Here is a 57,671-nt window from a genome sequence, read left to right as displayed (position 1 = left end):
CTGCGCCGCTCGAACAGGCGCGCGAGGCTGGTCTCAAACAGGGCACTGCGGCCCGCGAGCGGCTGCGCGAAGGCGTGCAGACCGCACTGGAGGAGCTCGGCCGGGGCCTGGTCGAGGCCAACCCGTCGGTCCGCGACACCCTCGCCCATGATCCTGCCGCCGCGACCGCGCTGTTTGAGGAGCTGCTGCGCAGCGTCTACCGGCTGATCTTCCTGGCGGTCGCTGAGGAGCGCAACCTCCTCCACCCCCGCACTACGCCCCAGCGCGCGCGCGACCTCTATGCCGAGAGCTATAGCTTCGGCTTCTGGCGCACCCGGTCCACTCGCCGCGTCGCTTATGACGCGCACCACGATGCGTGGGAGGGAATGAAGATCACCCTCGCCGCGCTGGAGCAGGGCCAAAGCCTGCTCGGTCTCCCGGCGCTCGGCGGCATGTTCGCGCGCGCCTCGACGCCGACGCTGGACGGCGCGCGCATCCCCAACCGCCGCTTCCTCGCTGCGATCCACGCGCTCGGCTTCATCACCGTCAACTCCACTCGCACCCGCATTAATTGGCGCGACATGCGCACGGAGGAGCTGGGCAGCGTCTACGAGAGCCTGCTGGAGATCCGCGCCTATCTTGCTCCCGATGGCGCCTTCGCGCTGGACAGCGGCGCGAAGGGCAACGCCCGCAAGACCAGCGGCAGCTATTACACCCCCGACAGCCTGGTCGAGACCCTGCTCGACAGCGCCCTCGATCCCGTGCTCGACCGTGCCGAGGTAAACGGCGGTGTCGACGCGATCCTCGACCTCAAGGTCATCGATCCCGCCTGCGGCTCCGGCCACTTCCTGCTCGGCGCCGCGCGGCGGATGGCGGAGCGGGTGGCGACCCTGCGCGATCCCGACGCGCCCGATCGGCAGGCCGCACTGCGCGACGTGGTCGGTCGCTGCATTCACGGCGTTGACCGTAACCCGATGGCGGTGGAGCTCGCCAAGGTGGCGCTGTGGATCGAGAGCGTTTCGCCCGGCCAGCCGCTCGGCTTCCTCGACGCCAACATCCGCTGCGGCGACGCCCTACTCGGCGTGTTCGATCTCGCCGCGCTGGAGGAGGGCGTGCCTGACGAGGCCTACAAACCGCTCACCGGCGACGACAAGGCCGCCGCGAAATACTATCTCCAGCAAAATAGGGCCGCGAAGAAGGGCCAGGGCCAGTTCGACTGGTCCGGCGGCACCGGCGCGATGCCGCCGCGGCGACTCGCCGCCAACCTTGCCACCATCCGGCGCATGCCCGAGGATACGGTCGGACAGGTGGAGAAGAAGCGGGCGGCCTTCGAGGCCTGGCGCCACGATCCCGCTCGCTACGCCACCCGCGTCGCCTGCGACCTCTATGTCGCCGCCTTCCTGCTGCCCAAGACCGAGGTGCCGCTCAATCACGGGCGCAACATGGTGCCAACCACGGCCGAGGTGCGCAACCGACTGGGCGGCGGGCAGGTCTACGGCCCGCTGGAGGCCGCGGCGGTAGATGCCGCAGGCACCGCGCGCGTGTTCCATTGGCCGCTCGCATTTCCCGACGTGATGGTGGAGCGCGGCGGGTTCGACGTGGTGCTGGGCAATCCTCCGTGGGAAGTCGTCCAGCTCGGCGAGGAGGAATACTTTGAGAGCCGCGCGCCCGAGATCGCGGAGATGAAGGGTGCCGCTCGTAAGAAGGCGATTGCCGCGCTGGAGGCCGAGCGCCCTGAACTTCACGCCGAGTATGCGCGAGACAAACGCATGTTTGAGGCAGTGAACGAGTTCGCACGGGCCAGCGGCCGGTTCGATCTAACCGCGCGCGGCAAGGTGAATACCTATGCCCTGTTCGCCGAACATTTTCTGAGTCTAACAGGCGAGCAGGGCCGAGCAGGCGTGATCGTGCCGACCGGCATTGCCACCGACGCGACTACCGCACCGTTCTTCGGTCATTTAGTAAGCGCTGAACGACTTTCATCTCTTTTTAGTGCCTATGAAGTTCGGCAGTGGTTTAAGGGCACCGATGATCGAAAGTCATTTTGCCTGCTTACATTCGGGCATTGCTCACGCCCAGAGTTTACTTTCGACTTCCGACAGATCTCTGACTTGGATGATCAGCGGCGCCGCTTCACTCTGACCCCGCAAGAGATCGCTCGCATTAACCCCAATACGAAAACCGCGCCCGTCTTTCGCACTGGCCAAGACGCCCAGTTGACCGCGGCAATTTATGATCGAGTGCCGGTGCTGGTAGAAGAAGCAAAGGGTCTTACGGGCGACCCGTGGAGCATCGAATTCCGCCAAGGCCTGTTCAACATGACGAGCGACAGCGGCCTATTCCGCACCGCCACTCAGCTCGCCCGCAACGGCTGGGTGCGTGATGGGGCCGATTGGGTGCGGGGAGACGAAGGAGAGACGCTAGGACTGACTCCACAGGCCGACCGCGCGGCTGCGGTAGACCATCGGCCCGTCACTGATCGCCGCTACGTTCCGCTTTACGAAGCCAAGATGATTCACCAATTTGATCATCGTTGGGCGACCTATGTGGGCCAGGATGGCACAGAAGCGAGCCGTGACGTAACACTGGCCGAGAAGCAGGACCCCACCTTCGAACCAACCCCGCGCTACTGGATCTTGGAACGCGAGATTATGGAGCGGCTGCAAGCGAAAGGTTGGGCGCGGGGTTGGCTTATGGGCTGGCGCGACATAAGTCTCACGTCAGTAGAGCGAACGGTCATAAGCGCCTGTCTCCCAGCGATGGGAATAAACCACAAGACACCCTTATTTTTCGTCGACGCGAGCTTGCGACATTGTGTGGCTCTTTACGCTAACCTCGATGCTCTGGTCCACGACTACTGCGCTCGCCAAAAGCTAAGCGGAAGCTCCCTTACCTACTTCTATTTGAAGCAGTTTCCCATCCTCCCCCCGACCGCCTACACGGAAGCTGACCTCGCCTTCATTGTCCCCCGCGTCCTTGAACTCACCTACACCAGCCATTCAATGGCCCCCTTCGCGCGCGACCTGGGCTGTGACGACCCGCCCTTCGCCTGGGGCGAGGATCGCCGCGCCCAGCTCCGCGCCGAGCTCGACGCCTGGTATGTGCTCGCCTACGGCCTCTCGCGCGACGAGCTGCGCTACGTCCTTGATCCTAAGGACGTGATGGGCGCCGACTACCCCTCCGAAACCTTCCGCGTCCTCCAGAAGAACGAGATCGCCAAATACGGCGAATACCGCACCCGCCGCCTCGTTCTCGCCGCCTACGACGCGCTCACGGCTGCGGCGCCTGACACGAGCGAGGTGGCGGACGGGAGATGGCAGGGCTCGATCTCCGACGACCGAGAGGTTCGCCTGCTCCTCGCGGCGATCGTCAAACGGATGCGCCAGCCTCGTCCACTCCGCGAGGTGGTCGGCGCGTTCCTCTATGCCTCTCAACCGCATCTGCTCGTGCCGCGGCTCAATGCCACTGCACAGTCTGAATGGCGGCGGCTGATCGGCGGTGCCGCGGATTTGCCGGTGACGCAGAATGTGGTGACCATCTCGTCGTCACAGGTCTCTCACTTCGGGACCGCACAGGCTTGGCTTCTTGGTCGCGACGCGATGCGTTTCGACGTCCAGACAGGATTGCTCGATCGCGGTGCCGCAATCTACTCGATCGAAGTTCCTGCGATGTATCAGGACCGGGCCGACTTCGTTTGGCACGCGATGCGTTCGATCGACCTGGATGCTGCTATGCCTGCTTTGCCGTCGCTCGTGAGCACTTTCGTTGCCCAAGCCGCCGCAGCCTGACCTCTTCGCTGCCGCGCTCGACGGCTTCCAGCCGGCGACGGGCAACGGGCCGCGCCTGTGGATCAGGCGCTTGGTCATCTGGAACAAGCTCAGCGAGCCGCCTGTGCGCGACATCCCCCTGCGTCCCGGCCTCAACATCATCTGGTCTCCTAGCGCCGAAAGCGTAGGCGACCACATGGGCCACGGAGGTGGGAAAACCAGCTTTTGTCGCCTCGTTCGATATTGTCTGGGGGAAGAGAGTTTCGGCACGGAGACTCAACGGCAGAGGATCGCGAGCGCCATGCCCGATCCCCGTTCGAAGTGTCCTCGATATAGCCAATGATGAAGTTGCGCTGATCCCGGATCGCCGTGCGTGCCATGATGCCTCCTGTCGAGTGAAGGCTCGACGCTCTCCCGGATGCGCGAAATAATCGAACTATTAGAACTGCTTGACGCATTCCAGAACTGGAGCGACCCTTCTGGAATGACCAAGCGTGTTGCCCTGTATCTCCGTGTGAGCACGGACTCTCAAACCGTCGAGAACCAGCGCCGGGAACTGCTCATCATCGGGGAGCGGCTCGGATGGGAGATCGTCGAAGTCCTTAGCGATGAGGGCATCTCGGGTGCCAAGGGCCGCGACAAGCGCCCCGGCTATGACCGGCTGATGACGATGGTGGCGAGGAAGGAGATCGACCTCATCGCCTGCTGGTCGGTCGATCGCCTCGGGCGGTCTTTCCAGCATCTCGTCACCTTCCTCGGTGAGATCAACGCGCGCGGCGTCGATCTGTATCTGCACACGCAGGGCCTCGACACCTCGACCCCGGCAGGACGCGCGATGTTCTCGATGCTGGGCGTGTTCGCGGAGCTTGAGCGCAGCATTCTGCGTCAGCGGATCATGTCTGGGCTGGCCCGATCTGATAAGCGGTCAGGCCGACCGCCCCTCGACGCCGAGAAGGTCGAGCGCATCAAGCGCTCGCTCGCGAAGGGCGTCAGCATCAACGCCACAGCGAAGAAGTTGCGTGTCGGTGTCGCGACCGTCCACCGGCTCAAGCAGCAAATGGCGCTCGCCGCCTGACATCAGCCGGGGTGAGACGGTCCTGTGCTCAACCCGTCGAGCCATGCGGTGAACTCGTCGGAAGTCATCGAGCGCCCCGGCTGCGCCGCTGCTGCCTGAATGCGTTCGATGAAATCGGGCGACACATCATTGCGGCAGATCGGGCACGGCCCGTCCGTCCCATCATCGCCGCATCGTTCGCCATGCTCGCCCATGATCTCAAAATCTCCGGCAGTGCTAAACTTCAATAATGCGGGACAACCGCCCGCTTTGGTAGAATGGCCTCATGGCAATGATGCCGAGAAAGAATGAAAATGTCCGATCAAAATATCACAGTGGTAGTCCAGCGAACTTGGCAAGTGCTCGTCCTTCGCGATGCTGACGAGCAGCATGGCGAGTTGATCGACGATGCGGGCTTCGAGACTTATCCCGAAGCGCTCTTATACGCGGCACAGCAAGCTGACCAATACGGCATCGGCATCACCTATCACGCCGACAGCTTCATATGACCATCGGCGACGCCAACGAGATCGGAGACCCGCTGGCGTCGCCTGATGCAACTGAGGGTGCCGGTGCTCTTCTGGGACTCACACCGCAAACCAGCCCCGGTCCTGAAAAAGCAGGACAAAATCTCGACCCCGCCGAGGGACTCGAATCCGCCTTCGCCGATTTTTCCTCTTCTGGGCACCAGTTACTCCAACATCGTTGGAAATGCGCGGAGATCGTCGGTCAGACGGTCTCCGACGCGCGTTTGCTACACGCGACTGCTACACAATCTGCGCAGCAATCGTCCCGAAACCTTCGGAAAACCGCCAGTAATCGTCGAAGTGGCTGTTATCTGGCGTTCCACGCCAGATGAGAGATGTCGATGTCCCTGAAGGTCAGTGCGCTGACTGCCTCATGCAGCGCGCTGACGCGGTGTCCGTTACCATAGTTCTCCGATGCGCCGCGCTTTCCTGACCCGCTGGTCCAACCGCCGAGCGCCATCGCCAAATCATGATCGACACGCGCGTCGCGCAACTCGTCACGAAAGTTATGACGAAACGAGTGGAAGCAGGTTCGAGGCTGATAGGCACCACAGCTACGCAGGAACTGCGTGAACCACTTCGAAAATGCCACTGCGCGCACGCCCTTTGTGCCGGGGTCGATCTCCTCAAACAGCTTCATCTGCCCGCTGCGACGCTGTTCTTCGACGAAGTGGAGCAAGCCACAGTCGATCAGATTCTGGTGGATCGGCATCAGTCGCTCGCTTGCGCCGGTCTTGAGATTCTTGTCGCTGCTTCCGGCGATCGAATCCTCGGTGATCACGAAGCACCTGATGCCATCAACCATTCGGACATCGGCGACATCCAGTTGGCAGATTTCGTTGAGGCGCATGCCGGTGTGAAGGCCGATCAACGGCACCCAGAACCGAGCGTTGCGGGGGCGTTCATCTCCGGGCTTCGCATAGCCCCGCTCTCCGTCGAGGCACCCACGATATAGCGGAGCATCGAAGATCGCGCGAAGCTGCTCTGGGCTGAACGGGAATCGCTTATCCTTCTTCGCCGTCTCGTCGGGGAGGCGCAATCCCCGGATCGGGTTGCGGGCGAGCAACTCTTCATTGACCGCCCAGTTCAAAAAGGTGGAGAGATTCGCGATGCAGGCGTTCGCATTCGCTGCGCTGATGAGATCGGTGTCACCGCGCTTGCGAGCCCGGTCGGCGGCTTGGCGCGCGGTGAGCTTTGGAAAGCGCTTGGCGGCGTTTCGCGGCATAAACCGCAGGACATCGATGTAATCGCGACAGTGAGCGCGCGCGAGCGTGTGCATCGGAACATTCTTCCCGATCACCGACACAGCAAGCTTACGGCTCGTCTCATAAGTTTCGCGCGTTCGTGCCGACCATGCCTGTGTCGGATCGGCGAGATAGCGCTCATAGGCATCGCCAAAGGTCAGACTGGAAGGCTGGACGGGAGGCGTCGTCGCCACCTGCTCGACAGGGGCAGGGTCACGGATCGTCGGTCGCTTTGCCGCCGCATCGTCAGGTGACGGTTCGAATAGCGTCTGATCATGAGGAAGACCCGCCATCCAGCGGCTATGCTCGATCTCAGCTTCGACCTGCGCCATCGCAACGGGCAACCGACGCAAAGCGATCTTGAGGCTATCCGTTCGAAGCGAACGCCATATCTCCGTGCGACCAATCAGGCTTCGAGCGTCACCCGGAACCCGGCGACGATAGTAGAACTGGGTGCCGCGCATACACAGCCCGACAGGCCGATTGTGTAGCAGCTTTGTGTAACAGCCACTTCGACGATTACTGGCGGTTTTCCGAAGGTTTCGGGACGATTGCTGCGCAGATTGTGTAGCAGTCGCGTGTAGCAAACGCGCGTCGGAGACCGTCTGACCGACGATCTCCGCGCATTTCCAACGATGTTGGAGTAACTGGTGCCCAGAAGAGGACTCGAACCTCCACGACCTTGCGATCGCCAGCACCTGAAGCTGGTGCGTCTACCAATTCCGCCATCTGGGCACGGGGTAGGCCGGCGCCTCTAGGGGAGGGTCGGCGGCCTTGTCAACAGGCTCTTTGCAGGCCAAAGGCGTTGGGCGAACAAAAAGACGGGCGAGCATCGGACATGAAGGACAAGCTGGTTACGCTGATCGGCGGGGGCGGGTTCGTCGGGCGCTATGCGGCGCAGGCGTTGCTGCGCGCAGGGGCACGGGTGCGGATCGCACAGCGAGACCCGCGCCAGGCATTCTTTCTCAAGACGCAGAGCGCGCTGGGGCAAAGCCAGTTCGTGGCGGTGGACGTGCGCAAGCCGGCCAGCATCGCCCGGGCGGTGGCGGGCTCGGATGCGGTGGTCTACCTCGTCGGCGCGCTGAGCGGGGACTTCCAGGCGCTGCAGGCCGACGGACCGCGCCATGCGGCAGAGGCGGCGGCCAGGGCCGGGGCAGGCAGCTTCGTGCTGATCTCCGCGATCGGTGCCGATGCGACGTCCGCCGCGGCCTATGCGCGCACCAAGGCGGCGGGGGAGGCGGGAGTGCACCAGGCGTTCCCCGGCGCCACGATCCTGCGCCCCTCGATCGTGTTCGGCCGCGAGGACCAGTTCATCAACCGCTTCGCCGGGATGCTCTCGCGTGCGCCGATCGTGCCGGTGCTGAAGCCGGAGGCGAAGTTCCAGCCGGTGTTCGTGAAGGACGTGGCGCAGGCGATCGTCGCCGCGCTTTCCGACCCGAAGGCGCATGGCGGCAGGACCTACGAGCTGGGCGGCCCGGACGTGCTCTCCATGGCCGCGCTGATGCGCTGGATCGGCGAAGCGATCGGGCGCACGCCATCGCTGGTGGAGCTGCCGGATCCGGTGAGCGCCGCCATTGCTGCGCTCGGCTTCCTGCCCGGCGCGCCGATCACGAGCGACCAGTGGAAGATGCTGCAGACGGACAATGTCGTGGCGCCGGGCGCGGACGGGCTGGAGGCGCTGGGGGTGGAGCCCACGCCGCTGGCCAGCGTCGCGCCGAACTGGCTTGTCCGCTTCCGCCGCGAGGGCCGGTTCAGCGCGCACGCTTCGGCCTGATCTCTTTCGGGCGTTGCCGCCCTTCACGCTCGGGGGAGCGACGCCTTGAACGACCTCATTTCGATCCTTCTCCTCGGCCTGGTCGAGGGGATCACGGAATTCCTGCCCGTCTCCTCCACCGGGCATCTGATCCTGGCCGGCGCGCTGCTCGGCTATGATCCGGCCTATTGGGCGCTGTTCAACATCGTCATCCAGCTGGGCGCGATCCTGGCGGTGGTGGTGCTGTACTGGCGGACTTTCTGGGCGGTGCTGCAGGGGCTGCTACGCTGGGATCCGCCATCGGTGCGGTTCGTGCGCAACCTGATCGTCGCCTTCCTGCCCGCCGCGGTGCTCGGCCTGGCGCTGCACAAGCAGATCGAGGCGTTGCTCGAATCACCGATCACGGTGGCGGTGGCGCTGATCGTCGGCGGCGTCGCCATCCTGGGCATCGAGCGCTGGGTGCGCGAGGGCGCGATCAAGGGGATTGCCGACGTGCCGCTGCCCAAGGTGCTCGGCATCGGCTTCATACAGTGCCTGGCGATGATCCCGGGCGTGAGCCGGTCGGGCGCGACGATCCTGGGTGCGCTGAGCCTGGGCGTGGAGCGGCGCACGGCGGCGGAGTTCAGTTTCTTTCTCGCGATCCCCACCATGCTGGGCGCGTCCGTGCTGGAGCTGGTGAAGAACCGGCACGAGCTGGCGACCGGGCAGGGCGTCGGCATGACCGGGATCGCCATCGGCTTCGTTGTTGCGTTCGTCGTGGCGGTGTTCGTCGTCCGGTGGTTCGTCGGCATCGTCAGCCGTCACGGTTTTTCGCCGTTTGCCTGGTACCGCATCGTCGCCGGTGGGGCGGCGCTGGTGTGGCTTCTCGCTCGATAAGACCGCGACGGACCTACTCTGCTGGTGTTCTTTGATGACCTAGAGCTCTCGCAGTAGAATTTGCAGCCCCGTAGGTAAGGAAGACTTACCTACTTGCTGAAAAGTACGTGACTCGGCTTCTTCTCGCAGCTATCTGGCTGTGAGAAGGAGACGCCGGCGATGGCCAGCACGTTGAAGTTCGTCGATCGCGAGCAGCGCTACCCTACCAAGCGTGCGGCGGAAGCGCGCGCGGAGGACTTTCGCGAGATCGCCGATCGCTACGCCGTGCCCGCGGCCGAGGCGCAGGCCGGACGCTGCTCGCAATGCGGCGTTCCCTACTGCTCGGTGCATTGCCCGCTGCACAACCACATCCCCGACTGGCTGCGGCTGACGGCGGAGGGGCGGCTGCGCGAAGCGTACGAATTGTCGAACGCGACCTCGACCATGCCGGAAATCTGCGGCCGCATCTGCCCGCAGGATCGGTTGTGCGAGGGCAATTGCGTGATCGAGTTCTCCGGGCATGGTGCGGTGACGATCGGTTCGGTGGAGAAGTTCATCACCGACACGGCCTGGGAAGAGGGCTGGGTGGAGCCCGTCCATGTCGGGCCTGCGCGCGGGCAATCGGTCGGCATCATCGGCGCGGGACCGGCCGGGCTGTCGGCGGCGGACTATCTGCGCACGCTCGGCTATGACGTGCACGTCTATGACCGGCATGACCGCGCGGGCGGGCTGCTGACCTATGGCATCCCCGGCTTCAAGCTGGAAAAGCATGTCGTCACCCGCCGGGTGGATCGCCTGCGGGACGCCGGCATCGTCTTTCACGAGGGCTTCGAGGTCGGCCGCGAGGCGACGCTGGAGGATCTGCGCGCACGGCACGATGCGCTGCTGATCGCCACGGGCGTGTACCGTCCGCGCGAGATCAAGGTGCCCGGCAGTGATGCAGGTGGCGTGATCGAGGCGCTGGATTATCTGATCGCCTCCAACCGCAAGAGCTTCGGCGACGCGGTGCCGGCGTTCGACGAGGGATCGCTAAACGCCGCGGGGAAGAACGTGGTGGTGGTCGGCGGCGGTGACACCGCGATGGATTGCGTGCGCACCGCCGTTCGGCAGGGCGCGGCCAGCGTTAAGTGCCTCTACCGGCGCGATCGGGCGAACATGCCGGGGAGCCAGCGCGAGGTCGCCAATGCCGAGGAGGAGGGCGTCGAGTTCGTGTGGCTGTCGGCACCCGTCAGCTTCGACGGGGACACCGTGTCCAGCGTCCGCGCCAGCCGCATGCGGCTGGGCGCGCCCGATGCCAGCGGCCGCCGCGCGCCGGAAGTCGATCCCGGCGGCGAGCTCGACCTGCCCGCGGACATGGTGGTGAAGGCGCTCGGCTATGATGCGGAGGACCTGCCCGCCCTGTTCGGCGCGCCGGAACTGGGCGTCACGCGCTGGGGCACGCTGCTGGTGGACAACAAGACGCTGATGACCAGCCTGGACGGCGTGTTCGCCGCCGGCGACATCGTGCGCGGCGCCAGCCTGGTCGTGTGGGCGATCCGCGACGGCCGCGACGTGGCGAGCCACATCCATGCGCATCTGAAGGCGAAGATGGCGGCCGAGAGGAAGGCGGCGTGATCGCGGGCCTCCTCTTCCTGGCGGCGGTCCAGTCCCAAACGCCTCCTGCCATAATCGCGCCCGCACCGGCGGCGACGGCCGGGGCGCAGTCGGCGGACCCGGCCCGGGTCGCGGCGGCTCGGCCGGTGATCGACCAGGTCTGGCCGCTCGGAACCTATGCCCGGCTGATGCGCGGCATGGCCGAGCAGATGAGCAGCGGCATGCTCGCCGGCATGTATGGGATGCGGCCGGAGGACATGCTGCCGGCCGCCGAGATGCCTGCGGGCAAGCGCGACGGCAAGACCTTCGGCCAGATCATGGCGGAGACCGACCCGTATTTTCAGCAGCGGACGGACATCACCATGCGCGTGATGTTCGACGAGATGGGCAAGCTGATGACGGAGGTTGAGCCCGAGGTGCGCGCTGCACTGGTGCAATCCTATGCCCGGCGCTTCTCGGTGCAGCAATTGGCCGACCTCCAGCGCTTCTTCGCCACGCCTACCGGCATTGCCTATGCCGCTGATTCCATGATGCTGATGATGGGGCCGGAAATGATGAAGGCGATGCAGGCCTTCACCCCGCGCCTGATGAAGGCGATGCCGGCGATCTTCGTCAAGGTGCAGGACGCCACGAAGCATCTGCCCCCGCCGCCCAAGAAGAAGGAAACGGGCAAGTGACCGACCAGCGCCAGTACCTCGCCGAGCACGGCATGTATCGCCCGGAATTCGAGTCCGACGCCTGCGGCGTCGGCCTCGTCGCGGCGACCGACGGCACGCCGTCGCGCCGCGTGGTGCAGTCCGCGATCGATGCGCTGAAGGCGGTGTGGCACCGCGGCGCCGTGGATGCGGACGGCAAGACCGGGGACGGCGCGGGCCTGCACATCGACCTTCCGCTGCGCTTCTTCGAGGAAGCGGTGGCCGCGTCCGGGCACAAGCCCAAGGCGAACCGGCTGGCGGTGGGCATGATCTTCCTGCCGCGCACCGATCTGGGCGCGCAGGAGACGTGCCGCACGATCGTCGAGAGCGCGATCATCGAGGCGGGCTACACCATCTATGGCTGGCGCCAGGTGCCGGTCGATGTCTCGGTCATCGGGATGAAGGCGCAGGCGACGCGGCCCGAGATCGAGCAGATCATGATCGCCGGTCCGATGCCGGATGCGCAATCCGCCGCCGAGTTCGAGAAGGACCTGTACCTCGTCCGCCGCCGGATCGAGAAGCGCGTGATCGCCGCGCAGATCAGCGGCTTCTACATCTGCTCGCTGTCCTGCCGCTCGGTCATCTACAAGGGGCTGTTCCTCGCCGAAAGCCTGTCCGTCTTCTATCCGGACCTGACCGACCAGCGCTTCGAGAGCCGGGTCGCGATCTTCCACCAGCGTTATTCCACCAACACCTTCCCACAATGGTGGCTGGCACAGCCGTTCCGCTGCCTTGCGCATAATGGCGAGATCAACACGATCCGCGGCAACAAGAACTGGATGCTCAGCCACGAGATCAAGATGGCGGCAACCGCGTTCGGCGAGCATTCGGAGGACATCAAGCCGGTGATCCCGGCGGGCGCCTCCGATACCGCTGCGCTCGACGCGGTGTTCGAGGCGATCTGCCGCTCGGGCCGCGACGCGCCCACCGCCAAGCTGATGCTGGTGCCGGAGGCCTATATCGGCAACCCCGAAGTACCGCCCGCGCATGACGCGATGTACCAGTATCTCGCCTCGGTGATGGAGCCGTGGGACGGCCCGGCCGCGCTCGCCATGACCGACGGCCGCTGGGCGGTGGCGGGCATGGACCGCAACGCGCTGCGCCCCCTGCGCTACACCCGTACCGCCGATGGCCTGCTGATCGTCGGGTCGGAAAGTGGCATGGTGGTGGTGCCCGAGTCCACGATCGTGGAGAAGGGGCGGTTGGGACCGGGGCAGATGATCGCGGTCGATCTCGACCAGGGTCGCCTGTTCACCGACCGGGAGATCAAGAACCAGATCGCCGGCGAGCATGATTATGCCGGAATGATCGGCGCATTCCTGACGCTGGACGACCTGCCGCCGGTGCCGGAGGGCGCCACCACGACGTTCCCGCGTGCCGAGCTTACCCGCCGCCAGATCGCCGCCGGGCAGACGCTGGAGGACATGGAGCTGATCCTGTCGCCGATGGTGGAGGTGGGCAAGGAAGCGATCGGCTCGATGGGCGACGACACGCCGCTCGCCGTCATTTCCGACAAGCCGCGCATCATCAGCCAGTTTTTCCGCCAGAATTTCAGCCAGGTGACGAACCCGCCGATCGACCCGTTGCGCGAGCGCTACGTCATGTCGCTGAAGACGCGGTTCGGCAATCTGGGCAACATCCTCGATACCGAGAACCGGCGCGACGGCGTGCTGGTGCTGGACTCGCCGGTTCTGACCGGCGCGGAATGGGCGCGGCTCAAGGCCTGTTTCGGGCGTTCGGCCGCGGAGATCGATTGCACCTTCGCCATCGGCGGCGGCCCCGAGACGCTGCGCGCCGGCATCGCGCGCATCCGTGCCGAGGCCGAGCAACTGGTCCGCGAGGGCAAGAGCGAGCTGTTCCTGAGCGACCTGGGCGTCAACGAGAACCGGGTGGCGATCCCCGGCGTGCTGGCGGCGGCGGCGGTGCACACGCATCTCGTGCGCCGTGGCCTGCGCTCCTATGCCAGCATCAACGTGCAGACGGCCGAGTGCCTGGACACGCATTACTACGCCGTCCTGATCGGCGTCGGCGCGACCACCGTGCATGCCTATCTGGCGGAGGCGGCGATCGTGGACCGCCAGGCGCGCGGGCTGTTCGGCGATCTGAGCCTGGAGGAGTGCCTGGAGAACCATCGCCATGCGGTGGACGAGGGATTGCTGAAGATTCTGTCGAAGATGGGCATCGCCGTCATTTCCTCCTATCGCGGCGGCTATAATTTCGAGGCGGTGGGCCTCAGCCGCAGCCTGGTGGCGGACCTCTTCCCCGGCATGCCCGCGAAGATCTCGGGCGAGGGCTATGCCTCGCTGCACCTGTCCTCCACCCTGCGCCACGAAAAGGCGTTCGACGAGGTGGTGACGAGCCTGCCGATCGGCGGCTTCTATCGCCAGCGCCACACCGGCGAGACGCACGCCTATTCGGCACAGCTGATGCACCTCCTGCAGACGGCGGTGAACACCGACAGCTATTCCACCTACCTGCAATTCTCGCGTGGGGTGGAGGCGTTGCCGCCGGTCTATCTGCGCGACCTGCTCCAGTTCAACTTTCCCAAGGAAAGCCTGCCGGTCGATCAGGTCGAGGCGATCACCGAGATCCGCAAGCGCTTCGTAACGCCGGGCATGTCGCTCGGCGCGCTGTCCCCCGAGGCGCACGAGACGCTGGCGATCGCGATGAACCGCATCGGCGCCAAGGCGGTTTCGGGCGAGGGCGGCGAGGACAAGGCGCGCTACACGCCCTATCCCAACGGCGACAACGCGAACTCGGGCGTGAAGCAGATCGCGTCCGGCCGCTTCGGCGTAACCGCGGAGTATCTCGGCGCCTGCGAGGAAATCGAGATCAAGGTCGCACAGGGCGCAAAGCCCGGCGAGGGCGGGCAGCTGCCCGGCTTCAAGGTGACCGAGTTCATCGCCAAGCTGCGCCATGCCACGCCGGGCGTCACGCTCATCTCGCCGCCGCCGCACCATGACATCTATTCGATCGAGGATCTGGCGCAGCTCATCTATGACTGCAAGCAGATCAATCCGCGCGCCAAGGTGTGCGTGAAGCTCGTCTCCTCGGCAGGCATCGGCACGGTCGCGGCGGGCGTCGCTAAGGCGCATGCCGATACGATCCTCGTCTCCGGCCATGTCGGCGGCACCGGTGCCTCGCCCCAGACCTCGATCAAATATGCCGGCACGCCGTGGGAAATGGGGCTGTCCGAGGTCAACCAGACGCTGACGCTCAACGGCCTGCGCGGGCGCATCAAGCTGCGCGCGGACGGCGGGCTCAAGACCGGGCGCGACATCGTCATCGCCGCGATCCTGGGTGCGGAGGAGTTCGGCATCGGCACGCTGAGCTTGGTCGCGATGGGCTGCATCATGGTGCGCCAGTGCCATTCGAACACCTGCCCGGTGGGGGTGTGCGTGCAGGACGAGCGGCTCCGCGCCAAGTTCACCGGCACGCCGGAAAAGGTCATCAACCTCATGACCTTCATCGCCGAGGAAGTTCGCGACATCCTCGCGCGGCTGGGCGTGCGCTCGCTGGACGAGATCATCGGCCGCACCGAGCTGCTCCGCCAGGTGAGCCGCGGCGCCGAGCATCTCGACGATCTCGATCTCAACCCGATCCTCGCCAAGGTGGATGCGGACGAGAGCGAGCGGCGCTTCAGCCTCGGCCTGTTCCGAAACGAAGTGCCCGACAGCCTCGATGCGCAGATGATCAAGGACGCCGCCGCGGTGTTCGAGCGTGGCGAGAAGATGCAGCTGACCTATTCGGTACGCAACACCCACCGCGCGGTCGGTACGCGGCTGTCGTCGGAGATCACCAAGCGGTTCGGCATGTCCGCGCTGGCCGACGGGCACGTCCATGTCCGCCTGCGCGGCGCCGCCGGTCAGTCGCTCGGCGCGTTCCTGTGCAAGGGCGTGACGCTGGAGGTGTTCGGCGATGCCAACGATTATGTCGGCAAGGGCCTGTCGGGCGGCAAGATCGTGGTGCGCCCCGTCGTCTCCTCCCCGCTTGCCTCCAACGAGAACACCATTGTCGGCAACACCGTGCTCTACGGCGCGACCTCCGGCACCCTGTTCGCGGCGGGACAGGCCGGGGAGCGGTTCGCGGTGCGCAACTCCGGCGCCAACGTGGTGGTCGAGGGCTGCGGCGCGAACGGGCTCGAGTACATGACCGGCGGCACCGCAGTGGTGCTGGGTCCGGTCGGTGCGAACTTCGGCGCGGGCATGACCGGCGGCATGGCCTTCGTCTATGATGCGGACGGCAGCTTCGCCCGGCGCGCCAATCCCGAAAGCATCCAGTGGCAGCGGCTGTCCTCGATGCACTGGGAGGCCGTCTTGCTGAACCTGGTACGCGCGCACCATGCGGCGACCGACAGCAAATGGTCGGGCGGCCTGCTCGACGACTGGGGCCGCGCGGTGGAGCATTTCTGGCAGGTGGTGCCGAAGGAGATGGTCAGCCGGTTGCCGCACCCGCTGGACGACCGCGAGGAGCTGGTGGCGGCGGAATAGCGTCCCGACCGTCAGCCGGGGTCACCGTGCGTCCGGGATGACGGGAGGGGATTTTTGGCGGCACTTCGGGGTTCCCCGATCCGGCCCTCGGTCCTAACAAGGCCGCATGTGGCAGCTGTATCAATTTCCCCTGTGCCCCTTCTCCCGCAAGGTTCGCCTGCTGCTCGGAGAGAAGGGCGTCGGCTACGATCTCGTGCGCGAACGCCCGTGGGAGCGGCGGGACGAGTTCGTGGACATGAACCCCGCCGCGCAGGTGCCGGTGATGGTGGATGCCGAGCGCGGGGGCGTGCCGCTGATCGATTCCATGGCGATCTGCGAATATTTCGAGGAAACGGTCGAAAAGGCGCAGATGATCTCCGGCACGGCGGCGAACCGCGCCGAAATCCGCCGCCTGGTCGCGTGGTTCGATCACCAGTTCCACCGCGATGTCGTCGGCCCGCTGCTCTACGAGCGGATGGAGAAGCGGCTCGTCCATGCCGCCGCTCCGGACGCAAAGGTGCTGCGCGAGGCGATGAAGGCCGCGATCGCGCATCTCGACTATACCGACTATCTGCTCGGCCATCACAACTGGATCGCGGGTTCGACCATGAGCCTGGCCGATCTTGCCGCCGCCGCGCACATCTCGGTTGCCGATTACCTCGGCGGCATCGACTGGAAGGGGCATGAGGAGACCGCGCGCTGGTATTCCGGCATGAAGAGTCGGCCGAGCTTTCGCCCGCTGCTCGCCGAGCGGATGGAGCTGCTCACCCCGCCGAAACACTATGACGACGTGAATTTCTGATGCACGTTTCCCATGACTCCGATGCGGGCGCCGCGCCCGAAATCACCTTCGACGACTGGCTGAAGGTGGACGTGCGCGTCGGCACGATCGTCGAGGCGCTGCCTTTCCCGGAGGCGCGCAAGCCCGCCTACAAGCTGATGATCGACTTCGGCCCGGCGATCGGCACCAGGCGCTCGTCCGCGCAGATCACCGAACATTATACCCTGGAGGAGCTGGTCGGGCGGCAGGTGGCGGCGGTGGTGAACTTCCCGCCGCGGCAGATCGGGCCGGTGCGCTCCGAAGTGCTGACGCTCGGCTTTCCGGACGAGAACGGCAAGGTGGTGCTGGTGTCGCCGTCCGTGCCCGTGCCGAACGGCGGGCGGCTGTTCTGAACGAAGCGCCCTCTCGCCGCCGCTGGACGCGCGCCCGCTACCGCGCGCTGCTGCGCACCAGCGGGCCGGCCTCGGTGCAGTTCCGCACGCGGGTGGCGATCCTGGCCGGCGCAATCGCCATCGGCGTCGTCGCCACGCTGTTCGCCGAGGCCGCGGATGCGGCGGGGGCGTGGTTCAACGCCTTTGCCCGTCGCTGGCACTGGCTGCCGCTGCTGACCACACCGCTGATCTTCGTGGCCCTGGTACGGATCACGAGGCGGGTGGCGCCGCTGGCGCGCGGCTCGGGCATTCCGCAGGTGATCGCCGCGCAGGCCGACCCGGAAGCGGCGACGCATTCGCTGATCTCGCCGCGAACCGTGATCGCCAAGGCTTTCCTGACGGTCGGCGCGGTGGGAGCGGGCGCCTCGGTCGGTCGCGAGGGGCCGACGGTGCAGCTCGCCGCGGCGATCATGGGGGTCGCGCATCGCCTGCTTCGCGTGCCGCTGCGCATGCCCGTGGTGATCGCGGGCGGCGCGGCGGGGGTGGCGGCGGCGTTCAACACGCCGCTTGCCGGGCTCCTCTTCGCGATCGAGGAGCTGGCCTCCGCCTATGAGCAGCGGGTGACCCTGCTGGTGCTCGCCGCCATCGTCATCGCCGGCATGGTCGCGCAGTCGGTACAGGGCGATTACGTCTATTTCGGCGTGATCGGTGCGCACATGCCGATCCTGGCGGCGGTGCTGGTGGTGCCGGTGGCAGGGGTCGCGGGCGGTGCGAGCGGCGGCCTGTTCGCGCGTGCGGTGCTGGCGCTGCGGCCGGGTGCGCACCGCTGGGGCGATCGGGCAGGCGCGCGTCCGCTGCTGTTCGCGGGGATGTGCGGGCTGATCGTGGCGGGATTGGGCGTGTTCACCGGGCTGACCTGGGGCACCGGCTATTCGGCGGCACGGGCGATGATCGTCGGCGTGGATGCGCCGCTGTGGTTCGGGCCGGCCAAGTTCGCCGCGACGCTGGCGACGGCGGTGGCGGGCCTGCCGGGCGGCATCTTCGCGCCCTCGCTGGCGGTAGGGGCGGGCGTCGGCAACCTGTTGCGGCAGGTGTTCCCGGGCGAGCCCGCCTCGGCGGTCGTGATCCTCGGCATGGTCGGCTATTTCGCCGGCGTTGTCCGCGCGCCGCTGACCGCCGTCATCATCCTGTCGGAAACCACCGCCAGCCGCGGGCTGATGCTGCCGATGTTCGCCACCGCCTTCATCGCCGACGCCGCCAGCCGCGCCGTGTGCCGCGAGAAGCTGTACCACGGCCTGTCCCAGGGGTTTGCGGGCGCTCTGCGGGCGGGCAGATGAGCAGCGAACGCGAGAAGATGCTCGCGGGCGAGCTCTACGATGCGCTCGACCCGGAACTCGTCGCGGGCCGCGTGCGCGCGCGGGACCTGTGCCAGGAGCTCAACGGGACCCGCGAGGCGGACGAGGCGGCGCGCCGCGACGTGTGCGGCCGGCTGTTCGGCAGGGGCGGCGAGAGCGTGTGGATCCAGCCGCCTTTCTTCTGCGATTACGGCAGCAACATCGAGCTTGGCGAGCGGGTGTTCTTCAACTTCAACTGCGTCGTGCTCGACGTCTGCCGGGTGACGATCGGCGACTTCACGATGTTCGGCCCGGGCGCGCAGGTGCTGACGCCGATGCACCCGCTGGACGCCGCGCTCCGCCGGCGCGAAGAATATGGCAGGCCGGTGACGATCGGATCGGACGTCTGGGTCGGCGCGGGGGCGCTGATCCTGCCGGGCGTCACGATCGGCGCCAAAACGGTGATCGGCGCCGGCAGCGTGGTCACCCGCGACGTGCCGGCAGGTGTCTTTGCGGCCGGCAATCCATGCCGGGTGATCCGCGCCCTCTCCGAAGACGAGCGGCAGGCCTATACGGGCGGCTGACCCGCGCAAGGCAGGTTCAGCCGGCCAGGCTCTTGCTTGCCTGTTCGAACATGTCCCTGGACAGGCCGGGTGCCTTCACGATCCGCTCCAGCTCGGCGCGCATCCGGGCGGCGCGGGCCGCGTCGAACCGGCGCCAGCGGCCGAGCGGAGGCAGGAGCTTGGCGGCGGTCTGCGGATTGATGCGGTCGAGCTGGATCAGCTGGTCCGCGACAAAGCGGTAGCCGGCGCCCGATGCTGCATGAAAGGCCCGCTGGTTGACCGAGAACGCCCCGATCAGCGAACGCGCGCGATTGGGATTGGCCAGCGCGAAATCGGGATGGCGGGCGAGTTCCTCCACTGCCGCCAGCGTGTCGTCCCGAGCGGAAAGCGCCTGGGTGGAAAACCATTTGTCGAGGACCAGCGGATTGTCCGAATAGCGGTTGTAGAAGATGTCCAGCGCCGGCACCCGTTCCGGCGCGTTGCTGCCGGCAAGCGCGCCCAACGCGCCCTGGCGATCCGTCATGTTGTCCGCATCATCGAACTGGCGGAAGGCGAGCGCACCCGCGTCCGCCGCGCCGCTGGCCATGAGGAACCCCAATGCCACGGTGCGCAGCCGCCGCAGGCCCTTGGCCGCCGACGTATAGGCGTAGGGGCCGGCCGCGCTGGCGCTGTCATAGGCCGCCCGCCACCGGCCCTCCAGTTCGCGCCCGATATTCCGGCGCAGCGCTTCCCGTGCGCGGAAGATCGCATCGGGATCGACCACCGCCATCTGGTCCCCGATGAAGCTTTCGGACGGCAGCAGCACCGCTTCCGCGATAAAGGCGGGGTCCAGCGCGGGGTCGTCCAGCGTGTCGGCAATCGCGGCAAGCACCGCCTGGTGGCCGCCATCCTGACTTGAGTCGTTGCCGGCCGCCACCGAGGCGACCAGGGCATCCAGCATCAGCTGCTGCATCGCCTCATAGCGGGCGAAGGGATCGTCGTCGTGCCGGCCGAGAAAGGCGAGGTCCGCCGCCGAACGATCGCTTTCCACCACGATCGGGGCCGAAAAGCCGCGATTGAACGACAGAACGGGCCGCTCGCCCACCCCTTCGAAGGTGATCGTCTCGGTGCTGTCGGTCATCAGGATCAGCTGTTCGTCGCCCAGCGGGCGGCCGGTTTCCGCCCCGAACAGGCGCAGCTTGAGCGGCAGCACCATCGGTTCCTTGTGCTCCTGCCCGGGCGTTGGCGGCACGCGCTGGGCCAGGCGCAGCTCCGCCCGGCCGCCTTCGTGCGTCAGCGTCGCGGCGACGCGGGGCGTGCCGGCCTGGCTGTACCAGCGACGGAACTGCGCCAGGTCCTTGCCGCTCGCCTCCTCCATCGACGCCACGAAATCTTCGCAGGTCGCGGCCGTCCCGTCGAACCGCTCGAAATACAGGTCGCACCCGGCGCGGAACGCCTGCGGGCCGAGGATGGTGGCGATCATGCGGATCACCTCGGCGCCCTTGTTGTAGATGGTCGCGGTGTAGAAGTTGCTGATCTCGAGATAGGCGTCGGGACGGATCGGATGGGCCAGGGGGCCTGCGTCCTCCGGGAACTGCGCGGCGCGCAAGCTGCGCACGTCCTCGATCCGCTTCACCGCGGGCGATCCCTGATCGGCGGAAAAGCTCTGGTCGCGATAGACGGTGAAGCCTTCCTTCAGCGAAAGCTGGAACCAGTCGCGGCAGGTGACGCGATTGCCCGACCAGTTGTGGAAATATTCGTGCGCGACGACGGCGGCCACCGCGTCGTAATCGTAATCGGTCGCGGTATCGGGATCGGCGAGGATGTAGCGGCTGTTGAAGATGTTCAGCCCCTTGTTCTCCATCGCGCCGAAGTTGAAATCGTCCACCGCGACGATGTTGAACACGTCGAGATCATATTCGCGGCCATAAGTGCGCTCGTCCCAGGCCATGCTGGTCTTCAGCGCCGACAAGGCATGGTGCGTGCGGTCGAGATCGCGCGCGCGCACCCAGATGCCGAGCTCCACCTCGCGGCCGGACATGGTGGTGAAGGTGCCGCGATTGACCGCCAGATCCCCGGCGACGAGCGCAAACAGGTAGCTCGGCTTGGGGAAGGGATCGTGCCATTCGGCCCAGTGCCGGCCTTCGCCTGCCTCGCCATGTGCGATCGGATCGCCATTCGCCAGCAGCACGGGAAAGCGCGCCTTGTCCGCCATCATGCGCACGCGGTAGCGGCTGAGCACGTCGGGGCGATCCGGGAAGAAGGTGATCCGGCGAAAACCCTCCGCCTCGCATTGCGTGCACAGGATGCCGCCGCTGGCATACAGGCCCATCAGTTGCGTGTTGCGCTCCGGCGCGAGCTCGACTTCCGTTTCCACCACATGCGCGCTGCCCGGCAACGGCACGACGAGGCGGCCGTCTTCCAGCCGCCAATCGTTGATCGTCACCCCGTCCACCGTCACCGACAGGGGCGTAAGGCCGTCTCCGTCGAGAACGAGAGGGCGATCGTGCGCGCCCGTGCGCACCACTTCCAGCCGCGCCTTCACCCGGGTGGCCGCGGGATCGAGCGCGAAATCCAGCGCGACCTCCGGCACCTGCCAGTCCGGCGGGCGGTAATCCTGGCGGCGAATGACCTGCGGGGCGGCGAGCGAGTTCTGGACGTCGAGCATGGTGTTCCCGGTGGTGACATGCGCGACAACGCACGCCAAGGCAAAAGGCCCCGCTTGCGTGCGCCCGGCCCTGTGCTACCGAACGGCACAGTTCTTCCGGAGGGGTTTCAACATGTTCCGTTCGATCGGCGCGGCGGCGCTCGCCTGTGTCTCGGTTGTCGCGCTGGCCCAAACGGCTCCGGCGCCGGCTCCGGCCCCCGCACCCGCCGCAACGCCGGCCGCTCCGGTGCGCGACCAGGCGCGGATCAACGCCATCGTCAACGCGCCCCTGCCGGACGACCAGGCGGCGATGAAGGCGCACGTGATGTTCCTCGCCTCCGACGAGATGCGCGGCCGCGATGCGGGCAGCCCGGAGTTCGACATCGCCGCGCAATATGTCGCGGCGCAGTTCTACGCCGCCGGCCTGCGCCCCGCCGGCGATCAGGGCGGCTACCTGCAGAAGGTGCCGCTCATCACCTACAAGGCGGCGGAGCATGGCGATTTCGTGCTGGCCCGCAAGGGCGCCGCCCCGCAGAAGCTGGTGTTCGGCGAGGATTATACGCCAAGCGCGATCGCCAGCGCCGAGACGCTGGCGCTGGACGCGCCGGTGGTGTTCGTCGGCTACGGCCTGGTCGCGCCGCAGTACAAGCGCGACGACTACAAGGGCGTGGACGTGCGCGGCAAGATCGTCGTGTTCTTGAACGGGGCGCCCGCCGACTGGCAGAGCGAGGAACGCGCGCACTTCCAGAGCGCGCAGACCAAGGCGATCATCGCCAGGGCCAAGGGCGCGGTGGGTGCGATCACCATCGGTGCCGGCGGTCGGCGCGGGGCAGGCGCGGCCACGGGCGCCGGCTGGGATCGCCCGCGGGTCACCTGGGCGAACCCCAATGGCCTGGGCGAGCAGCAGGGCGTGCCGGTGCTCGGCGCGTTGACGCAAAGTGGGGCGGCCAAGCTGTTCGCCGGCAGCAAGACGACGTGGGATGCGGTGAACAGCCGCGCGACGGACCCCAAGGCGTCGCTGAAGCCGGTGGCCCTGCCGGGCACGCTGGCGGTGTCGCTGAAGACCAGCTTCGAAAAGGGCATGAGCAGCAACGTCGCGGGCATGATCCCCGGCAGCGATCCGAAGCTGAAGGATGAAGTGGTGGTGCTGTCCGCGCATCTCGATCATGTCGGCGTCGGCCGGCCGGTGAACGGCGACGCGATCTACAACGGGGCCGAGGACAATGCGGTCGGCATCGCCTCGCTGATCGAGGAGGCCAAGCGTTTCAAGGCGGAGGGCAGGCCGCCGCGCCGCTCGATCCTGTTCCTGGCGGTAACCGGGGAGGAGAAGGGCCTGGTCGGCTCCGATTACTTCACCAAGCACCCGACCGTGCCGGTCAAGTCGATCGTCGCCGACGTGAACCTCGACATGCCGATCCTCACCTATGCGTTCGAGGACATGACCGTATACGGCGCGGATCGATCCACGCTGGGCCCGATCGTGGAGAAGGCGGTAAATGCGGTGGGCGTCACCATGTCACCCGATCCCGAGCCGGAACAGGCGATCTTCGTCCGCTCCGACCATTACCGCTTCGTGCAGCAGGGCATCCCCTCCGTGTTCCTGTGGCCGGGGCAGAAGGGACCGGGCAAGGCGGCGGTGGCCGCGTTCTGGGCGACCAAATACCACAAGCCGCAGGACGAGATCGGGCAGGAGCCGCTGCTCGACTGGGCGCAGGGCGTGCGCTTCGTGAAGGTGAACTACGCCATCGCCCGCGCGATCGCCGATGGTGACGAGCGGCCGCGGTGGAACAAGGGCGACTTCTTCGGCACGCTGTACAACGGCTTCGGCGCCAAGTGAGCCAATGCTGCTGATCTTCGGCCTCGGCTATTCCGCGCGCTGGATCGCGAGGGCAGCCGAGGCCCGGGGACTGGCGGTGGCGGGTACCACCCGCGACGGGCGCGACGGATCGATCGCCTTCGGCGACGCGGATCGCGTCCGGGCGGCGCTGAGGGCGGCGACGCACGTGCTGTCTTCCGTGCCGCCGGAGGACGGCGATCCGGTGCTGGACGCTTATGGCGACGGGCTGGCGGGCAAGTGGCTCGGCTATCTGTCCTCCACCGGCGTGTACGGCGATGCCAGCGGTGCCTGGGTGGACGAGGGCGCGCCGGTGCGCGGCCGCCGCGCGAACCGCAATCTGGCGGACGCCGCGTGGCTGGCGCGGGGCGCGCGCGTGTTCCGCCTGCCCGGCATTTATGGCCCGGGCCGCTCGCCACTGGAGCGGGTGGCGGAGGGGAGGGCGCACCGCGTGGGCCTGCCCGATCAGGTGTTCAGCCGGGTGCATGTTACCGATCTCGCCGCCGGAGTGGTGGCGGGCCTCCATGCGCCTGCGGGCGCGTACAATCTCGCGGACGACCTGCCGTGCGACCAGGACCAGGTGGTCGCCTATGCCGCCGCCCTGCTCGGGCGTGCGGCCCCGCCGATCGTGCCCCTGGAAAGCCTCTCACCCATGGCCCGGGCCTTCTATGCCGAGAACCGCCGGGTGGCGAACGGCCGGGCCAAGAGCGTGCTCGGCTGGCGCCCGCGTTTCCCCGACTACCGGTTCGGCCTGCGTGCCGTCAGCGCGATGACGAGGCCGACGAGCGCGAGCAGCCCGCCGGCCGCCGACAGCGTCGACCAGCGATACCCCTCGAACACGGTCGAGATCAGCATAGCGAGCACCGGTACCAGCACGTTGGAGTAGGCCGCCTTGGCCGGGCCGATCACGCGGATCACGGCGTAGTAGAGTGGAAAGGTCAGCGCCGAGCCGATCAGGCCGAGATAGAGGATGCCGCCGATATAGGCCGCGCGCCACTCCATCACCGGCGGGCCCGTCAGGGTCCAGGCGACCAGGGCATCCAGCCCGGTGCCGATCACCATCGACCAGGCCAGCGTCGAGATCAGCGGATAGGCGCGCGCGGTCTTCGTCGCCTGCAGCACGTTGCCGGCCGACGCGCCGAGGATGGCGAGGCCGACGAAGCCCAGGCCGGCAAGCACCTGCGCAGGGCCGTGCGTGTCGACGCGCGCCTCGTGCACGAACAACAGGCTGATGCCGGCGATGGCGATGGCCGAGCCGAGGAGCAGCTGCCGCCCGAGCCGCTGGCCCAGGAAGATCCGGGCAAGCAGCGCATTGGGCACCAGCATCAGCGCGAACACCACCGCGACCAGCCCGGAGGCGATATAGGCCTCGGCGCGATAGACGAAGTTGAAGTTGACGCAGAACTGCCCCAGCCCGACCAGGAAGGCGAAGCCGAGCTGGCGCGCGTCCGGCCGCAACCGCTCGCCTTTTGCCAGCGCGTAGAGCAGCATGGCGATGCTCGCCGCGGTGAAGCGGTAGGTGACCGACCAGCTCGGCGGCACGCTGGTGATCTGGTCGCGGATGACGATCCAGGTGGACGACCAGACGAGCGTGACGATGCCGAACGGGATCAGGATCGACGCCCGCGTGGATTGCGGGCGTGCCTCCCCGGCTGCGTTCATGAGGCCTGCCGCTCGGCCAGCTTGCGCTCCCAGGCGAGGGCATCGGTGACGATGGTGTCGAGATCGGCGCGCGCCGGGCGCCAGGCGAGCGTGGACAGGATCGCGCTGTTGTCCGCCACCAGCGCGGCAGGGTCGCCGGCGCGGCGGCCTTCCATGCGGCGCTCGATCTGCATGTTGGTGACGCGGTCCACCGCATCGAGCACCTCCAGCACGGAGAAGCCGCGATTGTAGCCGGCGTTCAGCGTATGGCTCCTGCCCGGGTCGCTTACCAGCAGGTCCAGCGCGGCGACATGCGCGGCGGCGAGATCAGAGACATGGATGTAATCGCGCACCCCGGTGCCGTCGGGGGTGTCGAAATCGGTACCATAGACGCCGACATGGCCCCGCTTGCCGATCGCCGCCTCGACCGCGATCTTGATGAGGTGCGTCGCGCCGATCGTGGACTGGCCGGATCGGCCCAGCGGATCGGCGCCGGCGACGTTGAAATAGCGCAGCGCCGCATAGTTGATCGGGTGCGCCGCGGCGACGTCCTTCAGCATCGCCTCGGTCATCAGCTTGGACATGCCGTACGGGTTGATCGGCACGGTGGGATCGCCCTCCGCGACGGGCACCTTGGCGGGCGTGCCGTAGGTGGCGGCCGTCGAGGAGAAGATGAAGTGCTTGCACCCGGCCACCACCGCGCTCTCGATCAGCGCACGGGAGGCGGCGGTGTTGTTGCGATAGTATTTGAGCGGGTCGGACACCGATTCCGGCACCACCACGGAGCCGGCGAAATGCATGATCGCCTCCACGCCGTGCTCGCGGATCACGTCGCGCACGCGGTCGTCCTCCACCGCGCATTCGACCAGCGTGGCGCGGGGATCGACGGCCCAGGCAAAGCCGGTGACGAGATTGTCGACCACCACCACCCGATGCCCCGCATCGAGCAGCGCCAGCACCGCATGGCTGCCGATATAACCCGCGCCGCCCGTGACCAGAACCGACATGCCCATGATGATCCCCTTTGCCTTGCGCGCTAGCAGCCGTGATTGCCTCGCGCCACCGCGCTCCTATCTAGGACACAAATCTTTCGAGGAGTTTCCCAACATGGCGACCGAAACCGCAACCTTTGCCGGCGGCTGCTTCTGGTGCACGGAGGCGGTGTTCAACGACGTGATCGGCGTTTCCAGGGTGGAAAGCGGCTATATCGGCGGCACCCAGCCCAACCCGACGTACAAGCAGGTATGCGGCGGCAACACCGGCCATGCCGAGGCGATCCGGCTGACGTTCGACAGCGACCAGGTGAGCTATGCCGACCTGCTCGACATCTTTTTCGCGACGCACGATCCGACGACGCTGAACCGCCAGGGCAACGATGTCGGCACGCAATATCGCTCGGCCATCTTCCCGCATTCGGCGGAGCAGGAAACCGAAGTGCGCGCGGCGATGGCGCGCAATGCGGGCAACTGGCCGAACGCGATCGTCACTACGATCGAGCCGGGTGACGCCCCCTGGTATCCCGCCGAGGACTATCACCAGGAATATTGGAACGGCGAGGGGCAGCGCAATCCGTATTGCCTGGCGGTGATCCCGCCCAAGCTCCAGAAGCTGCGCAAGAGCTTTGCCGCGCGCAGCAAGGCGCAGGCGGCGGTCGCCAGCGCCTAGCGATGCGCCGCGCGGGCGAGGCGGTCGTGGATCGCCTCGCCGATGCCGGTGCGCGGGATCGGTGCGACGGCAATGCGCGGGCGGCCCGAGGCATCCGCCCGGTGCAGCGCGGCGAACAGGTTGGCGGCAGCTTCGTTCAGGTCGCCGCCGGCGGACAGCGTGTCCTCGCCGGCGATTGGGCCGAAGCCGATCAGCCACTCGTCCGGCTCGGCCGCTTCGGCGTGAAGGCGCAGCGGCTTGCGCGGAGCGTAATGCCTGGCGAGCTGGCCGGGGGCGGTGACCTTGTCGCCGGTCGGAGGGGCCGCGCCTCGGCCTGTGTCGGGAAACAAGGCCGCTAGCTCGGCGCTGGTGACCGGGCCGGGGCGCAGAACCGTGCGACCATGCACGATGGTGGATTCAAGCCCGTTCGCGGTCGCACCGTCGTCGACGATCAGCGGCACGCGCGGCCCCAGGCTTGCGGCGACGTGCTCCGCCGTGGTCGGGCTGATATGGTTGCTGGCATTGGCGGAGGGAGCGGCGAGGGGCTTGCCCGTGGCTCTCAACAGCGCCTGCATGGCGCGGTGACGCGGCACGCGCAGCGCGACCGTGCCCAGCCCGGCGGTGACCGCGGGCGCGATCCCGGCATCGGCTCGCAGCGGCAGGACCAGGGTGAGCGGACCGGGCCAGAAACGCTCCGCCAGCGATCGGGCATCGGCATCCATCGTCGCGATCCGTTCCGCTGCGGCGAGATCGGGCACGTGCACGATCAGCGGGTTGAAACTCGGCCGCCCTTTGGCCGCATAGATGGCGGCCACGCCGGCGGCGTTGGTGGCGTCGGCGGCGAGGCCATATACCGTCTCCGTCGGCACCGCGACGCACGCGCCCGATTCGACCAGCGCCGCCGCCTCGGCGATCGCGGCCGTGCCGTAGGGTAAGATGCGCAGGTTTGGAGAGGTCATCCACTCGCGTTATAGCGAGTTGAAAGCAGAGACATAAGAGGACGCCATGACCTTCACTCCCGCCGTGACCGAGCAGCGCTTCGTGCTCGACCAGATCGTGCGCATCGGCGAGCTGGCGGCCAGCGAGCGCTTTGCCGCCGCCAGCGAGGACGTGGTGGACGCCGTGCTGGAGGGTGTCGGCCAGTTCGCGGCCGGCGAGTGGGCGCCGCTCAACCGCGCCGGCGACACGGTGGGCGCGAAATGGACGCCCGATGGCGTGGTGATGCCCGAAGGCTACCCGCAGGCGTACAAGGACTATGTGGAAGGCGGCTGGGGCACGATCGGCGCGCCGGAGGCGTTCGGCGGGCAGGGGCTGCCGTTTGCGCTGTCCACCGCGGTGCTGGAGACGCTGGGCACCGCGAACATGGGCTTCGCGCTCTGCCCCACGCTGACGGTGGGGGCGATCGAGGCGCTGGTGCACCATGGCACGCCCGAGCAGCAGGCCGCCTACCTGCCGCATCTCGCCACCGGCGAGTGGACCGGCACCATGAACCTCACCGAGCCGCAGGCGGGCAGCGATGTCGGTGCGCTGCGAGCCACCGCCACGCCGCGCGGCGACGGCACGTACAGCATCAAGGGCACCAAGATCTTCATCTCGTTCGGCGACCATGACATGGCCCCGAACATCGTTCACCTCGTGCTCGCGCGCACACCGGAGGCCCCGGCGGGCACGCGCGGCATCTCGCTCTTCCTCGTGCCCAAGTACCGGCTGAACGCCGATGGCACGCCGGGCGATTCCAACGACGTGCGGGTGGTTTCCATCGAGCACAAGATGGGCCTCCACGCCTCGCCCACCTGCGTGCTGTCCTTTGGCGACAGCGACGAATGCGTCGGCGAGCTGATCGGGCCCGAATTCGGCGGCATGCGGGCGATGTTCACCATGATGAACAATGCGCGGCTGAACGTCGGCCTGCAGGGTGTGCAGGTGGCCGAGGCGGCGACGCAGCGGGCGGTCGCCTATGCCCGCGAGCGCGTGCAGGGCGCACGCAAGACCGGCGCGGCGGCGATCATCGAGCATCCGGACGTGCGGCGCATGCTGCTCCGCATGAAGGCGCAGACGCAGGCGGCGCGCGCTCTGGTCTATTACGCGGCGGCGCAGGTGGACCGGGCGGCGATCGGCGAGGCGGGCGCGCAGAACCGGCTGGAGGTGCTGACGCCGCTGGCCAAGGCGCATGGCACCGACCTTGGCAACGAGGTGGCGAGCCTCGGCGTGCAGGTGCACGGCGGCATGGGCTTCATCGAGGAGACGGGCGCGGCGCAGTTCTTCCGCGATGCCCGCATCACCCCGATCTACGAGGGAACCAACGGCATCCAGGCCGCGGACCTGGTCGGCCGCAAGCTGGCGCTGGACAATGGCGGGGCGTTCGCCGGCCTGATGGCGGACCTGCGCGGAGCCACGTCCCCGGCGCTCGCCGAGCTGGTCGCGGCCTGCGACGAGGTCGGCCGGGCGATGCAGGCCATGGACGCGGACGACAAGCTCGCCGGCAGCTATCCGTTCCTCACCATGCTCTCGGTGGCGACCTGCGGCTGGCTGATGGAGCGCGAAGGCGCCGCCGTGGGCAACGACGATTTCGGCCGCATGAAGAAGGCCTGCGTGCGCTTCTACCTCGAGCAGATCGTCCCGGAGGCGTTGGGCCTCAAGGCAAGCGCGCTGGCGGGCGCGGAGGTGCTGTATGCGGTGGAGGCGGACGCCTTCGCGGTGTGAGAGCCTTACCCCCCACCACCGTTCGTATCGAGTAGGGTTCGAGCTTGTCGAGAACCCATATCGAGAGAGCTGCTCACCGGGCGACCTCTCGACACGCCATCTCGACAAGCTCGATGGCTACTCGAGACGAACGGAGCGCAGGGTCTAGGCCGTCTCGCGGTCCAGCAGCGTTGCGGTGTCCAGCCCGAGCAGCTCGATATGGCTGCGGATGCGCGGCCATTGGCCGGTGAGAAAGCGCTCGCGCTCGGCGACGCGAAGCTGATCGGCGGCGCCCGGCAGCACGAACATGCCGACGCCGCGACGGACCTCCACATAGCCGTCGTCCTGGAAGCTCTGATAGGCCTTGGCGACGGTGAGCGGATTGGCGCCGTGCTCGGCGGCCAGCGCACGCACCGAGGGCAGCTGGTCCCCCGCGCGATAGTCGCCGCGCAGGATCGCCGCCGCGATCGTGGCGCGCAGGCGGAGATAGACCGGGCTGTCCTCGCTCAGAGCTGTCATGCTGGCTTAATACACCGTTGCGGCCTGCGAGTCCAGCATGTCAGCCCGGCCAGGCCTGGATCACCTGCGTCAGGTCGGGACGGGGGCGCTCGTCCAGCGGGCGGGCGGGCGTGCCGAGGAAGAAGAACCCGACGATCCGCTCCGGCGCGGCGCCAAAGGCATCGCGCACCGTCTCGTTGAACGACGGCCATCCGGTGAGCCAGCTTCCGGCAAAGCCCAGCGCGTGCGCGGCGTGGAGCAGGTTCATGCCCGCCGCGCCCGCCGACAGCTCCTGTTCCCATATCGGGATGTGGCTTTCGGTGCGGGGCACGAACAGCATCACCACCAATTGCGGTGCCTGGCGGGCGAAATCCGCCATGGCGGCGACCTCGGCGGGGCCAGCGGCGGGGCGCTCGGCGCGATAGGCGTCGCCGATCACGGAAGCGAGCCGGTTTCGCTGTTCCGCCGACACCGTGACGAAGCGCCACGGCGCGATCTTGCCATGATCGGGCGTGCGCGCGGCAAGTGCGAGGATCTGCGCCAGCTGATCGGCGTCGGGGCCGGGCGCGACGAGGTCGCGCGCCTTGGCGGACCGGCGGGTGGCAAGGGCGGTCAGCGGCGAAGTCTGGTCGTTGAACATGGGGGCGGGCTTACCCGATCCTCTCCTGCAAGGGGAGGGGGACCGCCGCCAAAGGCGGTGGGGGAGGGGCGTCACCGCACACGCATCGCGCGCTGCTACGCTCTGCCGCGCGCCTGCGCATGGTTCCACCCGGCGAAGCAGGGGCGATATTTGGTGACACGCCGCGCGCAGCCGCTAGTCTTTTCCGCAAAGGTAAAGGGAGCGTAAGCGTATGGCGGCAGGGGAATTTGGCGGCGGGGTGCCGGCGGGAGCGAAAACGCTGCTGGGCCACCCGCGCGGGCTGTTCCTGCTGTTCTTCGCGGAGATGTGGGAGCGGTTCTCCTATTACGGAATGCGCGCGATCCTCGTCTTCTACCTGACCAAGCACTTCCTGCTGGGCGAGAAGCCCGCCTACGCCATCTACGGCGCCTATACCGCGCTGGTCTACATCACGCCGGTGATCGGCGGGGCAATCGCCGACCGCTATCTGGGCGCGCGGCGCGCCGTGCTGGCCGGCGGCGTGTTCATCGCCTTCGGCCACCTGCTGATCGCGCTGGTGGAGGGGCCGGAGGGCGCGCAGGGCGGGTACCTGACCGGCTTCTACATGGCGCTGGCGGCGATCATCGTCGGCACCGGGTTCCTGAAGGCGAACATCTCGGTGCTGGTCGGCGCGCTGTACCCCCGCGACGACGTGCGGCGCGACCCGGCTTTCTCCATCTTCTACATGGGCATCAATCTCGGCGGGTTCCTGGGGCCGATCCTGGTCGGCATCCTGGGCGAGCGGGTCGGCTGGTCCTGGGGCTTCGGCGCGGCGGGTATCGGCATGCTGCTGGGCCTGGTCACCTTTGTGCTGTTCCAGGGCGACCTGCACGGGGCAGGGGCACCGCGGTCGCGCGAGGCGCTGAAGGCGCCGGTGCTGGCCGGCCTGTCGCGCGAATGGACCACTTATCTCGGCGCCGCTCTCGGCGTGCTCGCGATCGGCTGGGCGATCCAGTACCAGGACGCGATCGGGATGGCGCTGATCGCGTTCCTGATCCTGACCATCGGCTATATCCTGGTTCATGCCTGGCGGACGCTGCCGCGGGTGGAGTTCCAGCGCATCCTGGCGGCGTTGTACCTGATCGCGCTGAACCCGCTGTTCTGGGCGCTGTTCGAGCAGCAGGGCTCGTCCCTGAACGTCTTCACCGACCAGCAGGTCGACCGCGTGATCCTGGGCTGGAACGTGCCGGCTTCCGTGTTCCAGTCGGTCAATTCGATCTTCATCATCCTGTTCGCCCCGGTCTTTGCCGGCCTGTGGACCTTCCTGAACCGCCGCAGGCTGGAGCCGAGCGCGGCGCTGAAGTTCGGCATCGGGCTGATTCTGGTGGGGGTAGGCTTCTTCAGCGTGATCTGGGGCGCGGGCACCGGGCGCGACGGGCTGACCCCGGCGATGTTCATCATCCTGCTGTTTTTCTTCCACACTTGCGCGGAGCTGTGCTTCTCGCCGGTGGGCCTCTCGTCCATGACGCGGCTGTCGCTGCCGCGCATGACGGGGCTGATGATGGGCACCTGGTTCCTGACCATGGCGGCGGGCAACTTCATCGCCGGCCAGATCGCGCAGGCGACCGATGCGGAGAACCGCGGCGTGCAGGGGATGCTCGACGTCTACGGCCAGATCGGCTGGTTCTCGATCGGGGTGGGCGTGGTGGCGCTGGTGGCGGCGCCGTTCGTCACGCGGCTGATGCACCTCGAGACGCTCGGCACGCCCGACCACGCGCTGGCCGGGGAGTCGCAGCTCGGCGAGAACGAGGCGGCGGGGCTGGATATGCGAGGCGAGCTGAAGCCGGGCCGGTGAGGATCGGGGCGCCAGCGCGGCGCCCCGCTCAACCGCGTTCGCGCGCGCGCTTGTAGGTGCCGAGGATCCGCAGCCAGCGGCAATGGAAGCTCAGTTCCTCCAGCGCGCGGTCGAGGCCGGGATCGCCGGGCTTGCCTTCCACATCGGCGTAGAACTCTGTCGCGACGAAGCTGGCGCCGCGCTGGTAGCTTTCCAGCTTGGTCATGTTGACCCCGTTGGTCGCAAAGCCGCCCATCGCCTTATAGAGCGCGGCGGGGATGTTCTTCACCTCGAAGATGAGCGTGGTCATCCACGGCCCCTCGCCGACCGCCGCATGGCCGCCGCGGGCGAGCACCACGAAGCGGGTGGTGTTGTGATCGGCGTCGGCGATATCGTCGTGCAGCAGGTCGAGCCCGTAGATGCCGGCCGCCGCGGCCGGAGCAAGCGCGGCGAGTTCCGGCCGGCGCTGCTCGGCGACCAGCGCGGCGGCGCCTGCCGTGTCCGGATAGGCGACCGGCTGGATGTCGTGCGCGCGCAGCCAGTGGCGGCACTGGCCCAGCGCCTGCGGATGGCTCACCGCCTCGCGGATCTCCTCCAGCGGCGCGACGCCCATCAGCGCGTGGCGGATCGGCAGGAAATGCTCGCCGATGATGACAAGGCCGCTTTCGGGCAGCAGGAAGTGCATGTCGGCGACCCGCCCGTGCAGCGAGTTCTCGATCGGAATGATCGCGCAATCGGCCCGCGCGGACTGCACCGCCTCGATCGCGTCGGCGAAGTCGAAACAGGGCAGCGGCAGGCAATCGGGAAAGGCCTGGATCGCCGCGATGTGGGAGTTGGCGCCGGGCGCGCCCTGAAACGCGACGGCGCGCTCCGGCTCGGCGGCGGCGGCGGCGGCCATGGCGGCCACGATCGGCCGGGCTGGAGCGGGATAATTGTCCATGGGTTCGGCCGCTTATGCTGCGCTTGCGGCGGGGGCAACGGCTATCTAAAGGAGCTAGGAATCCGTCAAACACAATCGACAGCTCAGGGGCGACATGGACAATCGGACGAACACGATCGCGGGCTGGGTGCTCGCCGGCTGCGGCGCGGCGCTGGGCCTGTCGATCGTCGGGGGCATGGTCTTCGGCTCGGAACATCCCGAAAAGGAAGGCTATCCGGTGGAGGCCGCGGCGGCTGCGGGCGGCGATGCGGCGGCGGCAGAGGTGCCGATCGGCACGCTGATGGCCTCGGCCGATCCGGCCAAGGGCGGCGATGTGTTCAAGAAGTGCGCGGCCTGCCACACGGTCAACCAGGGTGGCGCCAACGGCATCGGTCCGAACCTGTACGCCACCGTCGGCGAGGCGATCGCCGAGGGCAAGGGGGGCTTTGCCTTTTCCGACGCGCTGAAGGCGCATGGCGGCAAGTGGGGCTTTGACGAGCTGAACGCCTGGCTGACCAACCCGCGCAAGTTCGCGCCGGGCACCAAGATGACCTTTGCCGGCCTGTCCAACCCCAAGGACCGTGCCGACGTGATCGCCTATCTCAACAGCCAGGGCAGCAACCTGCCGCTGCCGGCCGCGCCGGCGCCGGGCAGCCTGCCGGCCGATCCGGGCGGCAAGGCGCAGCCCAATGCCGACGACCTGTCGAACAAGGCCGCGCCCGCCACCGGCGCGCCGTCCGTCGATCCGGCGGCAAAGACCGAGGCGGAAAAGCCCACCTCCATGGCCAAGTAAGCGGGGCCGCCGCCGGGCGGCTTCCAACGTGTTCGATCGGCCTTCACCCGCCCCGCACCAAGCCGGGCAGGTGAAGGCCGCTTTCGTTTCCGCTCCCGCGCCAGCCGCACCGCGGACGGCGCCGCTGATGGATGCGGCGGGCGCGTACCGGATACGATCCACGCCCGCTGCGATTGGGGATCAGGCGGTGGGCACACCGTTGTCGAACGGCCGGTCCTTGTAGAAGTCCTGCACAACGTCCCAGGCCTCCTGTGCGGTCTCGACATAGGTGAAGATCGACAGGTCGCGGCGGCTGACCACGCCTTCCTCCACCAGCGCCTCGAAATTCACCACCCTGTCCCAGAACGCGCGGCCGAACAGCAGCACGGGGATCGGCTGGATCTTGCCGGTCTGGATCAGGGTCAGCAGCTCGAACAGTTCGTCGAACGTGCCGAACCCGCCCGGGAAGGCCGCCAGCGCGCGGGCGTGCAGCAGGAAGTGCATCTTGCGCAGCGCGAAATAATGGAACTGGAAACTCAGCGAAGGCGTGACATAAGGGTTGGGCGCCTGTTCGTGCGGCAGCACGATGTTGAGGCCGATCGTCTCGTGCCCGGCCTCCGCCGCGCCGCGGTTGGCCGCTTCCATGATCGAGGGGCCGCCGCCCGAGCAGACCACGAAGTGGCGCTTGCCGTCCTCGTCCTTGGGGAAGCCGCTGGCCAGCTGCGCGAGCTCGTAGGCGACATCGTAATATTTCGACTTCTCGACCAGGCTCTGCGCGATGCGCCTGGACTCGTCGTCCGTGGCAAGCTCCAGCAGCGCCTGCGCCTTGGCCGGCTCCGGGATACGCGCGGAGCCGTACATCACGAAGGTGGAGGCGATGCCGGCCTCGTCCAGCAGCAGCTGCGGCTTCAGCAGCTCGAGTTGGAAGCGGACCGGACGGAGATCCTCGCGCAGGAGGAAATCCATGTCCTGGAAGGCGAGCCGGTAGGCCGGGCTCTCGGTCTGCGGCGTGGAGAGCGCCTCGCGGGCGCTTTCGGCATCCTGGCGGGCCCGCGGGAAGACGCGGGACGGTACGTGCGTGTCCTTGCTCATCCGCCAGCCTCTACCGGAAGCGCATGACAAGGCAAATAACCTCTATCGGCAGACCCGCTTGCCGTCGTCCTCCAGGTGGAAGTGGTTGGCGTGCGCCGCATTGTAGTTGGGGCTGAGCACGGTGCCGAAGCGCTTGCAGGCGGAGGCATGGATGATGCGAAGGAAGGCGAGAATGCGAGGGTCCGAGGAACGCCAGTCGTTCAGGATCGAGATCCGCCGCCCGTCCGCGAGCAGGAAGCCGGACACGTCCACCGCATTGGCAAGGCCATGGCCGGACAGCCGGGTATAGGCGGCGGCGGTGCCCACGGTGTTGCGGCAGGCATAGGTGCCCATCGTTTCCACCCGCACCACGTCGCTGCCCAGGATCTGGTGCGCCGCCGGGTAGACGGCGTTGCGGGTCCAGCCGATGAACGCCTCGGCCAGGCCGCAGCGCATCGCCTTGATGCCGGTCACCGGCACGCCGATGTCGACAAGCTGCACCGCGCCGATCACCTGGCAGCCGCCGCCGAAATCGCGATCGGGCAGCGGCGAGTAGCGGATTTCCTCCCTGGCCAGCGCCTTGAAGCACTTCCTGGTGTCGCTGGTCGTCGGCAGGTTGAGCGTCACCGGCCGGGAGCCGGGCGGGCGCGGAGGCGGGGGCTTGTCGCCTCCGCCGCAGGAGGACAGGAGCATGCCGAGCAGGACAGGGGCGATCCGCTTCATGGGCCAAGTGCTACCCGGGCAAAGGTTAACGCGTCGCTAACCATGCGACGACGTGCTGGCGCGGGTTGACCGGGCGCGGCAAATCTATAGGGCGGCCGACGGGCCACGCGGTCCCAACGCCGCGCGTGCTCTCTGTGAGGAGAGTCTGACATGACTGATACGACTGCCGCCGACGCCACGGGTGCGTCCGCCGTTCAAAAGCCCGCCACCAAGCCGGCGCGCCCCTTCTTCTCTTCCGGCCCCTGCGCCAAGCCGCCGGGCTATGACGCCGCCAGGCTCGCCACCGAGTCGCTCGGCCGCTCGCATCGTTCCAAGATCGGCAAGGCGCGGCTCGCCTACGCGATCGAGCTGATGCGCGAGGTGCTCGGCCTGCCGGACACGCACCGCATCGGCATCGTGCCCGGTTCCGACACGGGCGCGTTCGAGATGGCGATGTGGACCATGCTGGGCGCGCGGCCCGTCACCACGCTTGCCTGGGAGAGCTTCGGCGAGGGTTGGGTGACCGATGCGGTCAAGCAGCTCAAGATCGATCCCACGGTGATCCGCGCCGATTACGGCCAGCTGCCGGACCTGGCGCAGGTCGACTGGTCGAACGACGTGCTGTTCACCTGGAACGGGACCACCTCCGGCGTGCGCGTGCCCGATGCCGAGTGGATCCCTGCGGATCGTGAGGGCCTGTCCTTCGCCGACGCGACCTCGGGCGTGTTCGCCTATGACATCGACTGGTCGAAGATCGATGTCGCGACGTTCAGCTGGCAGAAGGTGCTGGGCGGCGAGGGCGGGCACGGCGTGCTGATCCTCGGCCCGCGCGCGGTGGAGCGGCTGGAAAGCCACACCCCGGCCTGGCCGCTGCCCAAGGTGTTCCGCCTCGTGTCCAAGGGCAAGCTGGCCGAGGGCGTATTCAAGGGCGAGACGATCAACACGCCGTCGATGCTGGCGGTGGAAGACGCGATTTTCGCGCTGGAATGGGCCAGGGGCCTCGGCGAGCGTGGCCTGATCGCGCGCTCCGATGCGAACGCCGCGGCGCTCGACAGGATCGTGGAGGAGCGCGACTGGCTCGGCCATCTCGCCGCCGATCCGGCGAGCCGCTCCAGGACCAGCGTGTGCCTGACCGTGGAGGGCGCGGACGAGGCACTCATCAAGAAGATGGCGTCGCTCCTCGAGAAGGAGGAAGCTGCCTTCGACGTGGCCGGTTACCGCGACGCCCCGGCGGGCCTGCGCATCTGGTGCGGCGCGACGGTGGACACCGCCGATATTGAGGCGCTCGGGCCGTGGCTCGACTGGGCCTTTGCGACGGCGAAGGCCGGCTGACCTTCCTTGTGCTCCCGCGCAGGCGGGAGCCCGGAGCCGCTAAAGGCGCGCTCTGTGATTCCGGGCTCCCGCCTTCGCCGGAGCACTCCCCAATTCCGCATGAGGTGAACACATGCCCAAGGTACTGATTTCCGACAAGATGGACCCCAAGGCCGCCCAGATCTTCCGCGAGCGCGGGGTCGAGGTGGACGAGATCACCGGCAAGACGCCGGACGAGCTGAAAGCGATCATCGGCGACTATGACGGGCTCGCCATCCGCTCCTCCACCAAGGTGACGAAGGATATCCTGGAGCACGCCACCAACCTGAAGGTGGTCGGCCGCGCCGGCATCGGCGTCGACAATGTCGATATCCCCGCCGCCAGCGCCAAGGGCGTGGTGGTAATGAACACGCCGTTCGGCAACTCGATCACCACCGCCGAGCACGCGATCGCTCTCATGTTCGCGCTCGCCCGCGACCTGCCGGAGGCGGACAAGTCGACGCAGGCCGGCAAGTGGGAAAAGAACCGCTTCATGGGCGTCGAGGTGACCGGCAAGACGCTGGGCCTGATCGGTGCGGGCAATATCGGCTCGATCGTCGCCGATCGCGCGCTGGGCCTGCGCATGAAGGTGGTCGCCTATGACCCGTTCCTCTCGCCGGAGCGGGCGGTGGAGATGGGCGTGGAGAAGGTGGAGCTGGACGAGCTGCTCACCCGCGCCGACTTCATCACGCTCCACACGCCGCTGACCGATCAGACCCGCAACATCCTGTCGGACGAGAACCTCGCCAAGACGAAGAAGGGCGTCCGCATCGTCAACTGCGCGCGCGGCGGCTTGATCGACGAGGCGGCGCTGAAGGAAGGGCTCGACTCGGGGCACATCGCCGGCGCCGCGCTCGACGTGTTCGTGCAGGAGCCCGCGAAGGAGAGCCCGCTGTTCGGCACGCCGAACTTCATCTCCACGCCGCACCTGGGCGCGTCCACCACCGAGGCGCAGGTGAACGTGGCGATCCAGGTGGCCGAGCAGATGGCCGATTACCTGGTCTCCGGCGGCGTCACCAACGCGCTCAACATGCCGTCGCTGTCGGCGGAGGAGGCGCCGCGGCTCAAGCCCTACATGGCACTCGCCGAGAAGCTTGGCTCGCTGGTCGGACAGCTGACCACCGGCGCGATCGCGCGCATCTCGATCCATGCCGAAGGGGCGGCGGCCGAGCTGAACCAGAAGCCGATCACCTCCGCGGTGCTCGCCGGCTTCCTGCGCACCCAGACCGACACGGTGAACATGGTCAACGCGCCGGTGCTCGCCAAGGAGCGCGGCATGGAGGTGCGCGAGGTGCGTACGCGCGGCGAAAGCGACTATCACACGCTGGTGCGCGTTTCGGTGAAGACCGAGGCCGGCGAGCGGTCGGTTGCCGGCACCCTGTTCGGCGACGAGGCGCCGCGTCTGGTGGAGCTGTTCGGCATCAAGGTGGAGGCCGATCTGGCCGGCCATATGCTGTATGTCGTCAACGAGGATGCGCCGGGCTTCATCGGCCGCCTGGGCACGCTGCTGGGCGAGGCGGGGGTGAACATCGGCACCTTCCACCTCGGCCGGCGCCAGGCGGGCGGCGAGGCGGTGCTGCTGCTGTCCGTGGACGAGGCGGTGACGCCGGAGCTGATCGCTGAGGTGCGTGGCCTTGCCGGCGTGAAGACGGTGATGGGGCTGTCCTTCTGAGGAACGGGATGGGAGCGCGCAGTTGCCGCGCGCTCCCGCTGCCCCTAAGCGCCGAGCCATGACACAGGCGCTGCTCCCCGAAGGTTTCCGCGACCGTTTGCCGCCGTTCGCCGATGCGGCGGCGCGGCTGGAGGCGGCCGTGCTCGGCGCGGCGGCGTCCCATGGCTATGAGCGTGTCGATCCTGCCCTGGCCGAGTTCGAGGAAGGGCTGGCCGGGCGGCTCAAGGCGGCGCGGACGCAGGACGCGGTCCGTTTCGTGGACCCCGTGTCGCAAAAGACGCTGGCGGTGCGCCCCGACATCACCGCGCAGATCGGGCGCATCGCCGCCACCCGCATGGGGCACCATCCCCGGCCGGTGCGCCTGTCCTATGCCGGCCCGGTGCTCAAGCTGCGGGCCAGCGAACTCAGCCCGGAGCGCGAACGGCGACAGATCGGGTGCGAGCTGATCGGCCTCGACACCGTTGCCGCTGCCCGCGAGATCGTCGGCCTGGCGGTCGAGGCGCTGGGGGCGGCGGGCGTTCGCGGGCTGTCGATCGACTTCACGCTTCCTGACCTCGTGGAAACGCTGGCGGCCGGGCCCCTGCCGGTTGCGCCGGAGCAGGTGGCGACGCTGACCGAGCGGCTGGACGCCAAGGATGCGGGCGCGGTGGCGGCGATCGCGCCCGCCTTTCTTCCGTTGATCGAGGCGGCGGGGCCGTTCGATGCGGCCCACCGGCGGCTCGCCGGGTTCGAAGCGCAAGGCGTGCTCGCGTCGCGCCTTTCCGGGCTGCGCGATGTGGTGGACGGGCTTGCCGGGCAGGTGGGCCTGACGCTCGATCCAACCGAGCGGCACGGCTTCGAATATCAGAGCTGGCTCGGCTTCTCGATCTTCGCGGCCGGCGCGCGCAGCGAGATCGGGCGCGGCGGCAGCTACACGATCGTGCATGAGGACGGGCAGGAAGAGGCCGCGATCGGCTTTTCCCTCTACGCCGATGCGATCGTCGCGGCGGGGCTCGCCCCGGTCGAGCGGCGGCGCCTGTTCGTACCGATCGGCAGCGATCCGGCAGCGGCCGCCCGACTGCGCGCGGAAGGCTGGGTCACGGTTGCCGCGCTGGAGGCGGGCGACACGCCGGAAGCGCAGTTGTGCACGCATCTGCTGGCCGATGGCGAGGTGCGGGCGCTCTGACGGTTGACCCGGCGCGCGCCGCGCTTTACCCGCCGGCCACGCAACATCGCTGAACCGCCCGCGCGCCGAGTCCTGTCGAAGGGCGCGCTGGGTCGCCCCGGCAGGCGGAGACGCGTATCCAATGGCCAATGTAGCAGTCATCGGCGCCCAATGGGGCGATGAGGGCAAGGGCAAGATCGTCGACTGGCTCGCCGAGCGCGCCGACATGGTCGTGCGCTTTCAGGGCGGGCACAATGCCGGGCACACGCTGGTGGTCGGCGAGAACGTCTACAAGCTGTCGCTGCTGCCGTCGGGCATCGTGCGCGGCACGCCGTCCGTCATCGGCAATGGCGTGGTGCTCGATCCCTGGGCGCTGAAGGCCGAGGTCGAGAAGCTCGGCGCGCAGGGCGTGGCGATCAGCCCGGAGACGCTGGTGGTCGCCGACACCTGCCCGCTGATCCTGCCGTTCCACCGCGACCTGGACGGCCTGCGCGAGGATGCGAGCGGCGCGGGCAAGATCGGCACCACCCGCCGCGGCATCGGCCCGGCCTATGAGGACAAGGTGGGCCGCCGCGCGATCCGGGTGTGCGACCTGGCGCATCTCGACGATCTCGGCCCGCAGCTGGACCGCCTGACCGCGCACCACGACGCGCTGCGTGCCGGTTTCGGCGAGCCGCCGATCGACCGCGAGGCGCTGCTGGCGGAGCTGCGCGACATCGCCGGTTTCGTGCTGTCCTTCGCCCAACCGGCCTGGCGGCTGCTGAACGAGGCGCGCAGCCGCGGTCGCCGCATCCTGTTCGAGGGCGCGCAGGGCGTGCTGCTCGACATCGACCATGGCACCTATCCGTTCGTCACCTCGTCCAACACCGTGTCGGGCACGGCCTCGGCGGGCACCGGGATCGGGCCGTCCGGCGTGGGCTTCGTGCTGGGGATCGCCAAGGCCTATACCACCCGCGTCGGCTCCGGCCCGTTCCCCACCGAGCTGGAGGACGAGACCGGCACGCGGCTGGGCGAGCGCGGGCACGAGTTCGGCACGGTCACGGGCCGCAAGCGGCGCTGCGGCTGGTTCGATGCGGTGCTGGTGCGCCAGTCGGCGGCGGTGGGCGGCATCACCGGCATCGCGCTGACCAAGATCGATGTGCTCGACGGGTTCGAGGAAGTGAAGATCTGCACCGGCTATCGCTTGCGTGGCGAGACGCTGGACTATTTCCCGGCGCATGCCGCGGATCAGGCGCTGGTCGAGCCGGTCTATGAGGCGATGCCGGGCTGGTCCGAGTCCACGGCGGGCGCGCGCAGCTGGGCCGAGCTGCCGGCGCAGGCGATCAAATATGTGCGGCGGATCGAGGAGCTGATCCGCTGCCCGGTGGCGCTTCTTTCCACCAGTCCGGAGCGCGAGGACACGATCCTGGTCCGCGATCCCTTCGCGGATTGAGGCGAGGGCCGCCCGGCCAGAGGGGGCGGCCTTTCGTCCTCACATCTTGTTGGGCATCGTTCCGGTGGTCGCGTCCGGCATCGTGCTGTCCGGACGGGCCGCGGTGTCGGTGCTGTTGTCGGTGGCCGGCGCCATCGTATCCGGCTGCGCCATCGTGTTGTTGGCGGTCGTGTTGTTGGCCGTCTGGAACGGCGCGCCGGTCACGCCGGTGGCGAGGGCGGCGGTGGACAGGCCGAGCACGGCCGCGCTGGCGATTGTGGCAACTCGCATGGTGAACTCTCCCTGGAACAGCGGAACGGTTCCGGGAAAACGCGCGGCCGGCCGAATGTTGCCGTGCCATTCAGTAGAACAGCAAAACGGCCGGGCATCGCTGCCCGGCCGTCTGGAAGTGCTTTGCGAGGCTTAGCGCGGAGCTGCGCCCGGCGACACGCCGCCGGCAGCGCCGGTGCCCGTCGAGCCCGTACCCATCGACCCTGTGCCCATGGAGCCGGAGGTGCCGGTGGAGCCGGTGCCCATCGAACCCGTACCCATCGAGCCCGACGTGCCGGTCGAGCCGGTGCCCATCGAACCGGAGGTGCCGGTCGAACCGGTGCTGCCGCCGTACGTGCCCGTGCCGGTGGAGCCGGTGGTCGAGCCCGTGCCGGTGTCACCGCCCGTCATCGTGCCGGTGCCGGACGTGCTGCCGGTGCCGGAAGTGCCGGTGGTCGTCTGGCCGCCGGTCGTGGTGGACGAGCCGCTGCCCGAACGCCCGCGGCTGCTGCCGCGCGTGCCGGTGCTGCTTCCGGTAGACTGGCCGCTGGTCGCGCTGGTGCCGCCGGCACTGCCCGAGCCGCTGGTCTGTGCCGAAGCGGCGGTCGAAATGGCCAGCGCAGCCGCGCCGGCGAGGATCAGATAACGCATTGTTCTCTCCCGTGGTAACTTGGGCAAGAAACCAACGGCGCACCGCTTCCGTTCCGTGCGAACATGCTGCGGTAGGTTAGACGAACAGCTCGGCCAGGAAGTTCGACACTGCCTGCCAGCTCCGCCGATCCGCCTTTTCCTCGTAGCCGACGCCGGGCGCCGGCGCCTTGCCCTTCAGCTCCACGTCGGTGAAGGCGTGGCCGGCGCCGCCATATGCGTGCAGCTGCCAGTCGGCGCCGCCCTCGGTCAGTTCGCCGGCGAGCGCCACCACCGCGTCGGGCGGGCCCAGCGGATCGTCCCAGCCATGGCAGACGAGGAGCTTCGGGCCGATCGGCGTCGTGTTCGGATAATCGGGGCGGTCGTACACGCCGTGCAGCGACACCCCGCCGAGAATGCCGAGGCCGGCGCGCGCCATGTCGAGCACGCACTTGCCGCCAAAGCAGAAACCGATCGCAGCCAGCTTCGCGGCGTCCACCTGGGGCAGGCCGGCCAGAACGTCGAGGCTGGCGGCCAGGCGATCGCGCAGCAGCGCGCGATCTGCGTTCAGCTCGTTCATGTAGGTGCCCTGATCGGGGCCGCGGGTCGTCCGCTTGCCCTGCCCGAACACGTCGCAGGCGAAGCCCACATAGCCGAGCCGCGCCAGCTTCTCGGCGTGCAGATTGTCCGCCTCCTTCTGGCCGAGCACGTTGGGAACGACGAGAACGCCGGGCTTGGCGAACTCCACCTCGTCATCAAAGGCGACGACGCCCTCGAAGGGGCCGCCCGGGCCGTCATGGACGATGGTCTGGCGGACAATGGCCATGCGTGTGCTCCGAAGCTTTGCGGTTGCGGTGTTTGCTCTCTATCAGCGGCGGCGAGCCCCGCAACAAGGAGAGACCGCCTCATGCCGACCCTCGTTCTCATTCGCCACGGCCAGTCCGCCTGGAATCTCGAGAACCGCTTCACCGGCTGGTGGGACGTCGACGTGACGGAGCAGGGGGCGGCCGAAGCCCGCGCCGCCGGCGAGCTGATGGCGGCCAAGGGGCTGGACTTCGACCTGACCTTCACCAGCCTGCAGACGCGCGCGATCAAGACGCTCAACCTGGCGCTGGAGGCGATGGGGCGGCTGTGGCTGCCGACGGAGAAGCATTGGCGCCTGAACGAGCGCCATTATGGCGGGCTGACCGGGCTCAACAAGGCGGAAACCGCGGCTCGCCACGGCGACGAGCAGGTCCATGTCTGGCGGCGCAGCTTCGACATCCCGCCGCCCGTGCAGGAGGCCGGCTCCGAGTTCGACCTGTCGGGTGACCGCCGCTATGCCGGCATTCCCATCCCGCAGACCGAGAGCCTGAAGGACACGATCGCGCGCGTGCTGCCTTATTGGGACGAGCGGATCGCGCCGGCGCTGAAGGACGGCCAGCGCGTGCTGATCTCCGCGCACGGCAACAGCCTGCGCGCACTGGTGAAGCACCTGTCGCACATTCCGGACGACGAGATCACCGGGCTGGAGATCCCGACCGGCCAGCCGATCGTCTACGAACTAGACGACCAGCTGAACGCCACCGATCGCTACTATCTGAGCGAGCGCTGACGCCGCTTCGCCCGCTTCCGTTCGCCCCGAGGCGAACGGAAGCGGGTGGCGTTACCTTCCCAGCAGCACGCGGGCCTGGCCGGCGATCTGCGCCAGCATCGCCGCCGACGTGGCAGGCGCGGTGCGCGCGCGATCGACCAGCGACCTGAACTGGCGGACCCGCGGGGCGTTCGCCGCCAGCCATGCCTCCACCGCGGCGCCCGGATCGGCAGCCCCGCCGCGGCGGAGAAAGTCGAGCCGGAGCTGCTGGAAATCGCGGGCAAGGCCGGCGAGCAACAGGCGTTCCCACGGGTCGTTCGCCTCGATGCCGGCGGCATGGGCCTGCGCCCAGTCGAGCCCCAGCGCTTCGCCGAGGCGCGTGAAGGCTCGCGCCAGCACGACCTCGTCCAGGCCCAGCGCGGCGCCCAGTTCCGACAGCCCGATCGCCCCGTCCATCTCGAACACGCGCACGATGCGGGCGACCAGGTCGGCCGGAACCCCGGTCGCCTCCAGGCGCGCGGCAATGGCGGCGGATTGCGCGCTCGCTTCCGCCAGCAGCAGCTGCTTGGTCTCGCGATCGAGATGCGCGAAGCCCTCGCGGACGCGGGCGAGCACCGCGCCGGGCGCCGTGCCGGGTGCCGCCAGGCGGAGCAGGTCGGCGATGTGGCCGCGCAGGGCCCGGGCGACCTCGTCCAGCGCGGCCAGCCGCGCCGCCTCCGGCATGAGGGCGTCCTCGATCGCCGACCAGAGCGCCGGGAGGTCGAACAGGCGCTCGGCCACCACGAACATGGCGGCGATATCGGCCATCGCCGCGCCTTCCTCCTCCGCCAGCTCGAACGGGTGAAGCACGCCCATGCGGTTCACCATCCGGTTCGCGAGCTTGGTGGCGACGATCGGCCCGCGCAGGCGGTGCGCATCGATCGCCGACGCGAAGGCAACCCGCATCGCCTGCGGGAAGGCGGCGTGGAGATCGGGCAGCATCGCCTCGTCGGTGGCTAGCGGGCTTGCCTCGATCGCGTCCTGCAAGGCGAGCTTGGCGGTGGCCAGCAGCACGGCGAGCTCGGGCCGGGTAAGGCCGGTGCCTTCCTGGCCGCGGCGCAGCAGGTCGTCGTTGCCGGCCAGCCCCTCCACCGCACGGTCGAGCCGGCCGGCATTCTCGAAGATTTCGAGCAGGCGGACATAGCTGGGCACGTCCCGCGCGCCTTCGCGCTCCATGATCGACAGCGCCAGCGTCTGCAGGCGATTGTCCTCCAGCACAAGGCCGGCGACATCGTCCGTCATGCTCGCGAGCAGCTCGTTGCGCGGCTCATAGGCGAGCCCGCCCTCGATCACCTCGCGGTTGAGGGCGATCTTGATGTTCACCTCGTTGTCCGAGCAATCGACGCCGGCCGAATTGTCGATGAAGTCGGTGTTGATGCGCCCGCCCCGCGCGGCAAAGGCGATGCGCGCGGCTTGCGTGACGCCGAGGTTGGCGCCTTCGCCCACCGCGGTGACGCGCAGGTCCTCGGCATTCACGCGCAGGCGGTCGTTGGCGGGATCGCCCACCGCCACGTTGTTCTCCGCCGCCGCCTTCACATAGGTGCCGATGCCGCCGAACCACAGGAGGTCGGCGGGCGCGCGCAGGATCGCGGAAATGAGCGCGGCGGGTTCCAGCTCGCTCGCCTCGATGCCGAGCGCGGCCTGCACCTGCGGGGAGAGCGGGATCGTCTTGGCGGCGCGCGCGAAGACGCCGCCGCCGGGCGAGATCAGCGCGCTGTCATAATCGGCCCAGCTCGATCGCGGCAGCGCGAACAGGCGGGCGCGCTCCTCCCAGCTCCTCGCCGCGTCAGGCGCAGGATCGAGGAAGATGTGGCGGTGGTCGAAAGCGGCCAGCAGGCGAATGCTCTTCGACAGCAGCATGCCGTTGCCGAATACGTCACCCGACATGTCGCCGCAGCCGACGACGCTGAGGGGCTCGCTTTGCACGTCCACGCCGCGTTCCGCGAAGTGGCGCTGGACGGACACCCAGGCGCCCTTGGCCGTGATGCCCATCGCCTTGTGGTCGTACCCCACCGATCCACCGGAGGCGAAGGCATCGCCCAGCCAGAAGCGGTGCTCCAGCGCGATCGCATTGGCGACGTCGGAAAAGGTCGCCGTGCCCTTGTCGGCGGCGACCACGAAATAGGGGTCCTCGCCGTCGTGGACGACCACGCCGTCCGGGTGCACCACCCGATCCTCGACGATGTTGTCGGTGATCGACAGCAGCGTCCGGATGAACACGCGATAGCTTTCCGTGCCCTCCGCCAGCCAGGCGTCGCGATTGGTTGGGGAGGGCAGCTGCTTGGGGTAGAAGCCGCCCTTCGCGCCGGTCGGCACGATCACCGCGTTCTTCACCCGCTGCGCCTTCATCAGGCCGAGGATTTCGGTGCGGAAATCGTCGCGGCGGTCCGACCAGCGCAGGCCGCCGCGCGCGACGGGGCCGGCGCGCAGGTGGATGCCCTCGATCCGCGGCGAATAGACCCAGATCTCGCGCCACGGCACCGGCGAGGGGAGAAGGGGAATGCGCGAACTGTCGAGCTTGAAGGCGAGCGCGTTGTTCGCGGCGGGCGTCCAGGCGTTGGTGCGCAGGCAGGCGGCGATCACGTCGCGGTAAGCCCGCAGGATGCGGTCGTCGTCGATCGCGGACACGGCGTCGAGCCCGGCGGTGATCGCCGCATCGGCTGCCTCGATCGCCGCGGCATCGGTGCCCCGCGAGGGATCGTGCGCCGCGCCGAAGCGCTCGATCAGCGCCGCCACCAGCACAGGCGCGCGGCGCAGCGCATCGGCAACCGTGGCCAGGCCATAAGGCAGGCCGGCCTGGCGCAGATAGCGGAACCAGGCGCGCAGCAGCACCACCGAACCAGGCGCGACGCCTGCCTCCAGGATCAGGCGGTTGAACGCGTCGTTCTCGGCCCGGCCCTCCAGGACGGAGGCGACCGCGCCTTCCAGCACGTCCGTGTCGCCGGCGACGGACACGCCCTCCACCAGGAAGTCATGAACATAGCCGCGCGCTTCGTCGGTCAGGGCGGTCGGGATCTCCTCGATCACCCGAAAGCCGAAATTCTCCAGCACCGGCACCGCGTCCGAGAGGGCGAGGGGCCCGCCGCTGCGATAGACCTTCAGGCGGGTGGCGCCCTCGGCCGTGCGCACCAGCCGCACGGCGCGGCTGCCGGCATCCTCCAGCGTGGCAAGCGCCAGGATGTCGCGCGCCGCCTGATCCGCCGTTGCGGCATTGCGATAGCCGTTGGGGAAGGTGCCGGCATGGCGCAGCGCCAGGCGGGTGGCGCGCGCGGGCTCCACCAGCTCCGCCAGCGCCGCTTCCACCGCGGGCGCCCAGCCGCGCACCATGCGGGCGATGCGCACGTCCAGCGGCGCGACCTCCGGCATCTGCCCGGCGCCGCGCAGGTCGAACGTGTAACGGATCAGCGCCACCGTCGAATCCTCCAGCGCCACCGACCAGTTGAGCATGGCGCCGTTGCAGGCCTGCGCCAGCAGGTCGCCGATCGCGACCCGGCGGGCGGTGGTCAGGTCGTCGCGGGGCAGCCAGACAAAGGCGAACAGATGCCGGCCCAGCGTGCTGCGGACGAGCGACAGCTTGGGACGAGGCCGGTCCGCGAGGCTCATCGCGGTGAGCACCAGCTCTTCCAGCGCCGCTTCCTCGAAGGCGACGACGAGGTCGTGGGGCAGGGCGGCCAGCGCATGCGCCAGCGCCTTGCCGGTATGGCCGCGCGGGTCGAAGCCAAACTTGGCTTCCATCGCGCTCAGCCGGGCGCGGAGCACCGGCACGTCGCGCGGTGCGGCGCCCAGGGCCGCGGAGGTCCACAGCCCGGCATGGAGCGACACGCCGGCGATCCGGCCATTCTCGACGATCGGGACCAGAATCAGGTCGAGCGGGACGGTGCGATGGACGCCGGAAATCCGGTTCGACTTCAGCAGCAGCGGCACCGCGCCGCCGTCCGCGAAATATTCCAGCGCCAGATCGCGGGAACGCTCCGCCAGCAGCGGCGGCTGGCGATCCGGACGCGCAAGGCCGAGCGCGGCGACACGGACGTCGCCGCGCCATTCCTCCTGCGCGAGCAGCGTGAGGTTGCCGTCCAGGAACCAGCGCAGCAAGGCGGCGCCCTCGCCATCGATCCGCGCGGCATCGGCGGCCAGCGTGGCCTTCATCGCGTTCCAGTCGGACACCGCGTGGCGCACGTCCTCCAGATTGGCGGCCAGCGCGGCTTCCAGCTGGCGGCGCTCGCGCGCGTCGGCGCGCTCCATCTCCAGGTAGATGAGCGATTCAAGGGTGCCGCCGTCGTCCAGCCCGGTCAGCATACCCTCCGGGTCCCGCGCGACCCGCAGCACCGGGTGGATGATGCGCTCCACCGCGATCCCCAGCGCGCCTGCCGTCGCGGCGATCGAATCCACCAGGAACGGCATGTCGTCGTTGACGATGGCCAGCCGCATCCGCCGGTTCGGGTCGTTGCCGGACACCGGCTCCAGTTCCATGGCAACCGTGCCTTCCGCGCGGCGCATCGCCACGCGCGCCACAAAGGCGGCGGCGGCGCTGCGCTCCTCGGCACCGAAGCCCTGCACCTCGCCGGGCAGGGCGCCCTCGGTCAGACGCTGGTCGAGAAGAGCGGCGAGCGATTGCTCTGAAGCGATGGTCGGCATGGCGCGCCTATGCGCCCGCCGAACGGCGACCTCAACCCTTGCCGCAGGTGCGAGACTTACGCTGCAGCGCGGCGAAGCGCCCGGTCGGTGAGCGCGGGATCGTCGGCAATGGCCGCCATGATTTCCACGCCGTCGCCGTGCGCACGGGCGAGCAGCACCAGATATTCGCCCTGCGCCCGTCCGGAATCGAGCTTCACCGTCGCCAGGGCAGGGCGGTTGTCCAGCGACGGGGCGGGCTTTGCCCGGCGCGCCGGCGTGCGAGCGGCGCGCTCCGCCTTGACCACGCCCTTGATGCCGCCTTCCTGTGCATCGAGAAACGCGGCCAGTTCGCCGGCGGGAACCCCGTGCCGCTCGGCATGCGACAGCACGGCGGCGAACTCGGTCACGCGGGTCTTGTCGTAATCGGCGCCGAACACGAGCTTGACGATCGGCGTCATCGGCGCGCGGGCCTGGGCGGTGATGCCGGCGGCGTCGCGCAGCGCGACGTACCCGTCCGGATCCTCGCCCGCGGCGATCGCGAAATCATGCGCACGGGACAGCGCGCGATAGAGCGCGGCGCGGCTGCGCGTGTCGGCAGCGCGCACGGCCGCCGCCGTCTGCTGCGCGAGGAGGAGCTGGTCCGGCAAGGAGGCGGCGAGGGTCAGCGGCTCCTCGGCCAGCGTCTGCGCCGCTTCGGGTTCCTCGAAGCCGCCGCTCGGGCCATCGGCCCAGACCGGGGCGCTGGGCTTGGGCGCGGGCGCCTGCGTCAGCGAGGCCTCGACCTCGGCATCGAGCCGCGCCTGCGTCTCGGCATCCACCAGTTCCTTCCAGTTGATAACGCCGTAGATGAAGTCGATCGTGTCCTCGTTCGAGGAGAAGGGCATCAGGATGCCGCGGTACAGCGTGTTGTTGCCGCGGGTGCCGACGAACTCGGCCTCGAACCCGATCGGCGCGCGATTGGCGATGATCTGGAGGTAATGGTCGGTCAGCCGCGACAGCAGCGAACGCGCCGGCACATCGGAGATGTGCGTGATGGAGGCATCCAGCGCGCATTCCTCGCGCAGGGCACGGCCGAGATAGGCGATCGCCGGATTCTCGATCCCCTGCGAGAAATCGAGCAGCACGCTGTGCGGCCCGAAATCGACGATGCCTTCCGGGTTGAGATCGTGGATCGAGGGGTAGGCGCGACCGCCGAGCAGGGACACCCAGTGATTATAGGCGCGCACATGCATGCGGCGCTCGTCGGTACCCATCTCCAGCGGCGGCACGTCGCCCGCCGGTTCCTGGCCTCGATCCTGACGGTCTTCCCCGTACCCGCGGGCGGTATCCATGCGCACTGCTTCCCCACTTGCCGCTTCGTGGTGCGGCCCTTTGGCAGCGTTGTGCGCCCCCGATGGTAAACACCGCGTAAAGGCTGGGCCGCATCGTGGCGCTTGTCAGGCCGCGGGCGACCTGCTACGCGCCGCCGCCTCCACTCCGCAGATCCTGCGGCGGCGGGCCGCTTTAGCTCAGTTGGTAGAGCATCGCATTCGTAATGCGGGGGTCACAGGTTCGAGTCCTGTAAGCGGCACCAGTACATATTGAGAACATGGTAGAAAACCGCAGAAATCTGCGGTATATTGGCTCCTGCGGGTCCCACGGTTTCCCAGTTTGTTCCACCGTGGTCCACCCAAAGTGGACCACGAATCGGTGGACCACGAACATCGCAGGAGGCGTGGTCCACCATGCTTACGACCGTGCAGATTCGCGCGCTGAAGCCCGAAGCGCGTCCGTACAAGGTTCCTGACAGCGAGGGGCTGTTCCTGCTGGTGCAGCCTACCGGCGCGCTGCTCTGGCGATTCCGTTACAAGGTGTTCGGCGTCGAGCGGAAGCTGTCGCTCGGGACCTTCCCCGAGGTGAGCTTGCAGCAGGCGCGCCGGCTGCGAGACAATGCCCGTGCTGACGTGGAGGAAGGCGGCGACCCTGCTGCCGAGAAGCGGCAGAAGCGCCTGGAGGCTGAACTCGCGGCGAAGACCACCTTCGAGCTCGTCGCCACCGAGTACATCGAGAAGATGGAGCGGGAGGGCCGGTCGCCGGCCACCATCAAGAAGGCGCGTTGGTTTCTCGAACTGCTAGGCGGCATCGCCAAGCGCCCGATCGCTTCGATCACGCCGCATGAGCTGCTCGACGTGCTGAAGCGCGTCGAACGTCGCGGCCATCACGAGACGGCGGTTCGGCTCCGCGCCTTTGCTGGTCGCATCTTCCGCTATGGTTTCGCAACGCTACGTACAGAGAAGAATCCCGCCGACATCCTGCGCGGTGCGCTGACGGTTCCGCAGGTGAAGCATCATGCGGCGATCGTGGAGCCTAAGAAGGTGGGCGAGCTGCTTCGCGCGATTGAGGACTACAAAGGTCGGCCGGAGACCCTCTACGCGCTTCGGCTAGCGCCGCACGTGTTCCTTCGGCCCGGCGAGCTGCGCCAGGCCAAGTGGAGCGAGATCGATTTTGCGGAGAAGGTCTGGCGCGTGCCCGCCGAGCGTATGAAGATGAAGCAGCCGCACGCGGTGCCGCTCTCACGGCAGGTGCTCTTCATTCTGCAGGACCTGCGGTCGCTCGCTCGTACGAGCGAGTTCCTTTTTCCGGCGCTGCATACGACACGTCGCCCGATCTCCGAGAATACCATGAACGTCGCGCTCCGGCGGCTCGGGTTCGAGCACGACGAGATGACGAGCCATGGCTTTCGCGCGCTGGCGAGCACGCTGCTTAATGAATCGGGTCTGTGGCACCCCGACGCGATCGAACGCGCTTTGGCACATGGTGAGAAGGATCGGGTTCGCGCGGCCTATCATCGCGGGGCGCATTGGGACGAGCGGGTGCGCATGGCGCAGTGGTGGTCCGACTATCTCGATCAGCTTCGGGTTGGCGGGAAGGTGATCAAGGTCAAGTTCCGCAAGCGGACATGAGTGTTTCGGAGTAGCGGCACTCGGCCTCGCGGACCTAGTTTATTACGCGAGCGATGCGACTCGCCTGCTCAGGGGGCTGGTGCTATCTGGGAGGTCATGTTCGAGAATGATCTGAAGGCGCTCGTAGAAGCGCACTACCCTAACTCTGTTCCGACTTCAGCCATGATAGAGCCGACATCTACCCGGACGTCACCGTAGCGGCTGTCACCCGCGACCATGATTGCCTTACCGCCCGGCGCGAGCTTGTCCCGTAACTTGCTCAACACAACTGCCATGTCTTGGAAGTAGGCTTCTACCATCGACACGAGGTTTGGATTCCACAGACGATGTCGCACCCTGTCTAGATCCAGTAGCGTAAGTGCCAAAGTCGGCGAGCCAAGATCTGATCCGCCGGGGGACCAGGAAACCTGAACGTGGGATCGAAGTGTCGAGAGGCGGAGCGCTCTGTTCGATGCCGAGTCGTCCAGATATCCGAGCATCCATAGTTCAAGATTATAAACGTCGGTGTAGTCGAACGAGTTCGGATATGGCGGAGAAAACACGGCCACGTCGGCTTGTTCTGCATCATCCAGGCGAACGCGGGTATCGCCTCTGATAATCGTGACGTCAGCTCGCGTTCTACCGCTGAACTCTTTCAGATCTCTGGCGGCGCGCGCAACGGCATCATCAAATAGCCTATCTACTTGATCTGCGGTCACGCGGCGCCGCATCCAGCCGCCGCGATAGCGTCGCCCCTTACCGTTCACCACAACATTGCTTGCTTCGATCAAAATGCTGCCGAGCAAGACTCTGAGCATGCGACGAGCGTCCTCGTCGTCAACTGCCATTAGGCCTGCTCGGAGTGCGAGGATCCGGTCCATTGCTTCCGACCAAAATACGAAACGACCGCCGACGCCCGGCTCCCGTAACGATGCGGGCGCGCCTGCTCCTGGCGACAACGAGCCGGGATCCACCGCCTCTGCGGCATCAACGCAGGCCACATATGCGTCTGCAAGCGCGGTAGGGCGGAGGGGCGTGACTTTGGCCTCAATTAAGTCGGCCAAAAACGGGTTCACCTCAGTGGTTGTGCACCGCACGCCGAGCAACGAACAGGTCAGCGCCGTTGTGCCGCTGCCTCCGAATGGATCAATGCAATGGGTCGGCGGGCGATCAAGGGAGGCTAGCGCGTCTACTACGAATTTGGGTGAGAACGCTTCCTTGAATTTCATCCACCGCTGAAAAGCGAGATCTGCTGCGCCTGTGTTGGTTGATGGAAGCGCCGTGATGTCATACGCTCGCAGCCAGTTCTCAATGTCGCGGGTGCCAGTCGCCGCATTGACGACGCGCCGCGCGGACGAAAGCGTCTCACTCAAATCTGCGGTCCAAAATGCAGTCATGATTGAATGGCTTCCGGCTGGAGAGGAGAATCCGCAATTAGGTCGTTCATCGCTGACATTAGCGCGCGTCGCTCGCCCTCAGGCAAAGCCTCTAATCGGCGGCGCCAGCGCTCAGCTTTGCGCTTCAGACGCTCTCGCTCTCGGAAATCATCACCGAAATGGCTGTAGTCATGCAGGACTGGAGATGGTTTGAAGTTGTGCCAGACCGCTTCCTCGCGAAGGCCTACCTGTGACCCCACATCAAACTCTGTTTTATGCCAGCCCGGTAGAAGCTGATCGTAAAGTTCTGAGGGGTACCCTGAAATCATGACTGCACAGGGCAATTCTGCCAAATATCTTAAGAGGCGAACATGCTCAGCCTCATCTAAGTCATGCCGGTACACACGCGACTTTCGGCGCGTGCAAGGAAGATATGGCGGATCCGCGTATATTAGGTAATCTGGAGTGATCTCATGTGACCGCAGAAACTCGAAGGCGTCGCCATGCGTGATCGTGGTCGATGCAGTCTGCCGTCCAGACCAAGATGATATTACGTGTTCGTCAATCTCAATGCCAATGCTCAGTTCCGCCGGGCGCTTGTTCCGTAGTACCGCGCCAGATCCGAGGAATAGCTCAATGTAGACTCTGTGAGGCGGCATCAGATTGATGATCCTCTGGTAACAACGCCCTTTTCCACCTGCGTAAGCCATGCCTAGCCATCGCCATATTTGACGAGGATAGCAAGAAAAATCCGACAAGCTCATTCGATTGTGACGGCTTGAAGAGGGCAGCCAGGCGCAGCGCCGGCGTGTGTTCGGTGGATGCGAAGGCACTGCGATAGATCGAGCAGCGACTTCGCTGATCGCCTCGGGCGAAACGCTGATCACTAGCAGGCGTGTGAAAAGGTCCTAGAAAGTGCCAAACCGGTTCGTTCGGCGAAGGTGCGTGTCCGTCTTCCGGACCATTTTTGTGGGTGGACCACAAGTGGACCACGGTGGTCGGAGAGCCAGAGAACCCACACTTTTCCGCCGTTTATCCGAGCCAGTGTGAGTCCTGTAAGCGCACCACCTTCTTTATAACCCTTCCACAGGAAATCGCGGGATTCTTCTGTGCGCCGGAAAGGCGACGCAATCGCGATGCGGTATCACGCACTCGCGCACGCCCGCGATCGACACTTGCGCCGCGCTTCCCAGCGCCGCGCTTCCCACCCGAACGCGGACATTCGGCGGCAGCGCATTGCTGTGGGCTTCTGAACTAGAAACGCTTTGAGAGCCGGAAGTTGACCACGGGATCGCTGTCGCCGCTATCATAGCGTAGTCCGGACAAGGGAAACGCCAGTCCGATATCGGCGGAGAAGGTGCGCGCGAGCGTGGCGCGGACGCCGCCGCCGGCGGAGAACAGGGTTCCGGTCCCGAAGCCGTTCTCGAGATTGGTCACCCGTCCGCCATCCACGAAGGTGTAGAGCTGCGGCTTGCTGACCGGACCGGCGTGATCGAGCACGTTCAGGCGTAACTCGCTGGACGCCATCACGCCGTCGTCGCCGCTCCGCTCGCTATAATCGTACCCGCGCAGAAAGGAGCCGCCACCCAGGCCCGTCTCCTCCGAGACCAGCAGCGGCTGGAATGCCTTCTGGCTCGCCACGCCAAGTTGTGCGGAAAGCGGCCCGGCAACCGCGCCCGACCATTCGGACCAGAGCGAGATGCTCGTGAAGGTGCCGTCCGCATCGCGGCGCGAAGCCAGCGGATCGTCGGCTTGCGTTGCATCGAACAGGTCGATCCCCTGTGCCACCGTCACGCCCGCGCGCAGGCGCCCGCCCGCCAGCGGGGAGAAGCCATAGGCACCAAGGCGCAGGACGCTCAGCCGGTCGCGGCGGATCAGGCGATCGGCCCGCTCCTGCTTGACCGTGCGCAGGCCGAACGAGCCTTCGAGCCACAGGCTGCCGGTGCGGCTGCGCAGAAGCGGCTGCAACACGCCGACATTGACCGTCCAGCTGCGCCCCGCGATGTCATAATCGCGCAGGTACGCACCGGGGCGGGTCCGCGACCCTGAGACGGCGATCGATACTTCGGTCCCGGCCGTGCTCACGCGCTTGCCGTAGCGCAGCCGCGCATAGGCGAATTCGCGCGGGTCGACCGGCGTGGCAAACGCACTCAGGCTGAGCGAGTCGTCCTCGGCGAGCAGCTGGGCGACCATGACCGTGACGTCCGCCTGAACCGGGCCGACCGGGCGTGACCCGTCGTTGCCGATGCCGATGCGCGCCGATAGCGGATCGCTGCCCATCTCGACCACGAGGATGTTGCGCTCGCCCTCGCGCACCAGCCGGCTGCGCCGCAGCCACAGGCCGTCGATGTCGCCAGCGAGCAGCAGGCGCCGCTCCAGTTCGGCCAGGGTCACGTCCGATCGGCCGCGGAGCGGCGTCAGCGCCGCCAGTGCCGCGTCATTCTTCACGCCGACCAGGCGGATGTCGTCGATCCGCCCCTCGTCCATGGTCACCCGGATCGTGCCGGCCACCATGCTCTGCGGCAGGATGGTCGCGGACGCGAACGGATAGCCACGGTCGCGCGCACGGGCGGCGAGCGCATCGGCCAGGCCCCCCAGGGCGGCGGGCGAAAGCGTGCGGCCGACATAGATTTCGAAGATGTCGGCGAAATCCGATGGGTGCAGCTGCTGCAGGCCCGCCAGCGTGACGGCGCCGACGGTGATCGGCGCGCTGCCAACGGCAACCGTTCCGCCATCGGCGGGCACATCTACCGGCGCCTGCGTCTCGGGAGCGGCGGGCTTCGGCGCCTTTTCCACCACGCGCGAGGGATCGACGCGATCCAGTGCGGTCTGCGCCCGCACCACACCGGGCGCAGCAAGGGCGGGCAGGATAGCCGCAATCTGAAGAAAGCTGAAACGCGCCACGCAGGTCCCCGGAAATCACTTCGGGTCCCGAATAATCCGCAGTCGCTAAGACTCTCTGAAAGTTACCTGCCCGTTCAGGATCTTCCCACAGCATTTCCATACGGTGCCTGGATCAAGGCGGTACCAACAAGGGGACCGTCATGAAGAATCGAGTTCTATCGCTTGTCGCAGCGGCGATACTCGCGTCCGCGAGTTCGCAGGCGATGGCGCAATCGCTGGGCTGGCGCATCACGGAGGCATCGGGCAAGGTGACCGTGCTGCACCAGGGTGTCAGCCGCATCGCGCAGCGCGACGGTGAGGTCGCGCCGGGCGACCAAGTGGTTGTCGGTGGCAACGGCCGGGCTGTGCTGGTGCGCGGTCGCGACTTCGTGACGGTCTCCCCCAACAGCCGGGTCACCGTTCCCGCGGCCGACCGCGGCGGTTTCCTGAAGATGGTGCAGGACTGGGGCAACGCCATCTTCAAGATCGAGAAGCTGGGCGTGCCCCATTTCGGGGTCCAGACCCCGTACCTTGCTGCCGTCGTGAAGGGCACGACCTTCTCCGTCACGGTTGATGCAACCGGCACCTCGCTGCAGGTGGTCGAGGGTGCGGTGGAGGTGGCGACGCTGGACGGCGGCGCGCGGGATCTGATCCTGCCCGGTTCCGTTGCCACGATCAGTGCCGCGGATCGTTTTCAGCTCCGCGTGGCCGGCGACACGGACCGCGTTATCAACTCGCCCGCGCATCCGCAGGCGCCTGCGGATGCTCCCGCCCCCGCTGCCGATCAGGCTCCGGCGACGACGCCCGCCGTGGCCACTTCCACGCCGGGCGAAACGGCATCGCCGGCGTCGGCGGTGATCGGGGCGGCGGCCACCGTGGCCGTCTCCGGCGTTGCCGCCGGTCCCGCAGCCGCAGCGATCGTGCGCGACACGGCTCCGGCTGCCGAGACGTTCGACAACATGGCGGCCGCTGCCGTGATCGGGGAGCGGATCTCCTCCAAGCCGTTCGACCTGTCGTCGGCCACCGGTGGCCTGGTCACCGGGATGGCGGGCGCGAGCACGGTGCTGGCGGCGGTGCGGTCCGAAACCGTGGCGGTTCTGCCGACTGCGGCCACGGCGACCAACCTGGTAGCGGCGCCCCCGGCCGCGGCACCCCCCCCGGTCAAGGAGAGCGGAACGGGCAGCAGCGTCGCACCGCCGAATAACGCGGGGGGCGGAAAGGCGCCCGAACCTCCGGCGACGGTCGCCGACAAGCCGGCGGCGAACCCGGCAACGGGTGCGGCCGACGTTTCCGTACCGGGCAAGGTGGACGAGAAGCCTGCAGCCGATGCCGGTACAGGCGGCAATGCTGGCCCCGGCAAGAACGATGACATGCCAAGCGTGGACCCGGACAAGGGCCCCGGCGACAACGCCGGTGCGGGGAAGAACGACGAGAAGCCGGACACCCCCGGCAAGGGCGACGACAAGCCGGCCGCGGCCCCGGACAAAGGCCCCGGCGACAACGCCGGTCCGGGGAAGAATAACGAGAAGCCCGACACGCCCGACAAGGGCGGTGACAAGTCGGGCGTAGACCCGGACAAGGGCCCGGGCGGTAACTCCGCTCCGGGGAAGAATGACGAGAAGCCGGCCGATACCGGAAAGGGCAACGACAAGCCCGGCAAGGATGCGGCGGTCGACGGCAACAACGGCAAGGGCAACGACGACAAGGCCGCCAAGGACGCCGCCAAGGCGCAGGAGCAGGCGCAGAAGGACGCCGCCAAGGCCGCGGAGGATGCGGCAAAGCAGGCCGCGAAAGATCAGAAGGACGCCGAGAAGGCAGCCGCCGATGCCGCCAAGGGCAATGACAAGCCCGGCAAGGACGCGGCGATCGACGGCAACAACGGCAAGGGCAACGACGACAAGGCTGCCGAGGACGCCGCCAAGGCGCAGGAGCAGGCGCAGAAGGACGCCGCCAAGGCTGCCGAGGATGCGGCAAAGCAGGCCGCG

General features: G+C 67.7%; 44 protein-coding genes, 2 tRNA genes and 1 pseudogene (2 of these 47 only partly in view). 28 read left to right on the top strand and 19 right to left on the bottom strand.

Annotation, left to right across the window (positions count from 1 at the left end):
- Both DVW87_RS12325 and DVW87_RS12315 read left to right on the top strand, forming a co-directional pair.
- A protein-coding gene (locus tag DVW87_RS12325; protein WP_114688032.1) for an Eco57I restriction-modification methylase domain-containing protein crosses the window boundary here: on the top strand, window positions 1-3,767 show its 3' portion. 697 nt of this gene lie to the left of the window's left edge; the window shows 3,767 of its 4,464 coding nt (coding positions 698-4,464); its start codon lies beyond the left edge, outside the window; its stop codon occupies window positions 3,765-3,767.
- 463 nt (window positions 3,768-4,230) lie between these two features.
- On the top strand, window positions 4,231-4,821 hold the full coding sequence (locus DVW87_RS12315; protein ID WP_114688030.1) for a recombinase family protein: 591 nt from the start codon (window positions 4,231-4,233) through the stop codon (window positions 4,819-4,821).
- Between the two features lie 2 nt (window positions 4,822-4,823).
- Here DVW87_RS12315 and DVW87_RS17830 read toward each other — a convergent pair whose 3' ends face one another.
- The gene (locus DVW87_RS17830) at window positions 4,824-5,048 is read right to left on the bottom strand and encodes a hypothetical protein (RefSeq protein ID WP_147276267.1); all 225 of its coding nucleotides are present in this window, start codon (window positions 5,046-5,048) and stop codon (window positions 4,824-4,826) included.
- A gap of 60 nt (window positions 5,049-5,108) precedes the next feature.
- Between DVW87_RS17830 and DVW87_RS12310 the strand changes: the two genes are divergently transcribed.
- On the top strand, window positions 5,109-5,309 hold the full coding sequence (locus DVW87_RS12310; protein ID WP_114688029.1) for a hypothetical protein: 201 nt from the start codon (window positions 5,109-5,111) through the stop codon (window positions 5,307-5,309).
- On the top strand, window positions 5,306-5,659 hold the full coding sequence (locus DVW87_RS17825; RefSeq protein ID WP_147276266.1) for a hypothetical protein: 354 nt from the start codon (window positions 5,306-5,308) through the stop codon (window positions 5,657-5,659). Before DVW87_RS12310 ends, DVW87_RS17825 begins: the two co-directional genes overlap by 4 nt.
- On the opposite strand, the gene DVW87_RS12305 is transcribed toward DVW87_RS17825, so the two are convergent.
- Together DVW87_RS12305 and DVW87_RS12300 are read right to left on the bottom strand one after the other, a co-directional pair.
- Window positions 5,635-7,035, bottom strand: coding sequence for a DUF6538 domain-containing protein (locus tag DVW87_RS12305; RefSeq protein WP_114688028.1), 1,401 nt, complete (start codon window positions 7,033-7,035; stop codon window positions 5,635-5,637). The genes DVW87_RS17825 and DVW87_RS12305 overlap by 25 nt on opposite strands.
- A 184-nt stretch (window positions 7,036-7,219) precedes the next feature.
- Window positions 7,220-7,306, bottom strand: a tRNA-Leu gene (locus tag DVW87_RS12300).
- Window positions 7,307-7,409: 103 nt separating this feature from the next.
- Between DVW87_RS12300 and DVW87_RS12295 the strand changes: the two genes are divergently transcribed.
- The 9 genes from DVW87_RS12295 to DVW87_RS12255 all read left to right on the top strand — a co-directional run bounded on the left by DVW87_RS12295 (window position 7,410) and on the right by DVW87_RS12255 (window position 19,006).
- Window positions 7,410-8,345, top strand: coding sequence for a complex I NDUFA9 subunit family protein (locus DVW87_RS12295; protein WP_114688027.1), 936 nt, complete (start codon window positions 7,410-7,412; stop codon window positions 8,343-8,345).
- Between the two features lie 45 nt (window positions 8,346-8,390).
- The gene (locus DVW87_RS12290) at window positions 8,391-9,200 is read left to right on the top strand and encodes an undecaprenyl-diphosphate phosphatase (protein ID WP_114688026.1); all 810 of its coding nucleotides are present in this window, start codon (window positions 8,391-8,393) and stop codon (window positions 9,198-9,200) included.
- A 159-nt stretch (window positions 9,201-9,359) separates the two neighbouring features.
- Entirely contained in the window at window positions 9,360-10,793 is a 1,434-nt protein-coding gene (locus DVW87_RS12285) for an NAD(P)-dependent oxidoreductase (RefSeq protein ID WP_114688025.1), read from the top strand.
- Window positions 10,790-11,449, top strand: a complete 660-nt coding sequence (locus DVW87_RS12280; RefSeq protein WP_114688024.1) for a DUF2059 domain-containing protein — start codon at window positions 10,790-10,792, stop codon at window positions 11,447-11,449. The genes DVW87_RS12285 and DVW87_RS12280 overlap by 4 nt, the downstream gene beginning before the upstream one ends.
- A gap of 32 nt (window positions 11,450-11,481) precedes the next feature.
- On the top strand, window positions 11,482-15,957 hold the full coding sequence (gltB, locus tag DVW87_RS12275; RefSeq protein ID WP_114688222.1) for a glutamate synthase large subunit: 4,476 nt from the start codon (window positions 11,482-11,484) through the stop codon (window positions 15,955-15,957).
- 106 nt (window positions 15,958-16,063) lie between these two features.
- Window positions 16,064-16,738, top strand: coding sequence for a glutathione S-transferase family protein (locus tag DVW87_RS12270; RefSeq protein WP_114688023.1), 675 nt, complete (start codon window positions 16,064-16,066; stop codon window positions 16,736-16,738).
- A complete protein-coding gene (locus DVW87_RS12265; protein ID WP_114688022.1) occupies window positions 16,738-17,109 on the top strand; it encodes a tRNA-binding protein in 372 nt (123 codons plus the stop codon). Before DVW87_RS12270 ends, DVW87_RS12265 begins: the two co-directional genes overlap by 1 nt.
- Window positions 17,110-17,183: 74 nt before the next feature.
- Entirely contained in the window at window positions 17,184-18,425 is a 1,242-nt protein-coding gene (locus tag DVW87_RS12260) for a chloride channel protein (protein WP_239017869.1), read from the top strand.
- Window positions 18,422-19,006, top strand: a complete 585-nt coding sequence (locus DVW87_RS12255) for a sugar O-acetyltransferase (RefSeq protein WP_114688020.1) — start codon at window positions 18,422-18,424, stop codon at window positions 19,004-19,006. Before DVW87_RS12260 ends, DVW87_RS12255 begins: the two co-directional genes overlap by 4 nt.
- 16 nt (window positions 19,007-19,022) lie before the next feature.
- Here DVW87_RS12255 and pepN read toward each other — a convergent pair whose 3' ends face one another.
- On the bottom strand, window positions 19,023-21,632 hold the full coding sequence (gene pepN / locus DVW87_RS12250) for an aminopeptidase N (RefSeq protein WP_114688221.1): 2,610 nt from the start codon (window positions 21,630-21,632) through the stop codon (window positions 19,023-19,025).
- 112 nt (window positions 21,633-21,744) lie between these two features.
- Here pepN and DVW87_RS12245 point away from each other — a divergent pair, with 112 nt between their 5' ends.
- Window positions 21,745-23,448 (top strand): M28 family metallopeptidase, encoded by a 1,704-nt coding sequence (locus tag DVW87_RS12245; RefSeq protein WP_114688019.1) that lies wholly within the window; start codon window positions 21,745-21,747, stop codon window positions 23,446-23,448.
- A 4-nt stretch (window positions 23,449-23,452) separates the two neighbouring features.
- On the top strand, window positions 23,453-24,331 hold the full coding sequence (locus DVW87_RS12240; protein ID WP_338056379.1) for a Rossmann-fold NAD(P)-binding domain-containing protein: 879 nt from the start codon (window positions 23,453-23,455) through the stop codon (window positions 24,329-24,331).
- On the opposite strand, the pseudogene DVW87_RS12235 reads toward DVW87_RS12240, so the two are convergent.
- Window positions 24,268-25,107 (bottom strand): annotated as a pseudogene (locus tag DVW87_RS12235) (DMT family transporter); the annotation flags it as partial. The gene DVW87_RS12240 and the pseudogene DVW87_RS12235 sit on opposite strands and share 64 nt — an antisense overlap.
- The gene (galE, locus tag DVW87_RS12230) at window positions 25,104-26,099 is read right to left on the bottom strand and encodes a UDP-glucose 4-epimerase GalE (RefSeq protein WP_420822338.1); all 996 of its coding nucleotides are present in this window, start codon (window positions 26,097-26,099) and stop codon (window positions 25,104-25,106) included. The gene galE and the pseudogene DVW87_RS12235, both read right to left, overlap by 4 nt.
- A 94-nt stretch (window positions 26,100-26,193) precedes the next feature.
- On the opposite strand from galE, the gene msrA reads away from it, so the two are divergent.
- Window positions 26,194-26,751, top strand: a complete 558-nt coding sequence (gene msrA, locus DVW87_RS12225; RefSeq protein ID WP_114688016.1) for a peptide-methionine (S)-S-oxide reductase MsrA — start codon at window positions 26,194-26,196, stop codon at window positions 26,749-26,751.
- On the opposite strand, the gene DVW87_RS12220 is transcribed toward msrA, so the two are convergent.
- Complete coding sequence (locus DVW87_RS12220) at window positions 26,748-27,689, bottom strand: L-threonylcarbamoyladenylate synthase (protein ID WP_114688015.1); 942 nt, start codon at window positions 27,687-27,689, stop codon at window positions 26,748-26,750. The genes msrA and DVW87_RS12220 overlap by 4 nt on opposite strands.
- 46 nt (window positions 27,690-27,735) lie before the next feature.
- On the opposite strand from DVW87_RS12220, the gene DVW87_RS12215 reads away from it, so the two are divergent.
- Window positions 27,736-29,433: an acyl-CoA dehydrogenase family protein gene (locus DVW87_RS12215; RefSeq protein ID WP_114688014.1), complete on the top strand. Its 1,698-nt coding sequence runs from the start codon at window positions 27,736-27,738 to the stop codon at window positions 29,431-29,433.
- A gap of 144 nt (window positions 29,434-29,577) precedes the next feature.
- Here the strand turns inward: DVW87_RS12215 and DVW87_RS12210 are convergent, their stop codons facing one another.
- Both DVW87_RS12210 and DVW87_RS12205 read right to left on the bottom strand, forming a co-directional pair.
- Window positions 29,578-29,931, bottom strand: a complete 354-nt coding sequence (locus DVW87_RS12210; protein ID WP_114688013.1) for a GntR family transcriptional regulator — start codon at window positions 29,929-29,931, stop codon at window positions 29,578-29,580.
- Between the two features lie 40 nt (window positions 29,932-29,971).
- Complete coding sequence (locus DVW87_RS12205; protein ID WP_114688012.1) at window positions 29,972-30,550, bottom strand: nitroreductase family protein; 579 nt, start codon at window positions 30,548-30,550, stop codon at window positions 29,972-29,974.
- A 211-nt stretch (window positions 30,551-30,761) separates the two neighbouring features.
- Here DVW87_RS12205 and DVW87_RS12200 point away from each other — a divergent pair, with 211 nt between their 5' ends.
- Complete coding sequence (locus DVW87_RS12200; RefSeq protein WP_114688011.1) at window positions 30,762-32,363, top strand: peptide MFS transporter; 1,602 nt, start codon at window positions 30,762-30,764, stop codon at window positions 32,361-32,363.
- A 28-nt stretch (window positions 32,364-32,391) separates the two neighbouring features.
- Here DVW87_RS12200 and DVW87_RS12195 read toward each other — a convergent pair whose 3' ends face one another.
- Complete coding sequence (locus DVW87_RS12195) at window positions 32,392-33,282, bottom strand: prephenate dehydratase (protein WP_114688010.1); 891 nt, start codon at window positions 33,280-33,282, stop codon at window positions 32,392-32,394.
- Window positions 33,283-33,376: 94 nt separating this feature from the next.
- Between DVW87_RS12195 and DVW87_RS12190 the strand changes: the two genes are divergently transcribed.
- The gene (locus tag DVW87_RS12190) at window positions 33,377-34,054 is read left to right on the top strand and encodes a c-type cytochrome (RefSeq protein WP_114688009.1); all 678 of its coding nucleotides are present in this window, start codon (window positions 33,377-33,379) and stop codon (window positions 34,052-34,054) included.
- 180 nt (window positions 34,055-34,234) lie between these two features.
- Here the strand turns inward: DVW87_RS12190 and DVW87_RS12185 are convergent, their stop codons facing one another.
- The gene (locus DVW87_RS12185) at window positions 34,235-35,125 is read right to left on the bottom strand and encodes an LOG family protein (RefSeq protein WP_114688008.1); all 891 of its coding nucleotides are present in this window, start codon (window positions 35,123-35,125) and stop codon (window positions 34,235-34,237) included.
- A 42-nt stretch (window positions 35,126-35,167) separates the two neighbouring features.
- Complete coding sequence (locus DVW87_RS12180) at window positions 35,168-35,827, bottom strand: extensin family protein (RefSeq protein WP_114688007.1); 660 nt, start codon at window positions 35,825-35,827, stop codon at window positions 35,168-35,170.
- 150 nt (window positions 35,828-35,977) lie between these two features.
- Here DVW87_RS12180 and DVW87_RS12175 point away from each other — a divergent pair, with 150 nt between their 5' ends.
- From DVW87_RS12175 to DVW87_RS12160, 4 genes are all read left to right on the top strand, one after another.
- Window positions 35,978-37,138, top strand: a complete 1,161-nt coding sequence (locus DVW87_RS12175) for a phosphoserine transaminase (RefSeq protein ID WP_114688006.1) — start codon at window positions 35,978-35,980, stop codon at window positions 37,136-37,138.
- A 112-nt stretch (window positions 37,139-37,250) separates the two neighbouring features.
- Window positions 37,251-38,828 (top strand): phosphoglycerate dehydrogenase, encoded by a 1,578-nt coding sequence (serA, locus tag DVW87_RS12170; RefSeq protein ID WP_114688005.1) that lies wholly within the window; start codon window positions 37,251-37,253, stop codon window positions 38,826-38,828.
- 58 nt (window positions 38,829-38,886) lie between these two features.
- Window positions 38,887-39,993 (top strand): ATP phosphoribosyltransferase regulatory subunit, encoded by a 1,107-nt coding sequence (locus DVW87_RS12165; protein WP_114688004.1) that lies wholly within the window; start codon window positions 38,887-38,889, stop codon window positions 39,991-39,993.
- 121 nt (window positions 39,994-40,114) lie between these two features.
- On the top strand, window positions 40,115-41,404 hold the full coding sequence (locus DVW87_RS12160) for an adenylosuccinate synthase (RefSeq protein ID WP_114688003.1): 1,290 nt from the start codon (window positions 40,115-40,117) through the stop codon (window positions 41,402-41,404).
- 39 nt (window positions 41,405-41,443) lie between these two features.
- Here DVW87_RS12160 and DVW87_RS12155 read toward each other — a convergent pair whose 3' ends face one another.
- The gene (locus DVW87_RS12155; protein WP_114688002.1) at window positions 41,444-41,674 is read right to left on the bottom strand and encodes a hypothetical protein; all 231 of its coding nucleotides are present in this window, start codon (window positions 41,672-41,674) and stop codon (window positions 41,444-41,446) included.
- Window positions 41,675-41,849: 175 nt separating this feature from the next.
- Here DVW87_RS12155 and DVW87_RS18110 point away from each other — a divergent pair, with 175 nt between their 5' ends.
- Window positions 41,850-42,299 carry a hypothetical protein gene (locus tag DVW87_RS18110; protein ID WP_181814818.1) on the top strand — a complete coding sequence of 150 codons (450 nt, stop codon included), beginning with the start codon at window positions 41,850-41,852 and terminating at the stop codon, window positions 42,297-42,299.
- A gap of 81 nt (window positions 42,300-42,380) precedes the next feature.
- On the opposite strand, the gene DVW87_RS12145 is transcribed toward DVW87_RS18110, so the two are convergent.
- Entirely contained in the window at window positions 42,381-43,106 is a 726-nt protein-coding gene (locus DVW87_RS12145; RefSeq protein ID WP_114688001.1) for a dienelactone hydrolase family protein, read from the bottom strand.
- Window positions 43,107-43,187: 81 nt separating this feature from the next.
- Between DVW87_RS12145 and gpmA the strand changes: the two genes are divergently transcribed.
- Window positions 43,188-43,874, top strand: coding sequence for a 2,3-diphosphoglycerate-dependent phosphoglycerate mutase (gpmA, locus tag DVW87_RS12140; protein ID WP_114688000.1), 687 nt, complete (start codon window positions 43,188-43,190; stop codon window positions 43,872-43,874).
- 51 nt (window positions 43,875-43,925) lie between these two features.
- Here gpmA and DVW87_RS12135 read toward each other — a convergent pair whose 3' ends face one another.
- Together DVW87_RS12135 and DVW87_RS12130 are read right to left on the bottom strand one after the other, a co-directional pair.
- Complete coding sequence (locus tag DVW87_RS12135; protein ID WP_114687999.1) at window positions 43,926-48,527, bottom strand: NAD-glutamate dehydrogenase; 4,602 nt, start codon at window positions 48,525-48,527, stop codon at window positions 43,926-43,928.
- Window positions 48,528-48,583: 56 nt separating this feature from the next.
- Entirely contained in the window at window positions 48,584-49,837 is a 1,254-nt protein-coding gene (locus DVW87_RS12130) for a PAS domain-containing protein (protein ID WP_114687998.1), read from the bottom strand.
- Window positions 49,838-50,003: 166 nt separating this feature from the next.
- On the opposite strand from DVW87_RS12130, the gene DVW87_RS12125 reads away from it, so the two are divergent.
- Window positions 50,004-50,079 (top strand) — tRNA-Thr (locus DVW87_RS12125).
- 151 nt (window positions 50,080-50,230) lie between these two features.
- Window positions 50,231-51,448 (top strand): tyrosine-type recombinase/integrase, encoded by a 1,218-nt coding sequence (locus DVW87_RS12120; RefSeq protein ID WP_114687997.1) that lies wholly within the window; start codon window positions 50,231-50,233, stop codon window positions 51,446-51,448.
- Between the two features lie 134 nt (window positions 51,449-51,582).
- Here the strand turns inward: DVW87_RS12120 and DVW87_RS17820 are convergent, their stop codons facing one another.
- From DVW87_RS17820 to DVW87_RS12115, 3 genes are all read right to left on the bottom strand, one after another.
- Window positions 51,583-52,824 (bottom strand): site-specific DNA-methyltransferase, encoded by a 1,242-nt coding sequence (locus DVW87_RS17820; RefSeq protein WP_147276265.1) that lies wholly within the window; start codon window positions 52,822-52,824, stop codon window positions 51,583-51,585.
- Window positions 52,821-53,156 carry a DNA methylase gene (locus tag DVW87_RS17815; protein ID WP_147276264.1) on the bottom strand — a complete coding sequence of 112 codons (336 nt, stop codon included), beginning with the start codon at window positions 53,154-53,156 and terminating at the stop codon, window positions 52,821-52,823. Before DVW87_RS17815 ends, DVW87_RS17820 begins: the two co-directional genes overlap by 4 nt.
- A gap of 901 nt (window positions 53,157-54,057) precedes the next feature.
- Window positions 54,058-55,707, bottom strand: coding sequence for a ShlB/FhaC/HecB family hemolysin secretion/activation protein (locus DVW87_RS12115; RefSeq protein WP_114687996.1), 1,650 nt, complete (start codon window positions 55,705-55,707; stop codon window positions 54,058-54,060).
- A 140-nt stretch (window positions 55,708-55,847) separates the two neighbouring features.
- Between DVW87_RS12115 and DVW87_RS12110 the strand changes: the two genes are divergently transcribed.
- Window positions 55,848-57,671, top strand: the 5' portion of a protein-coding gene (locus tag DVW87_RS12110) for a FecR domain-containing protein (protein WP_114687995.1). It continues 570 nt past the right edge of the window; only the first 1,824 of its 2,394 coding nucleotides appear in the window; the start codon lies at window positions 55,848-55,850; its stop codon lies beyond the right edge, outside the window.

The organism is Sphingomonas aracearum, from assembly GCF_003345355.1.
Taxonomy (GTDB): Bacteria; Pseudomonadota; Alphaproteobacteria; order Sphingomonadales; family Sphingomonadaceae; genus Sphingomonas; species Sphingomonas aracearum.
Note: the sequence above shows the minus strand (reverse complement) of the source record. Positions and strands in the feature narration are given on the sequence as shown.

Bases quoted from the DNA above. Each gene is read 5' to 3' on its own strand.
- DVW87_RS12315 (WP_114688030.1), top strand. From the start codon at position 4,231: ATGACCAAGCGTGTTGCCCTGTATCTCCGTGTGAGCACGGACTCTCAA.
- DVW87_RS12310 (WP_114688029.1), top strand. From the start codon at position 5,109: ATGAAAATGTCCGATCAAAATATCACAGTGGTAGTCCAGCGAACTTGG.
- DVW87_RS17825 (WP_147276266.1), top strand. From the start codon at position 5,306: ATGACCATCGGCGACGCCAACGAGATCGGAGACCCGCTGGCGTCGCCT.
- DVW87_RS12305 (WP_114688028.1), bottom strand. From the start codon at position 7,035: ATGCGCGGCACCCAGTTCTACTATCGTCGCCGGGTTCCGGGTGACGCT.
- DVW87_RS12295 (WP_114688027.1), top strand. From the start codon at position 7,410: ATGAAGGACAAGCTGGTTACGCTGATCGGCGGGGGCGGGTTCGTCGGG.
- DVW87_RS12285 (WP_114688025.1), top strand. From the start codon at position 9,360: ATGGCCAGCACGTTGAAGTTCGTCGATCGCGAGCAGCGCTACCCTACC.
- gltB (WP_114688222.1), top strand. From the start codon at position 11,482: ATGTATCGCCCGGAATTCGAGTCCGACGCCTGCGGCGTCGGCCTCGTC.
- DVW87_RS12270 (WP_114688023.1), top strand. From the start codon at position 16,064: ATGTGGCAGCTGTATCAATTTCCCCTGTGCCCCTTCTCCCGCAAGGTT.
- DVW87_RS12265 (WP_114688022.1), top strand. From the start codon at position 16,738: ATGCACGTTTCCCATGACTCCGATGCGGGCGCCGCGCCCGAAATCACC.
- DVW87_RS12255 (WP_114688020.1), top strand. From the start codon at position 18,422: ATGAGCAGCGAACGCGAGAAGATGCTCGCGGGCGAGCTCTACGATGCG.
- pepN (WP_114688221.1), bottom strand. From the start codon at position 21,632: ATGCTCGACGTCCAGAACTCGCTCGCCGCCCCGCAGGTCATTCGCCGC.
- DVW87_RS12245 (WP_114688019.1), top strand. From the start codon at position 21,745: ATGTTCCGTTCGATCGGCGCGGCGGCGCTCGCCTGTGTCTCGGTTGTC.
- DVW87_RS12240 (WP_338056379.1), top strand. From the start codon at position 23,453: ATGCTGCTGATCTTCGGCCTCGGCTATTCCGCGCGCTGGATCGCGAGG.
- galE (WP_420822338.1), bottom strand. From the start codon at position 26,099: ATGGGCATGTCGGTTCTGGTCACGGGCGGCGCGGGTTATATCGGCAGC.
- msrA (WP_114688016.1), top strand. From the start codon at position 26,194: ATGGCGACCGAAACCGCAACCTTTGCCGGCGGCTGCTTCTGGTGCACG.
- DVW87_RS12220 (WP_114688015.1), bottom strand. From the start codon at position 27,689: ATGACCTCTCCAAACCTGCGCATCTTACCCTACGGCACGGCCGCGATC.
- DVW87_RS12215 (WP_114688014.1), top strand. From the start codon at position 27,736: ATGACCTTCACTCCCGCCGTGACCGAGCAGCGCTTCGTGCTCGACCAG.
- DVW87_RS12210 (WP_114688013.1), bottom strand. From the start codon at position 29,931: ATGACAGCTCTGAGCGAGGACAGCCCGGTCTATCTCCGCCTGCGCGCC.
- DVW87_RS12205 (WP_114688012.1), bottom strand. From the start codon at position 30,550: ATGTTCAACGACCAGACTTCGCCGCTGACCGCCCTTGCCACCCGCCGG.
- DVW87_RS12200 (WP_114688011.1), top strand. From the start codon at position 30,762: ATGGCGGCAGGGGAATTTGGCGGCGGGGTGCCGGCGGGAGCGAAAACG.
- DVW87_RS12195 (WP_114688010.1), bottom strand. From the start codon at position 33,282: ATGGACAATTATCCCGCTCCAGCCCGGCCGATCGTGGCCGCCATGGCC.
- DVW87_RS12190 (WP_114688009.1), top strand. From the start codon at position 33,377: ATGGACAATCGGACGAACACGATCGCGGGCTGGGTGCTCGCCGGCTGC.
- DVW87_RS12185 (WP_114688008.1), bottom strand. From the start codon at position 35,125: ATGAGCAAGGACACGCACGTACCGTCCCGCGTCTTCCCGCGGGCCCGC.
- DVW87_RS12180 (WP_114688007.1), bottom strand. From the start codon at position 35,827: ATGAAGCGGATCGCCCCTGTCCTGCTCGGCATGCTCCTGTCCTCCTGC.
- DVW87_RS12175 (WP_114688006.1), top strand. From the start codon at position 35,978: ATGACTGATACGACTGCCGCCGACGCCACGGGTGCGTCCGCCGTTCAA.
- serA (WP_114688005.1), top strand. From the start codon at position 37,251: ATGCCCAAGGTACTGATTTCCGACAAGATGGACCCCAAGGCCGCCCAG.
- DVW87_RS12165 (WP_114688004.1), top strand. From the start codon at position 38,887: ATGACACAGGCGCTGCTCCCCGAAGGTTTCCGCGACCGTTTGCCGCCG.
- DVW87_RS12160 (WP_114688003.1), top strand. From the start codon at position 40,115: ATGGCCAATGTAGCAGTCATCGGCGCCCAATGGGGCGATGAGGGCAAG.
- DVW87_RS12155 (WP_114688002.1), bottom strand. From the start codon at position 41,674: ATGCGAGTTGCCACAATCGCCAGCGCGGCCGTGCTCGGCCTGTCCACC.
- DVW87_RS12145 (WP_114688001.1), bottom strand. From the start codon at position 43,106: ATGGCCATTGTCCGCCAGACCATCGTCCATGACGGCCCGGGCGGCCCC.
- gpmA (WP_114688000.1), top strand. From the start codon at position 43,188: ATGCCGACCCTCGTTCTCATTCGCCACGGCCAGTCCGCCTGGAATCTC.
- DVW87_RS12135 (WP_114687999.1), bottom strand. From the start codon at position 48,527: ATGCCGACCATCGCTTCAGAGCAATCGCTCGCCGCTCTTCTCGACCAG.
- DVW87_RS12130 (WP_114687998.1), bottom strand. From the start codon at position 49,837: ATGGATACCGCCCGCGGGTACGGGGAAGACCGTCAGGATCGAGGCCAG.
- DVW87_RS12120 (WP_114687997.1), top strand. From the start codon at position 50,231: ATGCTTACGACCGTGCAGATTCGCGCGCTGAAGCCCGAAGCGCGTCCG.
- DVW87_RS17820 (WP_147276265.1), bottom strand. From the start codon at position 52,824: ATGACTGCATTTTGGACCGCAGATTTGAGTGAGACGCTTTCGTCCGCG.